This window comes from Leptospira noumeaensis (genome assembly GCF_004770765.1).
GTDB classification, from domain to species: Bacteria; Spirochaetota; Leptospiria; order Leptospirales; family Leptospiraceae; genus Leptospira_A; species Leptospira_A noumeaensis.
Genome location: NZ_RQFK01000026.1, coordinates 115,344 through 173,014, shown reverse-complemented (window position 1 = coordinate 173,014; position 57,671 = coordinate 115,344). Strand labels below are relative to the sequence as shown.

The 57,671-nt window shown below is 38.5% G+C and carries 48 protein-coding genes and 2 pseudogenes (2 of these 50 cut by a window edge); 23 read left to right on the top strand and 27 right to left on the bottom strand.

Features of this window, described 5'->3' with window-relative positions; all coding sequences use genetic code 11:
• The 8 genes from EHQ24_RS08930 to EHQ24_RS08895 form a co-directional block, all read right to left on the bottom strand.
• On the bottom strand, positions 1-463 hold the start of the coding sequence (locus EHQ24_RS08930) for a hypothetical protein (protein ID WP_208725746.1). The gene continues 476 nt to the left of window position 1, outside the view; 463 of the gene's 939 nt are visible here — the first part of the coding sequence; its start codon is at positions 461-463; its stop codon lies beyond the left edge, outside the window.
• 546 nt (positions 464-1,009) lie between these two features.
• Positions 1,010-1,219: a helix-hairpin-helix domain-containing protein gene (locus tag EHQ24_RS08925; protein ID WP_135601319.1), complete on the bottom strand. Its 210-nt coding sequence runs from the start codon at positions 1,217-1,219 to the stop codon at positions 1,010-1,012.
• Positions 1,220-1,257: 38 nt separating this feature from the next.
• Complete coding sequence (locus tag EHQ24_RS08920) at positions 1,258-2,886, bottom strand: TPM domain-containing protein (protein WP_208725793.1); 1,629 nt, start codon at positions 2,884-2,886, stop codon at positions 1,258-1,260.
• A 45-nt stretch (positions 2,887-2,931) separates the two neighbouring features.
• Positions 2,932-3,747: a carboxypeptidase-like regulatory domain-containing protein gene (locus tag EHQ24_RS08915; protein WP_244310357.1), complete on the bottom strand. Its 816-nt coding sequence runs from the start codon at positions 3,745-3,747 to the stop codon at positions 2,932-2,934.
• A gap of 104 nt (positions 3,748-3,851) precedes the next feature.
• Complete coding sequence (locus EHQ24_RS08910; RefSeq protein ID WP_135601318.1) at positions 3,852-4,370, bottom strand: Ig-like domain-containing domain; 519 nt, start codon at positions 4,368-4,370, stop codon at positions 3,852-3,854.
• 157 nt (positions 4,371-4,527) lie between these two features.
• Positions 4,528-5,352, bottom strand: a complete 825-nt coding sequence (locus EHQ24_RS08905) for a hypothetical protein (RefSeq protein ID WP_135601317.1) — start codon at positions 5,350-5,352, stop codon at positions 4,528-4,530.
• 115 nt (positions 5,353-5,467) lie between these two features.
• Positions 5,468-6,298: an Ig-like domain-containing domain gene (locus EHQ24_RS08900; protein ID WP_135601316.1), complete on the bottom strand. Its 831-nt coding sequence runs from the start codon at positions 6,296-6,298 to the stop codon at positions 5,468-5,470.
• A gap of 20 nt (positions 6,299-6,318) precedes the next feature.
• Entirely contained in the window at positions 6,319-7,137 is an 819-nt protein-coding gene (locus EHQ24_RS08895) for an LA_0442/LA_0875 N-terminal domain-containing protein (RefSeq protein WP_135601315.1), read from the bottom strand.
• Positions 7,138-7,402: 265 nt separating this feature from the next.
• On the opposite strand from EHQ24_RS08895, the gene eat reads away from it, so the two are divergent.
• A complete protein-coding gene (gene eat / locus EHQ24_RS08890) occupies positions 7,403-8,704 on the top strand; it encodes an ethanolamine permease (RefSeq protein ID WP_135602413.1) in 1,302 nt (433 codons plus the stop codon).
• 1 nt (position 8,705) lies between these two features.
• On the opposite strand, the gene EHQ24_RS08885 is transcribed toward eat, so the two are convergent.
• From EHQ24_RS08885 to EHQ24_RS08870, 4 genes and pseudogenes are all read right to left on the bottom strand, one after another.
• Positions 8,706-10,778: an adenylate/guanylate cyclase domain-containing protein gene (locus EHQ24_RS08885; RefSeq protein ID WP_135601314.1), complete on the bottom strand. Its 2,073-nt coding sequence runs from the start codon at positions 10,776-10,778 to the stop codon at positions 8,706-8,708.
• On the bottom strand, positions 10,779-12,341 hold the full coding sequence (locus EHQ24_RS08880) for an FMN-binding glutamate synthase family protein (RefSeq protein WP_135601313.1): 1,563 nt from the start codon (positions 12,339-12,341) through the stop codon (positions 10,779-10,781). It abuts the gene before it with no gap.
• Between the two features lie 29 nt (positions 12,342-12,370).
• The gene (locus tag EHQ24_RS08875; RefSeq protein ID WP_135601312.1) at positions 12,371-12,769 is read right to left on the bottom strand and encodes a response regulator; all 399 of its coding nucleotides are present in this window, start codon (positions 12,767-12,769) and stop codon (positions 12,371-12,373) included.
• A gap of 376 nt (positions 12,770-13,145) precedes the next feature.
• Positions 13,146-13,998: pseudogene (locus EHQ24_RS08870) on the bottom strand (PAS domain-containing protein); the annotation flags it as partial.
• 93 nt (positions 13,999-14,091) lie between these two features.
• On the opposite strand from EHQ24_RS08870, the gene EHQ24_RS08865 reads away from it, so the two are divergent.
• Positions 14,092-14,445: a single-stranded DNA-binding protein gene (locus tag EHQ24_RS08865; protein WP_135601311.1), complete on the top strand. Its 354-nt coding sequence runs from the start codon at positions 14,092-14,094 to the stop codon at positions 14,443-14,445.
• 53 nt (positions 14,446-14,498) lie between these two features.
• On the opposite strand, the gene EHQ24_RS08860 is transcribed toward EHQ24_RS08865, so the two are convergent.
• Together EHQ24_RS08860 and EHQ24_RS08855 are read right to left on the bottom strand one after the other, a co-directional pair.
• On the bottom strand, positions 14,499-15,572 hold the full coding sequence (locus tag EHQ24_RS08860) for a hypothetical protein (protein ID WP_135601310.1): 1,074 nt from the start codon (positions 15,570-15,572) through the stop codon (positions 14,499-14,501).
• A 52-nt stretch (positions 15,573-15,624) separates the two neighbouring features.
• Positions 15,625-16,131 (bottom strand): DUF3332 family protein, encoded by a 507-nt coding sequence (locus tag EHQ24_RS08855; protein ID WP_135601309.1) that lies wholly within the window; start codon positions 16,129-16,131, stop codon positions 15,625-15,627.
• 128 nt (positions 16,132-16,259) lie between these two features.
• Here EHQ24_RS08855 and EHQ24_RS08850 point away from each other — a divergent pair, with 128 nt between their 5' ends.
• The 7 genes from EHQ24_RS08850 to EHQ24_RS08820 are packed head-to-tail and all read left to right on the top strand — an operon-like array spanning position 16,260 to position 22,041.
• Positions 16,260-17,720: an MBOAT family O-acyltransferase gene (locus EHQ24_RS08850; protein ID WP_135601308.1), complete on the top strand. Its 1,461-nt coding sequence runs from the start codon at positions 16,260-16,262 to the stop codon at positions 17,718-17,720.
• A gap of 47 nt (positions 17,721-17,767) precedes the next feature.
• The gene (locus EHQ24_RS08845; protein WP_135601307.1) at positions 17,768-18,115 is read left to right on the top strand and encodes a PilZ domain-containing protein; all 348 of its coding nucleotides are present in this window, start codon (positions 17,768-17,770) and stop codon (positions 18,113-18,115) included.
• The gene (locus tag EHQ24_RS08840; RefSeq protein WP_135601306.1) at positions 18,112-18,804 is read left to right on the top strand and encodes an NAD-dependent epimerase/dehydratase family protein; all 693 of its coding nucleotides are present in this window, start codon (positions 18,112-18,114) and stop codon (positions 18,802-18,804) included. The genes EHQ24_RS08845 and EHQ24_RS08840 overlap by 4 nt, the downstream gene beginning before the upstream one ends.
• Positions 18,801-19,538, top strand: coding sequence for a lysophospholipid acyltransferase family protein (locus EHQ24_RS08835; RefSeq protein ID WP_135601305.1), 738 nt, complete (start codon positions 18,801-18,803; stop codon positions 19,536-19,538). Before EHQ24_RS08840 ends, EHQ24_RS08835 begins: the two co-directional genes overlap by 4 nt.
• Positions 19,539-19,562: 24 nt before the next feature.
• The gene (metK, locus tag EHQ24_RS08830; protein WP_135601304.1) at positions 19,563-20,729 is read left to right on the top strand and encodes a methionine adenosyltransferase; all 1,167 of its coding nucleotides are present in this window, start codon (positions 19,563-19,565) and stop codon (positions 20,727-20,729) included.
• A 3-nt stretch (positions 20,730-20,732) separates the two neighbouring features.
• On the top strand, positions 20,733-21,698 hold the full coding sequence (locus tag EHQ24_RS08825) for a transketolase family protein (protein WP_135601303.1): 966 nt from the start codon (positions 20,733-20,735) through the stop codon (positions 21,696-21,698).
• 16 nt (positions 21,699-21,714) lie between these two features.
• Complete coding sequence (locus EHQ24_RS08820; RefSeq protein WP_135602412.1) at positions 21,715-22,041, top strand: ATP-dependent Clp protease adaptor ClpS; 327 nt, start codon at positions 21,715-21,717, stop codon at positions 22,039-22,041.
• A 95-nt stretch (positions 22,042-22,136) separates the two neighbouring features.
• Here EHQ24_RS08820 and EHQ24_RS08815 read toward each other — a convergent pair whose 3' ends face one another.
• The gene (locus EHQ24_RS08815) at positions 22,137-23,015 is read right to left on the bottom strand and encodes a glycogen-binding domain-containing protein (protein WP_425270076.1); all 879 of its coding nucleotides are present in this window, start codon (positions 23,013-23,015) and stop codon (positions 22,137-22,139) included.
• Between the two features lie 155 nt (positions 23,016-23,170).
• On the opposite strand from EHQ24_RS08815, the gene EHQ24_RS08810 reads away from it, so the two are divergent.
• Positions 23,171-26,806, top strand: a complete 3,636-nt coding sequence (locus tag EHQ24_RS08810; protein WP_135601302.1) for a hypothetical protein — start codon at positions 23,171-23,173, stop codon at positions 26,804-26,806.
• A gap of 88 nt (positions 26,807-26,894) precedes the next feature.
• On the opposite strand, the gene EHQ24_RS08805 is transcribed toward EHQ24_RS08810, so the two are convergent.
• Positions 26,895-27,707, bottom strand: a complete 813-nt coding sequence (locus tag EHQ24_RS08805) for a WecB/TagA/CpsF family glycosyltransferase (RefSeq protein WP_135601301.1) — start codon at positions 27,705-27,707, stop codon at positions 26,895-26,897.
• A gap of 126 nt (positions 27,708-27,833) precedes the next feature.
• On the opposite strand from EHQ24_RS08805, the gene EHQ24_RS08800 reads away from it, so the two are divergent.
• From EHQ24_RS08800 to mtnC, 3 genes are read left to right on the top strand one after another with little or no spacing between them, the layout of a single operon-like run.
• Positions 27,834-28,859, top strand: coding sequence for a hypothetical protein (locus tag EHQ24_RS08800; RefSeq protein ID WP_135601300.1), 1,026 nt, complete (start codon positions 27,834-27,836; stop codon positions 28,857-28,859).
• Positions 28,856-30,214 (top strand): MFS transporter, encoded by a 1,359-nt coding sequence (locus EHQ24_RS08795; protein ID WP_135601299.1) that lies wholly within the window; start codon positions 28,856-28,858, stop codon positions 30,212-30,214. Before EHQ24_RS08800 ends, EHQ24_RS08795 begins: the two co-directional genes overlap by 4 nt.
• Positions 30,215-30,229: 15 nt before the next feature.
• Complete coding sequence (gene mtnC, locus EHQ24_RS08790) at positions 30,230-30,958, top strand: acireductone synthase (RefSeq protein WP_135601298.1); 729 nt, start codon at positions 30,230-30,232, stop codon at positions 30,956-30,958.
• Here mtnC and EHQ24_RS08785 read toward each other — a convergent pair.
• On the bottom strand, positions 30,955-31,185 hold the full coding sequence (locus EHQ24_RS08785; protein ID WP_135601297.1) for a prokaryotic cytochrome C oxidase subunit IV: 231 nt from the start codon (positions 31,183-31,185) through the stop codon (positions 30,955-30,957). The two genes, mtnC and EHQ24_RS08785, sit on opposite strands and share 4 nt — an antisense overlap.
• Positions 31,186-31,193: 8 nt before the next feature.
• On the bottom strand, positions 31,194-31,766 hold the full coding sequence (locus EHQ24_RS08780) for a cytochrome c oxidase subunit 3 (protein ID WP_135601296.1): 573 nt from the start codon (positions 31,764-31,766) through the stop codon (positions 31,194-31,196).
• Between the two features lie 302 nt (positions 31,767-32,068).
• Here EHQ24_RS08780 and EHQ24_RS08775 point away from each other — a divergent pair, with 302 nt between their 5' ends.
• From EHQ24_RS08775 to EHQ24_RS08760, 4 genes are read left to right on the top strand one after another with little or no spacing between them, the layout of a single operon-like run.
• Positions 32,069-32,773, top strand: a complete 705-nt coding sequence (locus EHQ24_RS08775; RefSeq protein ID WP_135601295.1) for a c-type cytochrome — start codon at positions 32,069-32,071, stop codon at positions 32,771-32,773.
• A 9-nt stretch (positions 32,774-32,782) separates the two neighbouring features.
• On the top strand, positions 32,783-34,132 hold the full coding sequence (locus tag EHQ24_RS08770) for a cbb3-type cytochrome c oxidase subunit I (protein WP_135601294.1): 1,350 nt from the start codon (positions 32,783-32,785) through the stop codon (positions 34,130-34,132).
• Positions 34,133-34,135: 3 nt separating this feature from the next.
• Positions 34,136-34,918, top strand: a complete 783-nt coding sequence (locus tag EHQ24_RS08765) for a CbbQ/NirQ/NorQ/GpvN family protein (protein WP_135601293.1) — start codon at positions 34,136-34,138, stop codon at positions 34,916-34,918.
• Positions 34,919-34,927: 9 nt separating this feature from the next.
• Entirely contained in the window at positions 34,928-36,700 is a 1,773-nt protein-coding gene (locus tag EHQ24_RS08760; protein ID WP_135601292.1) for a nitric oxide reductase activation protein NorD, read from the top strand.
• A 9-nt stretch (positions 36,701-36,709) separates the two neighbouring features.
• On the opposite strand, the gene EHQ24_RS08755 is transcribed toward EHQ24_RS08760, so the two are convergent.
• Genes EHQ24_RS08755 through EHQ24_RS08730 form a run of 6 tightly spaced genes read right to left on the bottom strand, consistent with a single transcriptional unit; the run spans position 36,710 to position 44,674 of the window.
• Positions 36,710-37,936, bottom strand: coding sequence for an NnrS family protein (locus EHQ24_RS08755; protein WP_135601291.1), 1,227 nt, complete (start codon positions 37,934-37,936; stop codon positions 36,710-36,712).
• 50 nt (positions 37,937-37,986) lie between these two features.
• Positions 37,987-38,613, bottom strand: coding sequence for a Crp/Fnr family transcriptional regulator (locus tag EHQ24_RS08750; protein WP_135601290.1), 627 nt, complete (start codon positions 38,611-38,613; stop codon positions 37,987-37,989).
• Positions 38,614-38,627: 14 nt separating this feature from the next.
• Positions 38,628-40,625, bottom strand: coding sequence for a 7TM diverse intracellular signaling domain-containing protein (locus EHQ24_RS08745; RefSeq protein ID WP_135601289.1), 1,998 nt, complete (start codon positions 40,623-40,625; stop codon positions 38,628-38,630).
• The gene (locus EHQ24_RS08740; protein ID WP_135601288.1) at positions 40,622-42,607 is read right to left on the bottom strand and encodes a sensor histidine kinase; all 1,986 of its coding nucleotides are present in this window, start codon (positions 42,605-42,607) and stop codon (positions 40,622-40,624) included. Before EHQ24_RS08740 ends, EHQ24_RS08745 begins: the two co-directional genes overlap by 4 nt.
• Positions 42,604-43,527: a flagellar assembly protein FliH gene (fliH, locus tag EHQ24_RS08735; protein WP_002973208.1), complete on the bottom strand. Its 924-nt coding sequence runs from the start codon at positions 43,525-43,527 to the stop codon at positions 42,604-42,606. Before fliH ends, EHQ24_RS08740 begins: the two co-directional genes overlap by 4 nt.
• A 4-nt stretch (positions 43,528-43,531) precedes the next feature.
• Positions 43,532-44,674 (bottom strand): FliG C-terminal domain-containing protein, encoded by a 1,143-nt coding sequence (locus EHQ24_RS08730; RefSeq protein ID WP_135601287.1) that lies wholly within the window; start codon positions 44,672-44,674, stop codon positions 43,532-43,534.
• A 113-nt stretch (positions 44,675-44,787) separates the two neighbouring features.
• Here EHQ24_RS08730 and EHQ24_RS08725 point away from each other — a divergent pair, with 113 nt between their 5' ends.
• From EHQ24_RS08725 to gatB, 5 genes and pseudogenes are all read left to right on the top strand, one after another.
• The gene (locus EHQ24_RS08725) at positions 44,788-46,902 is read left to right on the top strand and encodes an adenylate/guanylate cyclase domain-containing protein (RefSeq protein WP_135601286.1); all 2,115 of its coding nucleotides are present in this window, start codon (positions 44,788-44,790) and stop codon (positions 46,900-46,902) included.
• A pseudogene (locus EHQ24_RS08720) lies at positions 46,890-48,713 on the top strand (7TM diverse intracellular signaling domain-containing protein); the annotation flags it as partial. The gene EHQ24_RS08725 and the pseudogene EHQ24_RS08720, both read left to right, overlap by 13 nt.
• A gap of 407 nt (positions 48,714-49,120) precedes the next feature.
• Positions 49,121-50,596, top strand: a complete 1,476-nt coding sequence (locus EHQ24_RS08715) for an aldehyde dehydrogenase family protein (protein ID WP_135601284.1) — start codon at positions 49,121-49,123, stop codon at positions 50,594-50,596.
• 191 nt (positions 50,597-50,787) lie between these two features.
• Positions 50,788-51,891: a bacteriohemerythrin gene (locus EHQ24_RS08710; RefSeq protein ID WP_135601283.1), complete on the top strand. Its 1,104-nt coding sequence runs from the start codon at positions 50,788-50,790 to the stop codon at positions 51,889-51,891.
• Between the two features lie 59 nt (positions 51,892-51,950).
• Complete coding sequence (gene gatB / locus EHQ24_RS08705) at positions 51,951-53,414, top strand: Asp-tRNA(Asn)/Glu-tRNA(Gln) amidotransferase subunit GatB (protein ID WP_135601282.1); 1,464 nt, start codon at positions 51,951-51,953, stop codon at positions 53,412-53,414.
• Here gatB and EHQ24_RS08700 read toward each other — a convergent pair.
• The 3 genes from EHQ24_RS08700 to cobT are packed head-to-tail and all read right to left on the bottom strand — an operon-like array spanning position 53,411 to position 55,871.
• Positions 53,411-54,004: a histidine phosphatase family protein gene (locus EHQ24_RS08700; protein ID WP_135601281.1), complete on the bottom strand. Its 594-nt coding sequence runs from the start codon at positions 54,002-54,004 to the stop codon at positions 53,411-53,413. The two genes, gatB and EHQ24_RS08700, sit on opposite strands and share 4 nt — an antisense overlap.
• On the bottom strand, positions 53,989-54,810 hold the full coding sequence (locus EHQ24_RS08695) for an adenosylcobinamide-GDP ribazoletransferase (RefSeq protein WP_135601280.1): 822 nt from the start codon (positions 54,808-54,810) through the stop codon (positions 53,989-53,991). The genes EHQ24_RS08700 and EHQ24_RS08695 overlap by 16 nt, the downstream gene beginning before the upstream one ends.
• Positions 54,807-55,871: a nicotinate-nucleotide--dimethylbenzimidazole phosphoribosyltransferase gene (gene cobT, locus EHQ24_RS08690; RefSeq protein ID WP_135601279.1), complete on the bottom strand. Its 1,065-nt coding sequence runs from the start codon at positions 55,869-55,871 to the stop codon at positions 54,807-54,809. Before cobT ends, EHQ24_RS08695 begins: the two co-directional genes overlap by 4 nt.
• A gap of 162 nt (positions 55,872-56,033) precedes the next feature.
• On the opposite strand from cobT, the gene dnaE reads away from it, so the two are divergent.
• Positions 56,034-57,671, top strand: the beginning of a protein-coding gene (dnaE, locus tag EHQ24_RS08685; RefSeq protein ID WP_135601278.1) for a DNA polymerase III subunit alpha. The gene runs 1,860 nt beyond the window's last position; the window shows 1,638 of its 3,498 coding nt (coding positions 1-1,638); its start codon is at positions 56,034-56,036; its stop codon lies beyond the right edge, outside the window.

Here is a 57,671-nt window from a genome sequence, read left to right as displayed (position 1 = left end):
ATGCCAATTGATTTTTAGCAATCACACCTGGATCAATGTAACCAGAATACTTCACAGGTTGGCCTGGTGTGACCACATACTTCATATGGTCTTGGCCAAAAGCCAAAAAGAACCTGTCGGTGAAGAAATAACTAATCTTTAAATTGTATTGTGGGATTTCAAATTTGGAAGGGTTTAAATAAACCTCTGGCTTAAAAGATTCCGGTTTATCTTTTGCGTTCACGTCTTTGAGAGTGTAGTTATAACCCGGACCGCGAAAATTAATATCACTTTGCGTATAAGAACTTCTGTTGTAACCCCATTGGAGATTCCATCTGCCCTTTTTATCGTGAATGGAAAGCGAAGCCTCATTTTCATTGGCAAAAATGTTCGAACTGCATAGGAGAAAAATGACAAAAATAAATAGATTATGCTTAGTAAAAACAAACGACTGTTTGCTTGTGAGGTCAGACGGATTGTACATAGCGCCATTTTCTAAATTGGTATCAAAATCGAATAGGCGAATGTATGTTTGGTTCCAAAAAAGAAGGGATTTTTTCAGTAGGGATAAATACTATATTTAATTTTGTTCGAATTGGATCGCGGCCTCGATGACAGCGGAGATTCCATTTCCCTGGAAATTTTTATTTTCTTTGCATCCTTGGATTTAAGGATTTTTGGGCGCCTCGAATTGGTTAGGTGACCTTACTATGATTCTAAACCGACCGGGCTTCCTCCGGGGTGCGCTAACGCTCCCGTCTCACCCTAGTCGGGTGAGACCAAGCCCTTCGGATCCTGTGGCGCGGGGATTGGTTACCAGATAAAGAGGGAGGGTTTGGTAGAGTTGGCTCCGTTTGTGGTTATAACCAAAAGTTTTCCGTTGAAAGGATTTATTATCGTAGAGGGATAGAAACTTGAATTAACACCTAGTCCTGCGGAGAGATATGCACTGTACAACTAAAACCGTTGAAAACGTTCTAGAAAGTGGTTTCCACCGTTTCTAACGGTTTTGAAAATAAAGGTGAGTGAACTACGATTCATCTTTCAATTGGATCCCTAGTTTTTTTAGTTCGGCTTCAAGTTTGGGGAGGGAACTGGGACCAAACCCGTGTAATCGAAGTAGGTCTTTTTTCGTAAATCGAGATAGATCTTCGAGTTTTGAAATCCCAAGTTCATTGATCAAAGCTCTCTGGGCAGGTGCTCCGAGAAAACTTAAAAAATTAGAATCATTTGTTTTCATATTCGATTCTTCCAATTCATCACTTGGGTAAAGGGCATCTAGTAACTTCCGCCGCTTCCACCCCCACCCGAGGAACCACCTCCAAAACTTCCTCCCCCGCCGCCACCGCCACCAGAGGAGCCGCCTGAACTGCTCTTTTGTTTTTTGGGAATGGTTTCGTATTCGGTGGCACTATGTTTGCAGTGAGCACAATTTCGTCTGACTTCTACCTTACCCGAACTGCTGTAAGTTGCTTCCGACAAAATACGACTGGATTTACAAACAAAGGTTTCGAACTTACATTCGGGGCAGGTCTTAATCTTACGAAAGGAAGTGCCTTTGTAAATGTATTCGGGATCGATATTTGGGAATTTGAGAATGGAGTTGGCCTCACATCCAGGACATACCCAAACATCGTAATCTATGGAATTCACAAGCTCTTCAGAAATTTGTCCTTTCGACAAATGGATGTTATCCTCTTCTTCCGAAAGTTTCACCATAGCGGTTCCACATTTTTTACAGTTTCTGGGTGTGTTGCGAATGGCTTGTAATCGTTCCATCAACTTACGCATTCGTAAGTCTCCCCAAAAAATAAAGAAGACTATGATACTACCTATGATCAGAAAAATCGATACTGGAAATAATGCTTCATCTAACACCAAAGACAATAGGGTGATGGCAATGATGACAGGACTGATCACAATTCCATAAAACAGAATAAAATCTGTTTTGTGGACAATATGGTATTTGGCAGTTGGAGAAGGTGTGAGCCAAACCACAATCCTTTGGAATAAATTTAAAAATACAAATAAACCAAGGTAACCTAGGATTAAGAATTGTTTATTTCGAAACGATTCTTCCTTTTCTATTTTTTCTTGTTCGGCGAATTTTTCGTTTAACAATCTTGATTCTTCATCGTTTAAAAAATAATTTCCAGTGGTATTGTATCTATCAACGGTTTCTTCTAAGATTTTCTTTTCATCATCTGTGAGTTGCGAGTAGGATTTTCCTTGGTAGTCATATTCATCCGTTCGTTTAGACTGATTGGATGTGTCATTGTTTGAAGGATCTTCACTTGTATCTGTTGCAACATTTGTATCCGAGGGATTGGACAATAAATCTTCCACCGCAATTTCGGGATGATTCAGTTTGCCAATGAGTGCGGCAACCGTATCGGCATGACCCTTTTGAAAGTCGTCTGCTTTGAATGCGGGAATGGTGTAGGTATCAATAATTCGTTTAATGGTGACATCGGGAAGGTCTCCTTCTAGACCATATCCAGTTTCGATTTCTACACGCCTTTGGTCGATGATGTGTAAAACAAGGATTCCATTGTCCTTGCCTTTTTTCCCAATTTTCCAATACTTAAATAATGCTACGGCAAAGTCTTTTGGCACATAACTTCCAATCGTCGGCAATGTGACAACCGCAATTTCCAAACCACTTAAAGCTTCTTCTGCGCTAATCATATTGTCGATGACTGATGTGTCTGTCAAAACACCGGCACTGTCTTCTACCCAACTATTTCTGAGTTCCTTAGGATTGGGAACTTTGGAAACAAGTGAGTCTATGGATTCTTCATGGGAAGGAGAGCAGAAAAAGAGAACAAATACCGAAAGAGATATGGTTAAAAAACTTTTGAGTGTTTTCGGGAAATAAATTTTGTATTGGTTCGGTGGAGCATTCACAACCACCAAAAACTATAAAAGATCCGTTTCGTTGTCAAGTATGAGTTAATATCCGCATTCGGAAAGACAAGAGATCAACAAAGTTCTTGGGGTGAGGGGGATTCCTGATTGGGATCGAATTCCTGGGCCCAAGGTTATACTATAGGTAACTCCATTGGTGAAGTTGGCAGCACTTATGAAAATGGACTCTGACATAATTTCCACATTATTTAAAGAAATTGCTGGAATCACTGTAATATTTTCAGCAAGCCACGTTGCTGCTTGAACTTGTCCTAGTCCCTGAGGGAAGTCAGAAAAATAAAAATTAAAACTTTCTGGTGTATACTCGAGAATTTGATTGTTGTATGGGATAGAATATGTCAGTTCAAAAAAACTAGGTTGGTTTCCTGGCTCATAAGCAAAAAAACTTGAGACTTCCAAGGGATTAGAATTGCCTTTGATTTCCGAAACTCTGATGTCCTGAGGTGAAGAAACAAAAAGTGTAAAAGTAAAATAAGTGGAACCTAATAGAGTAACCTCAAATGTTGTGGAACCGGTGGACAAGTGAATAAAAAATCTCCCACCAGAATCTGTCGTCACCGTTGAATCTAATCCTTCCAGTTCATTCGATCGATGGATCACTTTTAATTCTGCATTCGAAACTACCGCACCTGTTTCATTTCTAATTTGGCCAGCAATAGATAATGCAAAGGGTGCAGGAGTCAGTCCGCCCAGAAGAGGGAGTCCTAGGAGAATGGATGAGTCTTCTTTGGGATCGGGAGCTAGAATTTTTTGAACGAAAGGGTTGTAGTAACAGTTTGCTTGGATTAAAAGTAGAACTATAAGTAGAGAGTATTTGAGTTTACGTATTATCAAATTCATTTTCGTAAATATGGCGTCAAATAAGTGACCGCAGTATAATTTTATGCGAATATATGAATTATCTGATATATTACTTTATGTTGTCAATAGAAAAAATGAATACTTTATGTGGGGGTGCATCCATTGCAGGTAAATGTAACCTTTGTTCCTGGAGCCAACGGTTTACCTGATTTTACTTTAATTCCAGATCCAAAAGTAATGATATATGTGAATCCTGGGCCTATGGCACTAGATAAGGAAAGATCAAATTTATTATCAGATATAGTTACCGTTGGATTGAAGTTTAAAAGAGGTTGAGCTTGTAGAATATTCGTAGCGATCCAGGTGCTCGCATTTGGAATATCGAGATCCAATGTTTCTGAAAAGGTAAAAGATATTGTTGATTGGGAAGTGATAAGGTCTTCGCCGTCAGCTGGACTAGAGCTCACAAGAGAAAAATAAGGGGATGGTAATGCAGGAGGGGTGGCAAGAGCAGCGATGAATCCAGCACTTGCTACGTCTGGCTCTTCCGCTACAGTAGGATTCACAACCATTTGCACCGCTGGATTGAAATAACAATTCCCAAGCAACATCCATAAACTCAAAAATACTGAAACAGATAGTAAATTAAATCGCGAGCTCATATCGTTTCTCCAGAAAAAAGAGGGATTGTTTTACAAAGAAAATTCTCTCGGGTTAGAATCCTAAGGGGTTAATTCTATCGAAAGTAGTGATGTTTGGCAAGAAATTTATTGACTATGTGAAATAATCCAGTGCCTGAAAAAAAGATTCTAATATGGCTTAAGGGGCGTAATTATATGTAAAACGAATCGTCCTTGGTGTTAAAGATTTCCCTGTTGCGGATAGGATTCCGGACTTTAGAGTAATCTCATATACAGCTGGTCCAGGTAAAGACATTGGAGCAACCGACAATGTATTTCCTGTGACTATCATAAAATTGTCGAATGAAGCAGCTGGTGAGATCGAAATATTTTGAGAAATCCAATCAGCCGCTAATGGCCCTGTTGTTAAGGCAGGAATTGTCGGTTCTGTAAAAGCAAAGAAAAACGCTGGAATCCAATTTGATACCTCTGCATTGTGCAGCGGAATTTCATTACTTTCTCCATCTAGAATATATGCATTGACCAACTCAAAAAAGGTAGAGGTCTCGCTGCCACTAATGGTTCTTAAATTGGATATTTCCAATCCTGCTGGAGCACCAACTGTCTCTGCGGTGATTCCGTTTGGATTCAAAACGTTTAATATAAGAGTAAAAAAGGGAGAGCCATTCTGTGAAACGTCAAAGCTAATCCTGCCGGATTGGTAAGGAAGATAAAACCTTCCTCCTGCATCAGTCATATAAGGTGATGTAGATTTTATGTTGTTTGCAGTAGCAGAAGGTGTTAAACCAAGGCCTAACATGACAACCCCATTGGGGTTACGGATTTGGCCTGTGATCATTAGGTTCGATGTTCCTTGTGCGAGGCCTAGCAGACCAAGGAATGAATTATTATTTTCTTCTTCCAGCGGGTTTAAAATCCCATTCACAACCGGATTGAAATAACAGTTAGAAAAAAAAGGAAGAAAGAAAATTATAAAATAGATTTTGTGGATTTGTATTCTCATAAATTTCCATCCTATTCTTTTTGTAAAAATTTTGCTACTGAAGCAAACACCGACTCAATGCTCAAGTTTTCTTATAGAATGGGTCAATTCCATTCGAGCAGGGGTTCTTCAATAGCTATAAGAATAGATCCCCAGTCATAAATTGGATTGTCGTCGGTCTATTCGATTTACCAGTTAGTGATTTGATACCAGAATTTAATGTAATGGTATAAAATTGATTTGGTGAAAGAGAGAAGCTAGGAAGGATATACACGTTTTCTTTTGAAAAGTCAATAGTCAATTCATCAAGTGATGGATTGATAATGAAACTTGCGGAGGAACTGGCTTCATAATCGACTTCTTCAGAGAAGGTAAATAGAAATCTTCCATCAGGAACGAAGTCATAGTAGTTACTACTATTAATCACTGCTCCATCAAAAGGCATGGACGATAGCAACTCCAAATAAACAGGAGGCTCTGACCCAAGGACATAAACATCTAAATTTTGGACTGAATAGCTAGAATTGTTAATAAAGCCAACAGTCGCTCCTATTGGTGTGACCATTAATTGGATGGTTACTAAGGTACCTCCATCCGAAAACTGTAAGGTTGCCGATCCCGTTGGGATATCTAGATAGAATCTTCCAGCCGTATTTGTTGTAGAAGAGATAGTATTCTTCGAAGAAAATAAAGGGGTTCCTAAGCTGACGTCGACGCCAACAAGAGAAACACCCAGCTTTTTGATTTGGCCAGTGATGCTAACGGTAGATGCTGAACCCCCAAGTCCACCAGCTAATCCAAGCAATGCGGATGAGTCAGACTCTTCTACCTTTGGATTTAAGATTCCATTCACAACCGGATTGAAATAACAATTTTGAAACATTAAAAAAGGAACAAGTAAGATACAAATTCCCTTTGTTAGCTGATGAAAAGGAAAGAAAGGTAGTTGTAAAAATCTAAGATTCATATTCAGTTCCGTTCTAATTTTTACTTCTTCTTCTTCAAAGATTCTAAATCTTTTTCGAGTTGTTCTAATTCGTATTTTTCTTCTGCTTCTTTCAGTTCTTGTTCGGTTCTGATTTGTTCTACGGCTTCATCTTTGATGCGTTTGATTTCGGAATCAGAAACCATGCGGAAACCATTTCCTTCACAAACATCAACAACAATTGTCTTACGAGTGACTGTAATGAGAAATCCACCCAGTAAGGTGATTGCCATGTCTGTCCAAGTTGATGTTTGTTTGATACGAACCGGACGGCTGTCTTTGGGAAGTAATTCATCCCAATTTGGTTCACTAAAACGTAAGGCACCAAACAACCAAAAGTATTCTGTATACTCTTGGAAGGCCTGACATCTTGCCGAGTCGGGAGCGAGAGTGATCATGTTACCATCAGCAACAGACCCAAGAACAAAAGAATCACGAAGGCTATGGGTTACTACTTCTCCCCCTTCTTGTTTGGCTTTCTTTTCTGCGTCTTGTCTGGATAATTCTTCTCTACGTTTGCGGATTTCTTCTTGTTTGGCGGCGATGGCTTTTTCTTTTTCCGACTTTCGTTTTTCTTCTTCTTCTTTACGAATGATTTCTTCTTCTGATTCCGCAATGTCTTTATAGATAATCTTTAGGACAGTTTTTTTGGAAATGACCATGTGTTTTCCATTTTGTGTGTCTACTTCGACACTATCCACGTTTTGATTTGTGACGATCCCCTTGATGGATTTGCCTTGTTTGAGAAGGATGGTTTGTACTGCACTTAAAGGATAAATGAAAAATAAAAGTATAATTAAGGTTAAATTGATGTTTCGCATTTTTTAGGTCCGTTTTCTAGTATTTTCCCTATATTATTAGGATTTAGAATCATTTGCAATTCCGAAATTTTTCATTTAACAGAAATACTTCGAGAAATCGGTCTCAATTTTGCAAGAAGTTGGATGAATCTCGCCAAACAATCTCATTCGAATTTGAAAAAAGTTGCTGATAATAGATGTAGTATGATTCGTATATTAAGTTTTTTGATTCAATGTAAGTGTGTGATTCAATATGTACACAATTGTTTCAGCAAAAAGAGGTGGTATGAAAGAAGATCCAAAGATGCATAAAGTTCTACATTCTGTCCATTTATGGGGCATCGCTGTTGGGCTTGTGATTTCTGGTGATTATTTTGGTTGGAACTTTGGATGGTCAAAAGCTAGTTTTTGGGAATTTAGTTTTGCTGTAGCATTGATTGCTACTTTCTATGTTCTTTTTGCACTTTGTTTTACTGAACTTGCTGCTAGCATCCCACAATCCGGTGGACCATCTGCTTATGCAAAAAGGGCTCTCGGAGATTTGTTTGGACTCGTCACTGGGTATTTGGTTCTTGTAGAATTTTTACTCGCCCCACCTGCCATTGCTTCTGCCCTCGGTGGATACATTCATTTTCTATTTCCCGTCATTCCAGAGTTTGGTGCTGGGATTGTTATGTTTTGTTTGTTGTTGTTAATCAACTTAACGGGGATCAAACAAACTGCACGTTTTGAATTATTCGTTACACTTGTGGCCGTGTTTGGGCTTTTACTATACTTAACATTTTTGGTTCCTCATATTTCTTTCCAACGTATTCCTAATTTTCCAGAAGTTCATTCCATTTCTTGGGGTTCCGTTTTTCTTTCCATTCCATTTGCCATTTGGTTTTTTCTGGCAGTGGAAGGAGTGGCTTTGGCTTCCGAAGAAGTTCGTAATCCAGCAAAGGACATTCCTATTGGATACACTGCTGGTATTTTAACTTTACTCTGTTTGGCGGGACTTATTTTTGTTTTTACTGCTTCTGTTGTAGATATCAAAGAAATTTCTGAATTGGATTATCCACTGTCTTATGTATTGCAAAAGTTATACGGCAAAGATCAAATTTGGCCTTTTGTATTTACCTTTATTGGTTTATTTGGACTTGTGGCCTCACTTTTTGGGATCATCCTTGGAAATTCTCGGTTGGTTTATGCTATGGCAAAGGAAGGGTATTTGCCAAATTACCTTTCAAAGTTAAGCAAAGGTTCTTCGGTACCAGGGAATGCTGTCCTTTCTGGAGGAACCTTGGGAATTTTTTGTATGTGTTTTTTGGATACTGCTGAACTTATCACCATTTCTGCATTAGGTGCTTGTGGTATGTATCTCTTAAGTTTAGTTTCCTATTTTGTTCTCCGTAAAAAAGAGCCAAATATGGAAAGGCCATATAAAGCACCATTGTATCCATTCCTACCTGGAATTGCCATGGTTCTGGGACTAGTCGCACTTGGTTCTGTTTGTATTTCTGAGCCGTATTTAGCTCTTGGAGTTTTAGGTATTGGAATTTTACTTGGAATGGGTTATTATTTTCAAGCCAAACGTAAACTAAGCTGAATTAACTTCCCAGTTCCATTTTTGGTTTGGTTCGCGCTTCGTGACAACGCTCCAAAAACAATCGTGAAACAGAGTCGTCGGGGTTTGTATCGAGTAGTTTGGAAAATCCTTCAATGGCCTCTTCAAAATCTTCTCGCCGGAAGGCATCCAAGGCGAGAGTATAATCATCTTTTGTAGAAACAAGTCTTGCTGCTTTTTCGGGTTCGTATCCATCCAAAACTTCCACAACAAAAACAGATTCTGTTTTTCCTTTGATGGCCACACGGTCGAGGAGTCGGTAATGGTATCCTAATCCTTCAGATGCTTCGATAAAAGTGTCAGCACTAATCACAATTCGAGAAGAAAAGAGTTTGGTGATTCCTTCGATCCGAGAGGCAAGGTTGACAGCGTCGGAAATAACGGTTCCTTCCATTCGTTTGTGTTCGCCTAAGATTCCTAAGGTGAGGTTTCCTGTGTGAATCCCAATTCCTACTTCGATGGGGATATAACCACAATTGGATCTATGCCCGTTGTAAATCCGAATGGCTTCTTGCATTTCTACGGCTGCTTTGACCGCATCATTGGTATCATAAGGAAATAAAGCCATTACCGCATCCCCAATGAATTTATCGATGAATCCATTGTTGTGTCTGATGATTGGACCCACTCTTTGGAGATAACTATTTAAAAAGTCAAAATTTTCCTTAGGAGTTAATGTTTCTGAAAACTCGGTAAAGGATCTGATATCCGCAAAGAGGATGGTCATTCTCTTTTGGACTTGGTCACCTAGATCCACTTGCCGAATGTCCGCTTTACCCAAATGGAATAGAAATTCTGTGGGAACAAAACGGCTAAAGGAATGGCTGAGTTGTTTTTGTTCGTGGGCAAATTCCAAAGATTTGGTGATGTTTTGGCGAACAATCCGTCCAAAAGTGATGACTTGCAAAAATACAAATACCACTACGCTCGTAGGACCGACGTACATGGTGTGGATGTAAGATTCTGCATGTAGGACATCGTTTGTGGCAGCAACTAAAACTAAGAGCATGCCAGCTAACAAGAGCTTTGATTCCATTCTGCTTTTTTTGTAAGCTCTATACAAATAAACAAAAATATAAACACCGTTACCAACAAAAGCGATCGGATAAATGGATGCCGTTTCCGTAAAATAAACAGGTGGTAATAACAATCCTAAACTTAAAATGAACGAAAGTGTATAAAAGAAGTTCCCCACTTTTTTAGAAAAGTCTTCGGGAAAAAGTGTATAAAAATAATGATAAAGTAGGGGAGCCGACCAGAACCAAGAAATGTATTCCAGTCGTAACAAAAACCAATAAGGAAAATCATAAAATTCTGATATGATTCGCTCTCCGGTGGAAATGGTTCTAAAGAATACTGCCAAAGAAAATAGAAAGATCCCCATGGTATGTTTCCCATCACGATTGTAAAAATACATCACTAGAAAAAATAAACCAACAAAGGCTAAAACCGAGGATAACATGGTTTCGTTTATTTTTCGTTTGGTAAGTCTACTTTCTGCATTTGTATATGTAGATAAAACAATATCGTTCCAAATTCCACCTTTTCTATGTACATAATTGGCAACATAAAGATCGATAGTTAAGTCAGAGGTTTCAGGTAAAACAACCAAAGTTGATTTAACTTGTGGAACAAATTCGTTCGCATTGGGTCCAGGAATTCCCGAACCTCCTAAATACTTTCCGTTTACATAAATGGCGTACGAAGTGTCCTGTTCATGGACTGTGAGGGCCATGGTTTCGGAAAGTTTTTCATTCAGTTTGATTTTGATTCTAAAACTTGCCTGGCCAAATCCACCTAAAGAACCGTAAGGCATTTTGTATCCATTCCAATGGTTAGGAAGATTTAAATAAAAGTCTGAATCTGTTTCTCTGATTTTAGAAGGTGGAGTATTCCAAAAAAATTTCCATTCCCCGTTTAAGGCAATATATGCGTGTTCTGTAAAAGAGTGATTCCTTAGATCCAGATAACCTTTCTCTGCTTCTGCTTTTACATTCCTCTCCTCTGAAAGACAACTGAGTTGGAATAAAATAAGAATCAGAAAGAGTTTTTTCATTTAGGCTTGTCGTTTTGGAAAAACTGTATAATCTTGAAGTTTTGTAAAATTCACTTCATCTCTTTTGTAACCGAGTAACCCCTCTAAGGTTTGGTACCGGTTCATACCCATACTAATTTCGATATCTTGGCCTGTGAATTGGCCCGGGTGTTCGTAACCACAAGAATGGGCCAAACTCAAAAGTTCTTTTCGAAATCCTTGGATGTACTTGGCCGCACGTTTTCCTTTGATGGTTGGATCCACTCCGCGTTGCAACCACCAGTTCTGAGTGGCAACCCCTGCAGGACAATGATCTGTATGGCATTTCTGTGCTTGGATACAACCGATAGACAACATGGCTTCTCTTGCGATATTGATGAGATCACATCCCATGGCGATTGCTACGACGGCTCGGTCAGGAAATCCAAGTTTTCCTGAACCAATCCAAACAATTTGTTCGGACAATCCTTCTTTTTGAAACAGAGTATAAACTCTTTGGAATCCTATTTTAAAAGGTAAGGATACATGGTCTGCATAGGTGAGAGGAGCGGCACCTGTTCCCCCTTCTCCACCATCGATGGTGATGAAGTCTGGGCCTAGAGAAGTTTGTTTCATTTCACGGGCCAGTTCTTCCCAAAATTCAATTTCCCCAACGGCACTTTTGATTCCGACAGGTAATCCGGTTCCAGAAGCGATTCTTTCTATGAATTGAACGAGTTCTTTGACATTGGTAAACTCACTGTGTGAGTTGGGAGAGATACAATCTTTACCTTCTTCTACATGGCGGATGGCAGCAATTTCTGCGTTTACTTTTTTTGCAGGAAGGATTCCACCTTTCCCTGGTTTGGCGCCCTGTGAAAGTTTGATTTCAATCATTTTGATACATGGATTTTTTGCCACTTTCTCTTTTAAAACATCCAAACTAAACTTTCCTGATTTGTCTCTGGCTCCAAAGTATCCAGTGCCAATTTGCCAAACCATATCAGCACCTTCCATATGGTAATGGCTGAGGCCACCTTCACCTGTGTTCTGATAGGCGCCGGAATCCCTCGCACCTCTATTCAGTGCCAACACCGCATTTTTACCAAGAGAACCAAAGGACATTGCAGAGATATTAACGATAGAGTAAGGTCTATAAGGAAATTTACGTTTGGACCCAATGATTTTTAAACAGGGAATACAACTTGGGTCTTGGTTGTGGATGTAAGCCTTGGCTTCTGGATAAGGAAAGGCTTTGTGTTTGATGATAGGATATCCAGGTTCGTATTGGATTTCTGTAGTTCCAAATCCAAAGTTATTGTTTTGGCCTTTGGCTGTGGCGTAAATCCAACTTCTTTCCGTACGATCGAAGGGACGTTCTTCTTTATCGTGGGCCACCCAATATTGTCTGAGTTCGGGCCCAATCATTTCTAAGAAATAACGAAGCCGGCCGACGATCGGGAAGTTTCTCTGAATCGTGTGCGTTTTTTGTGTGATGTCTCGGATAAAAACCAAAACAAGAAACAACAACAGTCCAACGAATGTGGAAGACAAAGGATAGGTTTCAATCCAATTGAGTATCTGATCCATAAGGTGTGCGTCCATTTCTATATACGAAGTAAAATACTGACAAGCTAAGATTGGACGTGCGAAATTGATTCCAAAAGTTTTTCTTTTGTAAAGGGTTTGAATATGTACCCGGAGATGATGGGAATTTTGGCAGCACGGTCTGTGTCGGCGCTGTCGACAGATGAACTGACAAGGAAAACCTCAATGGATTTTGGAAAACTAGGTAAGATTTTTTCAAAGGCATCTAAAAATTGCCAACCGTCCATAAGCGGCATATTGATATCTAAAAAGATTATGTCGGGAAGCCTGTCTTTGTTTTGAAATTCCGCATGAAAAAAATCCAAAGCATTTTCCGCATCAGAGAAAACTAGGATTTCTCCTTTGATTCCTGCATTCGAAATTATTTTTTTCGTCGTGAATTGGTAGATCTGGTCATCGTCGATGACACAAATTTTTGGATTCATCATCGGCTCCCGTTGGAAAAGTACATAACAAAAATGGTTCCTTCCTCTAATTGGGAACGTACCTCTATCCTTTCTCCCGCAGATTCGATTTTACTTTGAACCAAAAATAATCCTAGAGTCCTTTTCTCATCTGACGATGAAAAGTCTCATTATACTTAAAAAATTGCTCTCTTCTTGGTTCGGAAGGATCATCCTGCCAAAGGTAAAAATCAGGAATTCCTAAGTGGGTGCCATCAAGAACCGCCGGAAAGGAGCGATTTTAGATTTTTGACGGCTTTCAGTAAAGGATCTTCCCAATTTTTGGGATCTGAGTCACCATTGGCATTTTGTATTAAATCCAAAATTTGGTTCAAATGGTCCGCCGACCCTTTGAGATTCTCCAGGTTTTCCAGAAGTTGTGTTTCCTTTTTTTTCCTTTCGTCAATGTCTATGACTTGTGCTAAGTAGTGGATGGGGTGGCCTTTATCATCTCTAAGCACAGTTACTGTAATGGATGCCCAAACTTTATTTCCCGATTTATGAATGTATTGTTTTTCAATCGAATAGTTGTCGATGATTCCTTTTTGGACTTCATCTCTGAGTTTTAAATTTTCTTCCAATTCGTCCACAGAACTAATTTCAGAAAAATGTTTTCCAATGATTTCAAAAACTTTATAACCTAAAAAGTTGGCGAAGGCCTCGTTTGTTTCATCGATAAACCCATTTTTGCTAGTTTGTACAAGACCAATGGGTGAATCGTGAAACATTGTTTTGAATCTACGTTCCGCAAGTTCTAAGTTTGCTTCCGTATCTATTTTTTCAGAAATATCGCGAGAAGACGTGTGGATGTATTTTTTTCCTGTTGTGGGATGGATTGTCAAACGATTGTCAGACTGTAACCAAATGTAGTTTCCATCTTTGTGTAAAAAACGGAAAGTTGTGTGGATGTTCGTTTCTCCCCGGAGGATTGGTTGGTGAGACCTTTCGTCGATGAGTCTTTTTTCGTCAGGGTGAAAGTAGTCGTATGGATTTTTACCAATCAGTTCTTCGGACTTGTAACCAATGATTTTTTCTGAGTTGGGACTTACATAAATATAGGTTCCGTCTGGTTCATGGAGACATACTAATTCACGGCTAATTGCCGTTAAGAGGTGAAGTATTTCAGAATCGGGAAGTCCCACAAACGAAATCCTCTTTGGAACTTGTGACTTGTCTATCCGAATTGTCTTTTTTTTCGTTCCTTGTCCCATAAAATTATTCAGAAATTTCCTTTTTTTGAAACCAATTCATATAAATAACAACCGGTCTATTATGACCAAAAAAATTGGTGTAAGGATACTCAAATGAAAAATCTATCGTATGTCATTCTAGACGGAAATTTAACCTCCGACCCAGAAGAAAAAAATATTACGGGAGGGAAGTCTCTCGCCGTTTTTACCGTTGCTGTCAATCATACAGCTGGCAACCAAGAGAGTAAAGACAAGGAAGATGTGTCTTACTTTGAAGTGGAAGCTTGGGAAAAATTAGGAGAAAACTGTGTCGAATACCTAGCCAAAGGTAGTAAGGTTACGGTCATGGGAAACCTAAAACAAAACCGATGGAAAAGTCCAGAAGGCGAAAATAGATCCAAAATCAAAGTGACTGCATCCACCGTTCGGTTTGATAGTGTTCGCAAAAAAGATTCAAAAGCTGCTTAAAGAATTTTTGTAGTTTTTCGGGTGTTGGAAATTTCCACACCCGTTTGGTTCCGTTAGGGGGTTGGAATCGTTCTTTTTTTATGTTTTGAATGAGTTGGCGAATCAAAAATGGAATGGTTATCGTTCTGGTTTGATTTGGAATTTTCTCCTGAATCTTCGACGAGTTTTCTTTCTTCGGTTCGATCCTCTTGTGCGGACTGTTTCCCATTTTTTACCACTGATAAAATTCGGAAATATCTAGGAGAAGAAACCAAATTCCATTCCCTAAAAAAGTATTTGGTAAATCCATGTTTGGGACCCGATATACCATTGTTAGATTCAATTTTGTTTTTGATATTTGTTTTGAAATCTGATTGTTCTTCTCGAGTTAGGTTTGGAAACTGTGCCACTTCCCCGTCCACATAACGGTTTCGTAAAATATCCAATTCCCTACGGTTTCTTCTTGTAACATCTTCAAAAAAATATTGGTTGGGACCGTTACAATTTCCTCCATACGATTCACAATTGGGTTGTAGATGTGGGTTCACATACGTGAGCTCCAAATAAATACTAATGTATTCACCGGGATTGGGAACTTTCCCTTCTTGGATTTCTAAAACTTGGGGAACTGTATCTCTATCGGTATATTGTCTTTCAATGGCTTCGCGTGAGATTTTTGTTTCTGGAGTAGTGCTATTCACTTTGACAGGTTTTTTCGATTCCCCAACAATCACTTTATTTCGCATGACCTCTGTTTTAGTTTCCAAAATTTCATAGGCTTGGAAGTTTACTGGTTGTTTGGCGATAACCTCACCCTTTTGATTGATCACAATGATATGATGTTCCAAAATAGTGCCAGCAATGATTTCTTCTATAATACTAATTCCTGCATCTTCAAAAAATAAATCGAGTTGGATGAAAGGAATTTTGTTTTCCGAATACTCCACACTCACCCCTGGTTCCCTGGCCAAAGTTTTTTTTTCTTCTTTGGTTTCGGAATGGGTGGCTTCCGATTTTGTAATCATACGAATGTGGTTGAGATTGATTTGTTCTGTGTGAGTCGGAAAGGAGGGAGTGAATACCTGTTGCGGAGTTTGGCATCCGAAAGAAAGGACTAACAGGAAGGAAAGAAAATACAAGCGGTTCATAAAGTAAGTATCGGTCAGAGATTGCCCCTAAAATTAGGGGCAATGTTGTGGTTTAGATGTGTTTTGCAGAAAGTGGAGGGAGGATTGGTCCACTCACTTGTAAGATTTCTACATACTTTCCATTCACTAAACGGAATGCTTTTTCTGGTTTGTCTTTTAAGAAATAAACAGCTTCCATTCCTTTTTGTGTAGGAGCTTCCATTTTCAAAACCTTTCCCCATTCAGTATAAGTAAGGGTGATGGTTTGGCCATCTTGGCTGTATTCTTTGACTAGTTTTCCATCAAAGTCATACTCAGCCATTGCAATTGGATTTTTATCAGTCCAGAATTCAATTAGGTTGAAGACAACGATGTCTAAAAAACTTCCGATTCCATAAGCAATGTAAAGTGGAAAAATCATGAGTAAGGAACGAAAGAATCCGGCAACTTTTCCTGTTCCAATTTGGATGTTTCCATTGAAAGAGTAAACGGCTTTCGTAACTCCAAATTTTCCAAAGCAATTTGCGAATAAACCAATGGACAGAAGTCCCACAAGAGCGGTGTTTAATATTTTTTTCATTTTTACCTCTTAGTTCTGAACAAAAAACTAAAGACCAATCCTATGTGATTCTGGAATCATCTGCAAGCCGAAATGATTGACATGGTCATTTTTTCGAAGAATCTGGTCTGAATAGAAGGCATCTCCCATTGATCTTTTCCGATTTTGAATACTTTGTCTTCTTTCTCTTTGTTTTTTTTACGGTTTGGTACGTATTCCCTACCATTTTTTCGAATCAATCTAGGGAAACACGAATCTTACATATCTTCCTACTCATTAGTAGTTATTTCTTTTACATGTCTTGGGATTATCGTTTTGGTGCTCTCATTCTACTTTCCACTGCTATTGATTATTTTGTAGGGATTAAACTAGCTTCTGAATCAAGAGAGAAGGTTCGATACTATCTGTTACTTTTTAGTTTGATTACGAACTTAGTTTTTATTTTAGGTTTTTTTAAGTACTATAACTTTCTTGTTACTTCGATGAATGCAGTCACCAATCCTTTGTTTGGTGTAGATACCTTGCCTGTTCTCAAAATTATTTTACCTGCGGGAATTTCCTTTTTTACCTTTCAGTCTTTGTCTTACACAATCGATGTGTATCGAAATGAAATCCCGGCTGAAAAAGATTTTATTCGTTTTGCTTTGTTCGTGAGTTTTTTTCCTCAACTTGTGGCAGGTCCCATTGTCACTGCCAGAACCTTTATGCCCCAACTCTACACACCAAAAAAACTGGAAGACATTGAGTTTCGAGTGGCGATTCGGTTTTTTATGTTAGGGTATTTTAAAAAAGCAGTACTTTCTGATATGGTTGCTCCAACCATCGACACGATTTACGCCGACCCGTCTGGTCACCACGCCTACGCTTTGTTAATTGCTGCAGCTCTTGGTGGAATCCAGGTATATTTAGATTTTAGTGGGTATTCGGATATGGCCATTGGAAGTGCCATGTTACTTGGTTACAAACTTCCCACAAACTTCAACTTACCATTCCTTGCCACTTCTGTTTCTGGTTTTTGGCGTCGATGGCATATGACCTTAAATTCTTGGTTAAGAGATTATATTTATATTCCTATGGGTGGAAGTCGAGTAACTTCCGTCAGGCGAAAGTTTAATCTTTGGTTTACCATGTTTGTGAGTGGGGTTTGGCACGGAGCCCAGTGGACTTTTGTGTTTTGGGGAAGTCTCAACGGATTTTTTTATGTTTTGGAAGAAGTTTGGAAAGAATGGTTTCCTGACCAAAAAGACCAGGAAAAAACCAAACATTGGTATGCGGTCCCTCTTTGGCTCTTTCAGAATCTTCTAAATAGTTCCATTTTCTTTTTGGGTGCTGTTTTCTTTCGTTCTCTCACTTGGGAAAATGCTTGGATTCACATCCGGGGAATTTTTACATTCCAGGCGGGACAAATCCGGCCTTATATGTGGAAAGACTTCCTTTGGATTCTATTTTTCCTCTATTTAGGCCATATCATCGGTTATTTTATCTTTGAAAAGGGAAAAGGCAAACAAATCCCCGCCAGTTTGGAATTTGCCCTGTACCCCATACTCTTTCTTGTCTTAAATTTAGCTACACCGGAAAATTCCGTTCCGTTCATTTACTTTCAGTTCTAATTTGCTTTTTTCGTTTCCAATATTAGGAATCCTTATACCTTGTTGCTATGGAAAGTGAGCGAAGGCTGCCAAGAATATCCCCCGGTGACTTTTCTGAATTTGAGGTCCAACTAGATTTAGAAGGGATCACATTGTTTGGAAAGTTGGGGAATATTTCAGAAGAAGGCCTTTGTTTTTTGGGTGAGGACGATTTACTCAGCGATGAAATTGAATCCCAGGTTTTGGGAAGTATTGTTTGGGCAAAAGGCACCAAACGGATGTTCTTTGAAGGGACTATCATGTGGACTCAAAACTCAAAAATCAAAAATGTAATTTATTATATCGCAGGAATCCAATTCCAAGAAAAACTCAATCTTACTGATTCTATGCTTGCTCGTAGTTTGGAGATCAAATGAAAATATTACTCCTTGGCGGAACTGGCCTTATCGGGAAACAAGTGTTACTCTCTCTTGTTTTTTATCCCCAAATCAAAAAGGTAATTGTTTGGGCCAGAAGTTCCAAGTCCCCTTCTAATCCCAATGTTCCCATTGAAGTCATACAAGTAAGTTGGGAGGACTTTCAATCTGGAAAGGTTTCCCTTCCCGATGGATTGGACGCTGTGTTTTGTTGTTTAGGCACTACCATTAACAAAGCAGGAAGCCAGGAAAAATTCAAAGAGATTGATTACGAATATCCTCTCCTTGCGGCCAAACAAGCTAAGGAAAAAAATGTTCCTGGATTTTATATCATTACCGCTATGGGATCCGATGCCAATTCTTCTATATTTTATAACCGAGTGAAAGGTGAAATTGAAACGGAACTTCGTAACTTGCAATTTCCCTTCCTTGGAATTTTTAGACCATCACTTCTGATTGGCGAAAGAGACGAAGTGAGAGTGGGGGAAAAAGTAGGGGAGTTTCTTGGGAATCTAATTCCATTTGGATTACTTGGACTCAAAAAATTCAAACCCATTCCTGGTGAGTACGTTGCCAAATCCATGATCCATTCTTTGTTACACGACAAACCAGAAAAAGGATTACCTCCACAAGTGAAAGTATATGAAAACGATATCCTTTGGGAGATCGGTAAGGACCATTCTTTTTGATTCCAGATAACAAACAAAAACCCTATTCCAAAACCAAATACATCATCCTGAGTTGGGTGGTTCACTTCATCGTAAGAGTTTGGTATCTATTCATCAGAAACCAAAAGTTGATGATCCCGGAAGAAAGTGCCAAAGTCATTGAAACTGGTTCTGGATATATCATTGCTGTTTTTCATGAAACAACTCTTTCTCTTTACCGACATGCGACCCAGTATTTGAAACGAAAGAAAAAAGCAGATATGGTCGCTCTTGTTTCACAATCGAAAGATGGAGAAATCATCCACCAAACCTTTGCTCGCTCTAACTTACGTTCTGTGCGAGGTTCTTCCACAAGGGGAGGAACGGGTGCCTTTCGTAATATCCTCAAAGAAATGAAACAAGGGGCAGTTCCTATTTTTACCGTAGATGGTCCAAAAGGGCCTAGGCGAGAAGTAAAACCAGGTGTCATTGTGACGGCCTCTCTCACCGGATTCCCCATCCTATTTTTGCATTCTTGTTATGACCGCGCTTATACTTTCAAAAGTTGGGACAGACATTTTTTCCCTAAATTTGGGGCGCGTCTTTTCATCCAATACGGAGAACCTTTTTTTGTTCCGAAAGGTCTTTCGGAGAGCCAAATGGATGAATACGCCAAAAAATTGGAAATTGCCATGGGGAAAAATGCGGCAAACCTGGAATCCTATGTGCGGGAACGTTTCCCTGACAATTCTATTGACGTACCGCCTAAACTCTAAATTTTAACCAAGTAAGGTAAAAAAATGTCATCTCTCAAAAACTATATCTTCACTTCCGAGTCCGTATCTGAAGGACACCCAGACAAAGTCTGTGACCAAATTTCCGATGCCATTCTCGATGCATATTTAGCCCAAGATCCAAAATCCCGTGTTGCTTGTGAAACTCTGGTAACAACAAACCTAGTTGTGATTGCCGGTGAGATCACAAGTAAAGGAAAAGTGGACACACAAGAAGTGGCCCGCGATGTGATTCGAAAAATTGGTTATAACGATATCAATATGTATTTCGATGCAGATTTTGCTGTGGTTTCTTCCCACGTTCATGCACAATCTCCAGACATTGCCCAAGGGGTAAACGAAGGGGAAGGACTTCACACAGAACAAGGTGCTGGTGACCAAGGTCTTATGTTTGGTTTTGCAATCGCGGAAACTCCAGAACTAATGCCTGCACCTCTTTACTACTCTCACAAACTTTTGGAAAACCTATCTGACCTTCGACACACAGGAAAAATCGATTGGTTGCGTCCTGATGCAAAATCGCAAGTTACCATCCAATACGAAGATGGAAAACCAAAAAGAGTCGATACTGTTGTAATTTCTACGCAACACAAACCAGGTGTGACTCATAAACAAATCGAAGAAGCAGTCATCGAAGAATGTATCAAAAAAATCATTCCAAAAGAACTTCTTACAAACACTCGTTATTTTATTAACCCTACTGGTAAATTTGAAATTGGTGGGCCACACGGTGATACAGGTCTTACAGGACGTAAAATCATCGTAGATACTTACGGTGGAATGGGTCGTCACGGTGGTGGAGCTTTCTCTGGAAAAGATCCATCTAAAGTAGACCGTTCAGCAGCATATATCGGCCGTTATATTGCAAAAAACGTAGTGGCTGCTGGTCTTGCTCACAAATGTGAAGTACAACTTGCTTATGCCATCGGTGTTGCGGAACCAGTTTCTGTTCTAGTCGATACATTTGGAACAGGAACCATTTCTGATGAAGAAATCGCAAAACGAGTTCTTGCAAATTTCAAGCTCACTCCAAAAGGAATTGTGGATGGCCTTGATCTTCTTGGAAAAGGAAGAAAATATCAAGAAACTGCGGCTTACGGTCACTTTGGTAGAACAGGTAACACATTTACTTGGGAAAAAACTGATAAAGCTGAAGCTTTAAAAAAAGGATAAATCATGGGAGCACCTAGCCAATCCACAGCAGACAAAAAAGCAACGAGAGATGCCTACGGCGAAGCCTTAGTTGAGTTAGGTGCATCTAGACAAGATGTCGTAGTTTTAGATGCGGATCTTTCCGGTTCCACTAAAACTGCGGATTTTAAAAAAAAATATCCTGAACGTTTTTTTAACGTTGGTGTCGCTGAACAAAACTTAGTTGGTCATGCGGCAGGCCTTGCTCTTTCTGGGTTTGTGCCTTTTGCTTCCAGTTTTGCTATGTTTTTATCTGGCAGAGCTTGGGAAGTGGTTCGTAATAGTGTGGTTTACCCAAAAGTAAACGTAAAACTAGTTGCTTCTCATGGTGGAATCACTGTGGGTGAAGACGGTGCTTCTCACCAATGTATTGAAGATTTTGCTATCATGCGAGTCATTCCAGAAATGACTGTGATTTGTCCTTCTGATTTTAACGAAACCAAACAAGTCATCCATGCCATTGCAGATTACAAAGGTCCTGTGTATGTAAGGGTTGGTCGTCCAGCAATTCCTGTCATCGAAAGAGAAAACTACAAGTTCCAAATTGGAAAAGCAGAAGTCATCTCGGAAGGAAAGGACGTTTGTATCATTGCCAATGGTGTGATGGTAAACGAAGCGATGATTGCTGTTGGCCTTTTGAAAGAAAAAGGAATTAACGCAAGCCTTCTCAATATGGCAACCATCAAACCTTTGGACAAAGACGCCATCATCGCCAAAGCAAAAGAATGTGGTGCGATTGTAACTTGTGAAGAACACAATGTGATCGGTGGCCTCGGTTCTGCAGTTTCTGAACTCCTTTCGGAAGAGTATCCTGTTCCTATTTTAAAAGTGGGGATGAAAGATACCTTCGGTAAATCAGGAACTTGGAGTGGTTTACTCGACTACTTTGGTCTTCGTGCTAAAGACGTTGTTTCACACGTAGAACTCGCAATTTCCAAAAAGAAAAAGTAAGGTTTTGGTTTCGGTTATGACCGGTGCCGGAGCTTCCCAACCTTCCATCTTAGAAGAAACTGAAATTAGGCCACGCCTAAACGATGGGCCTTGGAAGGTTGTTCTTTGGGATGATGACTTTCATACCTATGAATACGTCATCGAGATGTTAATGGATGTATGTCAAATGCCTTGGGAAAAGGCTTTCCAACATGCGGTCGAAGTGGACACCAGAAAAAAAACCATAGTCTTCACTGGTGAATTAGAACATGCGGAGTTTGTCCACGAACGAATTTTGAACTATGGCCCGGATCCAAGAATGGGTTCTTCAAAAGGTTCCATGACAGCAACTCTAGAGAAGTAAGTCAAAACCCAAAACCTGTATTTCCTAAATCGAAAGGATCATCCTCGATCCATGAATTCAATCATACAAACTTCGATTGGATTCAATCAAACAATCTACATCTTACGTTCTAAGGCATAATTTCTTTCTGGAACGAGTAGAGAAGATACCGATTCATTGGTGTCTACTTTGATATTGGTGGTTGGATTGTAAGTATCCAACATATATTCCCCATCAACAATGAATTGGTAATGGTATTCACCAGGTAACAATTTTTTTTCAAGCGTGAACACACCCTTTCTATCTTTTTTAAGGAAATCGTGTTCTGGGTTCCAATCGTTAAAACTTCCCACCACACGAACCACTTCTGCGTTTGGAAGGTAAATTTGAAATTTAACTGTTCGTAAGTCGCGTTCTTCGTTTGCCGAATCTTCGAGAACCATAGTTTTTGTTTGGCGGTCAGTGTCGGTATTTTCTAAAATGAATCGAGAATAGTAAGACCCTGATCCATCTTCCAACTTATCAAAATTTTCGGGATCGTAAGTAAGAAGTCCATTCACTCGGAATTTGTATTCGTAAACGGGATCTTCTTCATAGTTATCTGTGATTTGAGTGGGTTCAATTACCGTATAATAAATTCCGTATTGGTTCCGTTTCATTTCGGAACATTCCCAGTGATTAAAACTTCCACAGATTTCTACGGCTTCCTCGCGGAGGCCATTGTAAGTAAATAAAATCCCTCTGTGGATGAGTTTGCCTGTTGATACGTAAGACTCTACATCTAGATAACGGATGTAACGTGGAGCGATATTTTTTTTGAGACTTTCCAATTGCCAGAGGTAATAAACCGTATCCTGGTTTTCCGTTTCATCGGACATCTCCAGTTCTTTTGAGGAAAAACTTCCAATCCAATCCATCCCGTCGTCGGCAAAGATTCCAATTCCAACAAAAAACAGTAAAAATAGGGCGATTCGGATGGATTTGAATTTCATCATAGTCGTTGGTCGTGCAGAGTCCTTCTAGATAATTTTCGGCAGAAATGAAAAAAGAGAGTGAAAGGTTTTTTTACGAGCGAACCATCTGACATAATAAAAAAAATATTCTGTCATTTTGAGAAGGGGCCGATAATTCATTAGGAATAGACCCTTAAATGGCTGAGCCGATAGACAAATTGAGTCCGGAAGAAATCACACAAATCGAGACGATGTTTTCGGCTCTCAATAAAAATCCGCTCTCATCGGAAGACTTAAATCCGATGGCGAAGGTTTTACGTGAGAAACTGGGATATACAAATCCCATCGCACCTGAAGAACCAGAATCCAATTCCGACGAAAATTCAGGCTCTGCCTTCGATGATTTTGATAATGAAGGGGCAGGTGATTCCGGCGCTGGAGACCCATTTACTGGTCTCGACGAGGACGATGATTTTGGTGCTCCCAAACTTCCTAACCGTGAGGCGGAGGAAGATGATGGAATTGATTTAGATGAACTACTTGGTGATGAAGGTCCTAAACCCACACCAGCCGCAGACGATTTTGACTTTGATACACCGCCCACTCCTGCAGACGATGCAGATCCTTTTGCTACCGATTCTCCTGCCACAGAAGAAGCCGATCCATTTGCGGATATGGGTTCTAGTCCTGCCGCTACTGAAAGTTTCGGTGATGATCCTTTTGGCAATTTAGATGCGATTGATGAAGCTCCCTTAGAAGACAAACCGGCACCAGTCATTGGCGATGATCCTTTTGCAAATTTAGGTGGGGATGACACTCCACCAACTACCGACGAAGACCTGTTTGCTGGTTTTGATTCTGGTTCGGAAGAAACCACACCTTCCGGAGATGATTTTGATTTTGGCGGAGGAACAGACACTACCACTGCCGGCGATGATCCATTTGCGGATATGGGTTCCACTCCCGCTGCTACTGAAAGTTTTGGGGATGACCCTTTTGCTAATTTAGGTGGAGATAACACTCCTTCCTCTGATACAGATTCCGCCGATGATCCGTTTGGTGATATGTCATCTCCAAGTTCTGGCGGTGATTCTTCTTTTGGTGACGATCCATTTGCGGATATGGGTTCGACCCCTGCTGCTACTGAAAGTTTTGGGGATGATCCGTTTGGTGGTATGGACAGTCCGTCCACTCCTTCTCGTGACAACGAACCTGCTGACATGGGTGGTGGGTTTGATGATCCATTCGGAGACTTGGGTGTGGGAATGGAACCACCGAGTCTGGATGATGACTTAGGAGCTCCTTCATTTGACGATTTGGTACCATCGATTGATGATATGCCTGTTTCCACGATGGATGACTTTGGTTCTGATGGGCCAGGGGGATTTGAGGAAGACCTCATGTCTCTTGGTAAGGAAGAAGAACCAGAAGAATCTCTCGAAGCTAACTTAACCGATGAAGAGTTAGCAGTCATTCAAGCAGAATTACTTCGTTACCCACCAAAACTAAGACGAACCATCATTGATACGATTGTGAACCAAAGGATTCCGGTTCGTAATCAAAAAGAAATCATTGAACTCATTAAGGCCCAACAAAAACCAGAAGACATTGCAAGTTACCTAAGTGGTCTTCTGGGAGAACGAGTCGAACTCAGTGATTCTACTGGTAAGTTTGCTGCTGATGGAGTTCCCATCATTGCAAGCCGAGATGCATATACCAAAGAAGGTGCTGCCCGCAAACGAGAGTTAGTTCGTAGAACCATTTTGTCTTCTGCGGCTGCTGTATTCCTAGTTTTTGGAATTGTAACTCTTTGGAAGTATGTAATTGTTCCTTATCGTGCAAAAGCACAGTATGCTCTCGGACTTGAAAAAATCGAAGAGTTTAGTTATGAAACGGATGCATTGGAGAAGAAAAAACTCCTCGCGGACGCAGAAAATTATTTTATCAAAGGGGAAGAGATTTTTCCTCATAACTTAGAATTTTTGAATAAATACTGTATTGCTTATACCAAAGCCGGTCAGTATGAAAGAGCTTTTGAAAAATGTTTTGGGAAAGTGGAACCAGATTTTGGTTATGAACCAGAAGACAAGGAACACAAACGCGCTTGGGAAAACAGAAAAGAAGTACCAAATATTAGTTTTGCGAAAAAAACAGAATGGAATGATGCAGGTGTAGAAACGGCTGGACGTAGACCACTATCGGAACTTGCTTTTTACTTAACTTCACAAGATAAAGTCCCAAGAAAGGTTTTAAAAGCGGGTGCCTACATTGCTTCTCGCCTCAAATACAATGTCCATGATATTGATACTTACATTGCCCTTGGAACTTTCCACTCCTTCCATAGAAAGGATTTTATCGAAGTACCACCAGGAAGTAATCGCAAGAAATATAAAAATGACCATCTCGCCATTGAATACTTCAAACGAGTGTTTACCGATGGGGGAGATCCTGATAACGTAGACGCCATTGCAGGAATCGCAAAGATTTTTTATAACAAACAAGAGTTTGGAACAGCTGTTAAATACTATAACGATATCATTGAAAAGTATCCAAAAAATGCAATTGGGCATGGTGGGATTTTATCAACCTACATCGAAATGTGGAAACGAGATAAAAATCCACAGTATGTACTCAATCACCACAGACAGGTTCGAAATGCTCTCAATATAGAAGATGAATTATCTCTATTTGTATTGGCGAAACTTGCATCCTTTTATATCGATTTGGATTCCGAAGAAGTCAGAATCAAATACAATATCAATCCAGAAGACCAAGTCACTGGGATGGAAATTGATGATAATGTGGAATACCTCCTAAACATTGCTTATGGAAAAGAGGGTGGTTCCAAATTTGCGGAAGGATATTACCAAAGAGCAAGGTTCTATTTCAAAAAAGAGGAAGCGGCACGCGCCCTCAAACAATTGGAGTTGGCATCCACTTATGATATTCGCCACTACTTAGCAGTATTGCTAATGGCTGAGTATTATATTCAAACGGAAAATTATGATGAAGCAGTGAAGTTACTGCGAGAAGCCGATGATCGTTACCAAAACTATCGTGACCGCCTCGGAGAAAGAGATGAGGATGAAACCTTACTCGAAGGAAGCCCCGGAAGGATTTCGTTTAACTTAGGTAAAATCCAATTTTTAGAAGCTGCTGGCATAAATGTAACAGACAATATACGGGAATTCCCTGGTAAAAAAATCTATCCAGAACGTAGTATTGGCACTTTATCTTATGAAGAAAAAGAAAGAAGAAACGGACTTTTTATGGCTCGTGAGTCTTTTCTTGCGGCCCTGGATCGTGATATCTCCAAAGATCCAAAGATTTTGAGAGAATGTTATTATTATTTGGGTTGGATTGATTACAATCATGGAGACTTTGCACAAAGTTTAGATTTTTGGGCAGAACTTCCAGAAGAAGATATTTATAATAATGCTACCTTACTTTTTGGAAAAGGAAATGCGTTCTATTATACAAGACAATACAATGCAGCTCTTGGTAACTATCTGAAGTTAAAGGATGATTTTGAACTCAAAGAACAAAGTTTGGGTCGAGTCGATACAGAAAACTCTGACCATAGGGAAGTTTATGAAACCCTCACTGCTCTTTATAACAATATTGGGGCAGTGTATGAGAAAAAACAAGATACCATCAATGCCCTCAAATACTATTGGAAAGCAATGGAAACGGCAAGAAAGATTGGATCTGTGAGTGAAATTGCAAATTCCAATAAAGATTTGGTGTTTGCTCGTGCCAAACTTGACCGCGAACCATTGTTAGAGGATTGGTTGGCGCCTACACTTGACCGTTTGGATCAAATTAAAAAATAGATTCTAAAAAATTAGGAAGAAGTTGGTGAATGGAGGATAGATACATTCTATCCTCCGAGATTGGTTTGTTCTTGATTTGTATTTTGAATTAATGTTTGCGGAATCGTTCGCGGATCCCAAGTAATAAGAAGTAAACAGTTTCCCACATCCTTTGGATTCGGTAGGGTCTTGCGATGATCCTCCAAAGCCAGATGAGTCCTCTTTCCTTAAACCACTCTGGTGCTTTTTTATCAGCACCAGATAACATATCTAAGGCGCCTCCCACCCCAATCACAACCGCTTTACCAAAGTATCCAGTGTTATTTTCGATCCAAATTTCTTGGTTTGGAAAGTCCATAGCAAGGAAAATGATATCCGGGCCAGTTTTACGAATGGCTTCTTTGACTCGCATTTCTCTCTGTCTATCGAGATGGCCTGCATGCCTTCCTACAATTCGAACTTTGGGAAAATGTCTTGTGAGGTTGAAATAAATGCGTTCCACAATTTCATCTTTGGCTCCAAAGATGAATGCTGTGAATTCTTTGAGTTCTGCCAAACGAATGAGATCCATCATGACAGCAATCGGAGTGACTCGTTCTTTGAGTCTTCCAGAAGTCATCCAACCAATCCCTGCACCTTCCACCAATATAGTTCCTGCTTTTTCTGCAATGCGGTGGAGTGATTTTTTGGGACGCATCCTCATGAGTTTGATGGGATCTAAAAATAAAACATGGTGCATGCCTTCTTTTTTCTCAAGCACGCGAAAGAGTTTGGCTATGGCTTCGTCAGTAGTGACATTATCGATGGGAATTCCCAAAACGTTCAGAGTTTCCAGCTTGGAAACATCGATATTTTGGTATTCTAGTAGTATATCCCTCTCATCTTTTGAGGAATTGTGAACGATTTCGCTCAGTTGCTTCATGTAGCCGGGCTTTCCTTTCCTATCTAAAACATTATGTCCAGTACCCTCTATTGTCGCCTCTAAATTTTTAAAAACTTTCGTTTTTTCACTTGGATTGGAATCGAAAGAACGAGAAAAAGTATCAGAATGTTTCGAAGCCATCTATTTTCAATATTGATCCTCATTTTTCTCTCAAGCAGCAGTTATGCGGAAAAACTTTCCATTTATGGAACCATTCAAAATGGTACAACGGGTGGATTGGGTAAGGCAGATTCCATTCGAATGTTAGCTTTACAAGGAGCAATGGTTCCTTTGGCAGACATTGGCCCACAATCTGGAAAATTTCGTTTTCCTGAAACGGAATTGCCGGAAGGAGCACCCATTCTTTTACAAATCCAATACCAAGGTGTGAATTATAATAAAATGATTCCACCAACTTCTAAGTTTCGTACATCTCCTCAGGATGTTACCGTGTATGACACAGGTGCGGATCGCAAACAAGTGGCGATTAAAAGTTTAATGCAAGTTATGCGAGAGAAAAAAGGACTTCGTGTTTTCAAATTGTTTTTGATTGATAACTCAAGCAAACCTCCAAAATCATTTGATTCTAAATTATCACCTTTAGAATATTCTGTAGCAGCAGAAGCCACAGAAATTTTGGCCCAAATCCAACAACCTGGAAGTAAGATGGCAATTCCTCTGGGGATCCCAGAAGGAAAAAATGGAGGAAGGATATTGGATCGTGCCATCCTTCCTGGTGTTTCGGAAATGCAAATTTCCTATTTCATTCCGAATCAGTTTGATAAATTCACCGAACGAATGTTAATTGAATCAGAGAATGGAAAATTTCCTATCTTTGTAAAACCACAAGATATGGAAATTAAAACGGGTGAAGGGACACCTGTCACCAAACTGGATAAAGACGTTCCTCCTGGTCTTAGCGCTTATGTTCTAAGTTCGTTGGATTTTGGGACTCCTGTTGAGTTTACATTTTCTGGTGGAAAACCACTCCCAACCATCTCGAACAATTCAAATCCAGAAATTTGGAATGGATCCATTCTTACCAGTTGGGATTTATCTCTTTTTGCTGTAGTAGGGTTTCTTGGATTTTTATTTACGCTCTCATTTATTTTTGTCTATCGAAAACAAATAGAAAGGAAAAACAATCCATGAACCAAAAACAAACAAAACGAGATACATCCTATTTGAGATTCATTGGCCTTGGCGAACTCGCAGACCATGGGTCTAGAGGAATTTTGGCATTTTGGGTAATTCTTGCCCTCACATTCTTTTTGTTTGGTGATCAAAACTTAATTGCACCGAATATGAAAAATATTGCCGCTTCTCTCGGAATTACAAGTCAGGCAGAGATTGATTGGAAATTTGGTGCCGAAGTACCAACTTTATTTTTTATTTTGGGTGCTTTGGTTTCTTTGTCGATGGGGTATCTTTCACAAGCATTTTCGCGCAAACGTTTGTTAATTGCTGCTGTTTTACTTGGTGAAATTCCTTGTTTTTTATCTGGTTTTGCTACTTCCTATAATGAGTTTTTGATTTTGCGTACACTTTGTGGATTTGGACTAGGGGGAATATTTCCTTTGATTTATAGTCTGATAGGTGATTATTTTTCAAGTCATTCAAGGGCAATCGCCACTGGTTATGTTTCGCTTATGATTGGCCTTGGTGTGGGTGTTGGTCAGTTACTGGGAGGAATTTTAGGTGGGGCTGATCCCATTAATGGATGGAGGGCTTCATTCATTTATATGTCAGCACCTTCTTTTCTTTTTGCTTTCATTTATTTAGTGTTTTGTGAAGAACCAAAACGTGGTGGTTCCGAAGAAGTCGACGCAGCAAACACTCTTTCGCACAAAATTACATTCAAAGACTTTAAAATACTTTTTGAAAATAAAACCAACATAGGTGTATTTTTACAAGGCATTCCTGGTTGTATCCCATGGGGTGTGTTTTTTGTTTTTTTAGCAGATTATTATGAAAACACTTATCTGTTTTCAAAAGAAGTCGCTGCTGGTATGATCACTTTTGCTGCCATAGGTATTTTTATTGGATCATTTTTTGGAGGAGTGCTTGGTCAGTTACTTTATAATATAAAAAAACAATACCAACCTTTACTCTGCATCTTCTCCATTATATTTGGAATTTTCCCAGCAGTATATTTGTTATATGCATTTAACATTGTTGGAAATATGGCATTATTTATTGGACTAAACGTAATCACTGGTATACTCATCTCCATCACGGGGCCGAATGTAGGCGCGGTGCTTATCAATGTGAACTCTCCAAAATCAAGAAGTGCTATCTTTTCTCTTTATAACCTGACAGACAATTTGGGAAAAGGTCTTGGGCCTGCAATGTCTGCTGTAATTTTAGGTTTAACAACCGATCGCGCTTTGGCACTATCCTTATCGATTTTGTTTTGGATCCCTTGTGCATTGGCTTGGTTTCTCATTCTTTTTAACTACGAAAAAGATGAAGAAACAATGCGAAATCGTTTGTTAACAGAAGGATAAAATTACTACAGTAATATGATCAAACATAACTTACTCGATATCGAAGGGACAACGGCACCGATTGCCTTTGTCCATCAAATCCTTTTTCCCTATGCTAAAAAACATATTGTTACTTTCCTAAAAGACTATCAGTTTACGGAGGTTAAATGGGAAGAAATTCGATTGGAATTTGAAAAGGATATCGTTTTAAGAGAAGAAAAGTTTGTATCTCGTTTTTCTAAAACTGAATCCAATCTAAAATCAGAACTTTTGTCTTTTTCTCCTGAGATTGTTCCATCTTATTTTGAATACTTAATTGAGAAGGATCGTAAATTTGGCCCTTTAAAAGAAGTCCAAGGAAAAATCTGGAAACAAGGTTATGAATCGGGTGAAATCAAGAGCACTGTCTATCCAGATGTTCCTGGGTTTTTAAAAAAAGCACAGGAAGATGGGATACAGAATCATGTGTATTCTTCTGGTTCTGTTGAAGCCCAAATTTTGATTTACCAGTATTCAGAGTTAGGTGATTTGAGAAATTATTTTGTTTCTTATTATGATACCGCCGTTGGTGGGAAAAGAGAAAAACAAAGTTATGAGAACATTATCAAAGAATTAAAATCTTCTCCCAATCAAATTCGTTTTTTTACTGATATAGTAGAGGAAGCTGAGGCAGCAAGTTCGGCGGGAATGGATGTAGTCATTTTAAACCGACCAGGCAATATCCCGCAAAAACCACACTCCTTTCCCGTTTGGGATCATTTTTAAGTTAGAATCCAGATACTAAAAGAATAGATTCCAATGAGTATCGGAAAGGTGACTTTCCAAAATAGATGAGCCTCTTTCAGATTCATAAATACAAAACAAATGAATAGAAATTTAGCCGCACTCATGAGGATCAAATTCCAATTTCCGGGAATTGAGGTTCCCATTCCAAAAAAGGAATAATATACTATGAATAATAAAATGATATAAGTGGTTACGATGCTTTTCATTTTACCTCCTATTGAATCAAATACAGCGCGGGATATAAAAGAAGCCAGATTAAATCGCACATATGCCAAAATATGGCTCCAGCCTCTAAGTTTTCGAATGATATTGTTTTACGACTCCTATATATGATAAAAAGAATGAGCACTCCTACAACTACATGTAAGTAATGAAATCCTGTGAGTAACCAATAATAACTAAAAAAAATATTACCATCCAAATCGAAACCTAAGTTCCATTTCTCTCGAAACTCATAAAATTTAAGAAAAAGGAAAGCAAATCCAAATGCAATAGAAGCAGATAGAAGAATTGTAAAATAGTTTAATTTCTGTTTGGTTTTATAAAACACAGCAAGGGCAATACAAAATCCACTGCTGAGTAGAAAGATTGTATTCCAAAACGCAAAAGTTTTTGTTAGTTTCGATTGCATCATCAAAAATCCAGTTGGATCCTTGGATTTATCATACAAAAGGGAACCGATTCCCAAACAGAAAGTCAGCACTTCGACAAGTACAATCATCCAAATGAGGATTCCTCCAGGTGGATACCATAAGGATTGATTAGGGAAATCTTTTTCATCGGACATCGAATACTCCTTCTTTCCTATATATTTTAAATAAATAGAATATTAAATTAAAATGATTTTATATTCAAAATAATTGTTTTCTGTAAACGGATCCCGTATCAAAAAAATAGAACAATTCGTACGGTCTCTCAATGCGAACAGGGTTCTGTTATGGATTATAATGATTCTAACATTCAATTAACGTTCGTTCTGTTTTGTTTAGCTTATTGTAATGTAAAAATATGAAATCGTACTTGATTTGAATCAATGTAAGAATTAAAATCTGCACCTACAATTCATGCAATGAAAATTAGGAGGTAAGGATGCTATCTAAATCGCAAGCAAGGGCGTTCTTTTTGGGGGGCACCTTTTTGTTCAGTGCAATCTTTGTGTTTCTCACAGTGGATACCGTGCGACAAAATGATACCCGAACCAATGTGCAGAATATGACAGAAGATGTTCTGAAAGGAAAAGAAATTTGGGAAAAAAACAATTGTATGGGATGCCATACATTGTTAGGTGAAGGTGCTTATTATGCCCCAGATCTTACTAAGGTTGTCGAAAGACGTGGTGCCACATGGATCGATGTATTTTTAGATGATCCACAGGCAATGTTTCCTGGAGAAAGGAAGATGGTGAAGTATAACTTCACAAAGGAAGAGAAAGTGCAAGTCATTGCGTTTCTTGACTGGGTAGGTAAAATTAATGCCAACGGATGGCCTCCTAAACCAAATATCCCCATTGATTCCATTGCAACTCCGCAAATCCCACAGGTTAAATCAAATGCCGTTGTTTTGTCTCAACCGGAAAAATTTTCCCAACTTTGTATCGCCTGTCATGCCGTAGGTGGTAAGGGTGGAAATGTTGGGCCTGCACTTGATCATGTAGGTTCTAAGTTCGATTCTGATTATCTCAATCGTTGGTTATCAGATCCACAAGCCATCAAACCGGGAACAAATATGCCAAAGTTGCCGTTAACTGATCCAGAAAGAAAAGACATCGTAACTTACCTTTCTGCGTTGAAATAAGGAGAAACAATGAGATTCCAATCACAAAAGGTCGCATATTGGTTCTTTGCAACTTGTATGTTACTCTTGTCTTTACAAATCGTATATGGTTTCATAATGGGGTTTGCTCGTATTGGATTAGATGGACTACATGATTTCATTCCATTTAATACCGCTCGTGCCACACATACAAATTTACTCGTCGTATGGTTGTTAACCGGGTTTATGGGAGCTGCCTATTACATCATTCCCGAAGAATCAGACAGAGAGTTGTATAGTGTTAAACTAGCTTACATTCAACTTTTATCTTGGGTTGTTGTTGGGGTGATTGCCATTATTGGTTTTCATTTTAATTGGTGGGAAGGCCGTAAGTTCTTAGAAATCCCAAGACCACTCGATTATTTGGTTGTTGTGAATGTATTAACATTTTTGTTTAACATCGCTATGACAATCTGGCAGGCTAAAAAAAGAAGTACAACACAACTTGTGTTATTCTTTGGATTGTTATGTGCGGCTTTACTTTATCTACCAGGTATGATCTACTTTGACAACCAAACACTTGACTCTTACTTTAGATGGTGGGTGGTTCATCTTTGGGTTGAGGGAGTATGGGAACTCATTATGGGTGGTATCCTTGCCTTTTTACTCATCAAACTTACAGGAGTGGATAGAGAGGTCATTGAAAAATGGTTATACGTAGTTGTGGGTTTAACCTTCCTTTCTGGAATTTTGGGTACGGGTCACCACTACTATTGGATCGGAACTCCTAAGTATTGGCTTATGATCGGTGGAATTTTTTCTGCTTTAGAACCACTGGCTTTTCTTGGGATGGCCATCTGGGCACTCAATATGTATCGCAAAAAAGGTAAAAACCATCCTAACAAAATTGCTCTTTATTGGACTTTGGGAAGTGCGATGATGTCCTTCATTGGAGCTGGATTTTTAGGTTTTGCGCATACTTGGCCTTCTGTCAACCAATGGACTCATGGAACACTCATCACTGCGATGCACGGGCACCTTGCCTTCTGGGGAGCCTACGCTATGTTAGTGTTAGCTGTGATTTCTTATGCTATGCCAAATCTAACTGGAAGAAAACTATTTACTGGAATGTCTGGTTATTTGGCATTTTGGGCTTCCAATATTGGAATGTTAGGAATGACAGGGGCACTTGCTGTTGCCGGAATCACACAAGTGTATCTGGAGCGTAAATTGGGGATGGACTTCCTCGTGGTTCAAAAAGAAATTATATTCCATTTCATTGGAATGTTACTTGCGGCTACTCTCTTTACTGTTGGTATCGCTTATTTCATTGTGGATTTCATTCGACACGGTCTTCCTTCCAATGAAGCTGTCGGAAAAAATCTTGGTGACCTCGATTAATTTATGTTAACAAAGAAAGCACCCTATTACGAACCAATAGGTAAGGAAATAGAAATCTTTCAAATGGCGGCAGAGAATTCTCTGCCGCTTTTGTTGAAAGGCCCCACTGGATCCGGTAAGTCTCGATTTTTGGAATATATGGCTCACCTAATGGGTCGTAGGCTCATTACAATTTTGTGTAACGATGAAACCTCTTCCGTGGATCTCGTCGGAAGATTTTTAGTGAAAGGTGCCGATACCATTTGGATGGATGGACCCTTAACAACAGGAGTCAAAGAAGGAGCCATTGTTTATTTGGATGAAATTGCAGAAGCAAGACCCGATACACTAGTAACCATTCATTCTTTAACCGACCACCGTCGCACTTTATTTTTAGAAAGAAAAAATGAAGAGGTGAGTGCACATCCAGATTTTTTACTCGTTGCATCCTACAATCCAGGATACCAAAGAGGATTTAAGGAATTAAAACCTTCCACCAAACAACGATTTCTTGGAATGGATTTCCCTTACCCGAAAATGGCTGTGGAAGAAAAAATCATTGTGGGAGAAACTGGTATCAGCGAAACACTAGCCAAAAAGTTAGTTCAATTCGCTAACCTTGTGAGAAATAAACAAGAGTTAGGTTTGGCGGAGACTGTTTCGACAAGGCTTCTTGTTTCTTGTGCAAAATTAATTGCCAAAGGTCTTCCTTCTCGGCTTGCAGGAAGGACAGCGATCATTTTGCCTCTCTCGGACGACAATGATACAGTTGCAGCCTTACAAGACAGCTTCGATTTGATTTTTTAGGTCATAACATTGGAATGGGATCAGTTTGTATTTTACCAGGGTCATAAACTTTGGAAAAAAATTCGTAAAAAACTCACACCACCTAATCCGTATTATGGATATCGGATGGAGTTAGAAGAAGGCCGAATCCTAAGATATTTACAAACATTAAAAAATGAACCAACCACTCTGATATTTGGTGGGGAAAATGTAAGTTTTGGACAAAACTATTTGAAATTTCCGGAAGTGGTTCATTTGTTTTTATCAGAATCCGCTTCCAAGAAATATGTTAGGATCTTACTTGCCTATCTTTCTTATCTTTATAATCTCGAAGCAGTTAAAACAAAGAAGAAAGAAGATATAAAAAAGATAAATGAAGAAAGGCCCATAACAAGGGATCTTTTCTTTTATTTGTTTCGAAGTTTTTTAAATGTATTTCCTGGCATTCGTAGTGATTGGAAAGAAATTCGAATCGAGAGATTAAAAATTCGGAAAAAAGATTTAACACAATATCAAAAAATCACTTCTATATTCACACATGCAACTTCATGTATCTCTGATTTAAAACATGAGTTTCCCACAGGAAAAGATTTTATATCAAAATCTGATAAACAAAAAGTAAAGTCCAAAGAATCAAAACAAAAATTGGATCCAAGTGATGCTGAAGTTTTGGAAGTTGATGAGAAAAAAATAGAAGAATATACGTTAGGCCATAATTTCGAAAAAATCGAAACTGTAGAAGAGTTTGATGGGCAATGGCGTGACATTGACGGTGAGGAGGATATGGAAGAAGAGGATGCTTTACAAGAGCTGAACTTAAAACATATCATTCGAACGGAAGATCCAGTTCATACCACTCGAACCAGTGAGTCTGGATCTGGAACAACATTGGAAATTTTAGATGAAAAGGATATTGGAAATCATTTTTCCTATCCAGAGTGGGATTATAAGTTAAAAAACTATAAACCAGACTACTGTAATGTTGTCGAAGAATTTCCTGAACAGAAAGACGGCCATTATACAAAACAAATATTAGAGAAACAACATTCCACTTTGACGTTGCTAAAAAAGAAGATGATGGCTCTTCTAAACCAAACTCGAATTAAAAAGAGATTGGTTGCGGGTGCTGATATTGACTTGGATGCTCTTGTTGATCGTTATGCGGACATCAAAGCCAAGATTAGTCCATCAGAAACAATTTATATGAATCCCATTCGAGATGTTTCGGACATGGTATTGTATTTCCTTGTTGATATCAGTTTGTCTACAGATTCATGGATCCAAGAGAAAAGAATTTTAGATGTGGAGAGAGAAAGTTTACTCCTATTTTCAGAATGTTTAGAAGAACTAAAAATTCCTTTCGGAATCGCTGGTTTTTATTCTAGAACTCGTAATTTTAATCAATTCCTACATTTGAAACAGTTAACGGAACCTTGGATTTCTGCCCGCGATCGTTTGGGGTCATTATCACCAATTGGGTACACTCGGGTTGGCCCTGCCCTTCGCCATACGAGTTCGATACTAAAACAAACATCCTATAAACAAAAATGGATTATTCTCATCACAGACGCTCGTCCCAATGATTATGATCAGTACGAAGGGAAGTATGGGGTTGAAGATGTAAATAAATCTGTCGGTGAATGTTTGTTAAATGGAGTGCAGGTTTTTACTTTGGCAATTGGAACTGAGGAAAAACCAACAATTCCATCGATGATGAGAAATGCTAGTTATCAAATGTTGTTTCATCCCGAAAGGCTCCTCGATTCTCTCCAAGAGTTTTTTCGAAGAGCCATAAAAGTTTAAACTTTAGATTTATGATGGTTTCCCATCTGGTCTTGGGCTGAATAAAATCTTTGTGTATTGTAGGATGAATAAAGTAAACGCGAGAATCCAACCGATTCCAGAGAGATGATAAGCTAAATTATACTTTCCAAATAAAGGGAAAAGAACTCTGACAATTACTGCAAAATTTAAAATGATATAGGCGCCCACTGTGAGTGGTGATGCTACAATAATCCTTCCTGTATGACCTAAACTCACACGTGTGATCATACCATAAATAAAAACTCCAATTCCACCCACAGTCAAACTGTGTATCGCAGAAGATATTGGAAAGTATCCGAGAGAAGTCAAACTATAAAATAAAAATCCCAAACAAACCCAAAAGTATCCTGTATACAAAATCCATAAGATTGGTTTTTGATATGATTTCCAAGGTTTCCATGAAATGAATCTGACAGTATTTGTGACAAATAAAGAAAAACAAATTAGAAATGAAATGATCAGTAGAATGTCGATTAGATTTATATTATCTATATGAATGTTGATTGAACCATTGGTTGTTAAATAGAATTCAATCAGTTTTGAAATATAAAAAACAAAAGGTAAATATAGGATTGCTGATTCTAATTTTGGCATTCGTTTGAAGGAATATCCCGGAATGACCACTCCAGAAAAAAATGGAACCACTCTTCCTCCAATAATTAAAATGAGAAAAAGTATTACAAAAATACTTAAATGAACATATAATAATGTTTGTTCTGGATTTAAAACTGAACGTGCAGAAAATCCAGCGAACAAATGAAATATGGTAAATAATCCATAATGAAAAATAATTGGTTGATTGTGTTTTTGAGTTGGAACCATCAATTTTGGATAGAGTAGGAGAATGACCATCAGGTCTGAGCTGATGTCTAAACCAAAAGACAAATAGGATAATAATCCAAGTGGGTACATTGAAAATCTTCCCAAGGCCCAAAAGAGTAATAAAAAAAATAAATTTTTCCCCTTTAAGATGCTTGAGTTAGTCCAGTTTTGGACTGCCGTAAAAAGAAAGCCGAGGACAATTGCTTTCGAAAATCCAAAAACCATTTCATAGGAATGCCAATGGATAGAATTAATCTGAATAGGATTGGTGACTGCACTAGAAAGAACGAGTAACCAAAATCCGATCACTAAAATACCATATATAGAACCGAACCAAAAGAAAGGGCGGAATGCAGTGTTCCAAAAACTTAAACCAAAGAATGAAGTCTTCATAGTATGATCCTAATAAAAATTAGAATCATTTCATTGATTCAAATCAAGAACTAAGCCAAAATTTTGAGCAAACCTTCTTTGTCTAGAATGCTGATTTCACCTTTTTGTGTATCAACAAGTCCTTGGTCTTTTAGTTGTTTTAGGATTCTTGAGAATGTTTCCGGTCTTAAATAAAGCAGAGATGCCATTTGTGTTTGTTTCAATTGTAATGAATCAGGTGTTCCGTAAAATAAAAAATGCGCTACTCTTTGCATCGCATCCATTGTGAGCCCACGATTGATTGCTAAATTTAAAGTTTCGATTTTATTCATTAGCGAGTGCAAAAGAATATGATTCAGTTCAATGTTTTTATGAATTCGACTTTGTACCTCAGTGAGAGGCATTCGTAAGATTGTGCTTTTTTTGGTAAATCTACCTGAAGCGGGATATGGTATCCCTTGGATCACCGCCCATTCTGCGATAATACTCACTGGTCGAAAAAAAGTTAAAGTGACTTCATTCATGTTCCCATCATATTTGAATACTTGTAAATCACCTGTAACAAGTAAGTCCATATAAGCAACTTCATCACCGCCATGGAATAAAAATTCATCCTTAGAATAGGTAAGTTCCTGACAACCATCAAAGGCCTTCATTAAGGATTCAGGATTTAGTTGTTTGAGATACTTAATGATCATACAATCAGTTCGTATTATTTTTTCTTTTTGAAATTAGGGATTTTAATTTCAGTTTCTTTGAGGATTTTCCAATAGCGTTTTATCGTCACTTTCCAATCTTCCTTTTGTATTTTGGTAGGAGACAACCTAGAAATGCTCTGTGATTCTTGGATTGGTTGTAATTCCGATACAGGAACAATGGCAGCAATGCCTAAATCGATTTTTAAATATTTCTTTTTGATAATTTTGAAATCAATTTTCGCACCTAACAAACGAACAATTTCAAGAATGATCGCCCATTTAACTTTTACGGGAGTAAGAGTGTTGTAGTTTTCAACTAAATCGCTAAACAATCTTTGTGAAACTTTAGGGTTACTGTGAAATAATAAAAACCTAAAGTGAACATTTCCTCTCAAATCTTGAGTGATGATTAAATCATTATGATTGAATTCTTTAAATGGCGGAAAATCAACCAACCTTACAACGACGGAATTGATTAAATCTAAACTATTGTGAATTTCTGTTTCCGGATTTACTTTTATAGAGTAAGTGATGTCATCTTCCGGAATTACTTCGTTGATAAAGGAGATGAAGTTAACCTGTTCTTTGAATGGAACTTCTTTTAATACTTCTAATCTTGAAAGTTCAATGATATCATCCATCACATTGTCAATAGAGGATTGGACATCGATTACTTCTTTTACTAAGTTTTTATCCTTCGTTTTTTGTGTGGATTCACGAAATGCAATTAGTTTCTCTTTCATAGACTTTAAAGGTCCAGAAATCATTGCATCCATATAATAAAAAATCTTTTCTCGAAGGGAATCTGCTTCCTTCAATCTTTCATAACGATTTTGAAGTTTTCGTTTCATAATCAAAAACTGAAAACGTAAAGCAAGAGTCATCAAAATCAAATATACTAAGAAACTTGTTTCTAAAGAAGATGGTGAATTGAGATATCCTCTTTCGATTAATATTTCTTTTAGTATCGAATACAATAAATATACGAGTGCAAGTAGGTGGATGGTGGAGCCGCGAGTTTGCTCTCGGAATTTATTGAACGTTACATAGATGGCATAACCTATTACAGCAAGTAAATGGATATCCCAATATCCAATAAAGTTATACCAAAATACAGGGTTCTGAATGATCGCAAAGACCGCGATAAAGAAGAACTGCATGAATAGATAGATTCTTTGGTATTTGAAAGGTTTTAATTCAAAAAAGTCCTGGATAAACTTTATAAATCCATATGGTAAAATGAGTAAAAAAGAATACTCTATGAATTTTAAAATAGCGAACTGATTGATTAGAAAAAATCGAACTTCGTTTTTTGATAACTCATAAGCAGAGAAAATAAGTGCAAGGATACTAAAACTGAAATATTCTTTTTTGTCTCTTAAGTTAAAGAAGTTAATAAAGAAAAACAAAGCAATAAAAAGGTAAAAACCAACAAAGATAAGTTCTACGAGTGAATCGTAAAGATTTCCATTTAATGCTTCTTCATAAGTAACTATTCTTATGGGCCCAGTGATGATACCGGCAGAAGTGGATAGTGAAGAATTAATTTTCACTATGAGAACATTTTCCCCTTCCAACAATAAGTCATGCGGAATTGGATAAATTCTTGGTCTACCAAAAGCAAACTCATCAGGATCTTTTCCAAAGGCGGAATTGTTTTTTCCAATCAGTACACCATTGATAAATACTTCATCAGATTGATAGACTTTTCCTAATTGTAAGGCCAAAGATTTTTGGTGTTGCTCTGTTGTGATTTCAAAACTTTTTCGAATCCAAATGGCTCCTTGATAGGAGCGGTTTAAGTTTCGAAAGTTACTAGGAACAGTTGTTATGTCTAAGTTGTTAGCGTTAAACTCGTTGCTAAGAATGTCTGCACTATCGTTAAAGTAAATTCCCCAATCATCTCCGTCCAAACGGAGTACAATTGTATTTTCATCCGTGGAACGAGAACAATTATTAAACAGTAAAATGAAACTTAGGATTATAATTTTATAAAAACTTAAAAGTTTCATTTTATAGGTTTCTCCGGGATACGAATTGTGAATTTAGCACCCATTCCTTCGCTTGACTTTAAACTGACAGTTCCACCTAAAAATTTTGTGGTAGCTTCCACTAAGGTAAGCCCAATTCCGGCACCTGGGATTTCATTTTTTTTGTCACGGTATCCTCTGACAAATTTTTGAAAAATGGTTTCCATTTCTAATTGGCTAAGGCCCATCCCTTCATCCATAACAATGAGTTGGTGGAAACCGTCACGATTAAAAAATTCTATACTAATATCTGTTTTTGGATCTGTGTATTGGTACGCGTTTTCAACGAGGTTTCTTAAAATTGAAAACAACAATTCCTTAGGGAAATAGATTTCCAAATCTACAGGTTTTACTTCCACAGAGGTATTTTTTCTGTATTGTTCCAAATGGTTTTCTACACTAGAAACACAACTTCGGATTAGTTCTGAAACAGAAAAAGACTCATAAAAAGGAATGTATGTTTTGTCTTCTAGTTTACGTAGAAGCATTGCTTCTTCTACCATATAACTCATATAAGATATATGATCTTCTGCTTGTTTGACAGGATCGAGTTCTTGTTTTGATCCTGATTTAGATTTGGTTTTCTTTTTTGCCGCAGACTTTGTTGTTGGTTTGGTTTGTTCTTTGGTTGCTGTTTTCCCACTGTTCGTCGAAATATTTTCTATGGCTTTTTTGATTTTTTCCATCCCTGATTTAAACTCAGAGGATAAATTAATTAAAAAACCTGTTTTGACACGTTCCATTTGGATTAATTCTTTTTCCTGTTCGATAAAGTTTTCCAAACCCAAAACAATATCGTTAGAAAGTTGGATCGAAATCATTACGAGAAAAATAAGAAACCCTAAATACAATGTCCCTGGCATAGAAATGATTTCTAAAGCAGAGAGACTATCAATTAGAATTGTAGGTAACAAAGATGCAATTCCAATCAGAATGAATTTTACCTTTGCAATATTTGCCTTTCCATTTTTTACAAACAAATAAATCACAAGTCCCATTGCTACTGGCAAAACATAATTGAAAAGGGCTATGACTAAGATCCATGTCTTAGGTGTTCTAAAGAATAAAGTAATTACGAATAAAACAAACAAAAATACTTCATATACCAGTAAAACTACATTGCGTTTTATTTTTAAATACTGGTGCATAAAATTTATAAAAAATATCGGTAAACAAATGAGAACTAAAAGTTCGGCAACATAAGACCAAGTAAAACTTTCAAAAAGAATATCTCTATGTTGGGTTCGAATTAAAACATAAATTCCCATAAAGATAGAAAAGAGTGCAAAGAAAAAGTTTTCGCCAGCTCGTCCGCGAACAATCGAACCTACTAAAAAGTAAATTCCCATAAATATAAACACATATCCACAGACCATGGCAAATGCTTCTTTGGAAAAGACAGATTCGCGTAACAGTCGTTCTTTGGCAATGGTCGGCGCTTCTTTGAGACCATTGAGATTCGTCGCAGCATAAATGCGAATTGCCATTATATTTAGGCCGGGTTTGAGAAGGTGAGTTGGTAGAGAATAAATCCGAATTTTTTGGAAGTCTACTTCTAGTCGAGGAAGTACAGTTCCCGTTTTGTCGATTAAAGTTCCATTTAGATAAAATTCATCGATATCTCGGATGCGACCAAGTTGGATCGCAATCGGTTCTACAGGTGTTGTATAGTTCTCAGGTAAATAAAAAGAACATCTATACCAGTGGTAGCCTGTTAGGTTTTCGGTTTTAGAAATTCCATAATCAGGAACTGAACGTTTGACCCAGAAAGACTCTTCAACAGTTTCATCTCTCCAATCTAAATTGTCTCCTTTACGAAATAACCAATCTGTTTTTAATACGATTGGTTTTTCGAAAGAAGTGATCATGGTTCCACATGGTTCCGCCGCCAAACTGAACACAGCTGGTGCGAAAACGAATGCGAACCCGAATACAAGACGGTAAATGCGGGTTTTGAAGATCATATCGGTTCGACGTTTCGAATAGCCTCTTCGATTTCTTTGAGCTGAGTGGAAATCCTTGCGTCGATTGCTCCCACATCTGTTTCGATGATCACACCACCGCGGTCAACACGAGAGTCTTCGTAGATGTTTACTTTTCTGAGAGATTCCATCAGTTTGATCAGTTCGTCTTTATGAGCCGTTGTGAGTTCTAAGTCAGCAAAGTTCACGCGAATATCAATACGATCGCGATCTTTGATTCGTTTCATTGCTTCACGAATGTTATTGAGTACAATTTCTTTACGTTCAATGATTTCGTCTTTGATTACTTTTCTTGCAATCACAAGAATCATTTCTACCATTTGTTTTTCGGACGCAGCAATCATCTCTTCTCGAATATCGATCGCCTTACCAATGATTGTTCCTAATCGGTCAATGAGTCGTCTCACTTCCCCTTGGCCTTTTTTAAATCCTACTTCTCGACCTGCATCATAACCTTTTTGATAAGCCTCGTGTTCGATCTCAGCCTGTTTCATTTCGGCTTCTTTGATCATCCGTTCGACTTCCATCTTAGCACGATCTAAGATTTGTTCCGCTTTGGCGCGGCCAGAGTCTTCTTCTAATTTAATTTTTTCTTTGGAGTCTTGAACCATTTGGAAGGCTTTGGTTCTACCTTCTTCTTCAATGGCTTTGGCTTGTTTTTTAGCGTCTTCTAATAATTGGCGAACTTGTTCTTCTGTTTCTTGGCGATACCTTTGGAGTTCCGCTTCGATTTCTTCAATCGATGGACCTTGGTATTGTTCGATTATATTCCCTTCTTGGTCTATCTCGAAGTCTTCTTGTTCGTCGGTTTTATGAAATTTTTTGTACTTATCAGGAAGTTGAATCTCAACTTCTTCTTGTAAGTCGGCAATTTGAATGGGTTTAAAGACGAGTTTTGCCATATACTTACTTCAATCTCCAGAGTTTCACTTTGCCCTCATCCATTGCTTCACGCAAACGATCTAAGATTCCCTTTTGGGCTTCTTCAATCTCCGCAAGTGAAACAGGACCTAACGAATCCCATTCGATCTTTATTTCTTTCACAAGCCAAGATTCCAAATTGGAATAAACTTGATCGCGAAATTCTGTTTCCACTCCCTTCAACGCACAAGCAATGACAAGAGGATGGATCTCAGAAAAGAACCGAGTGAGGCTCGTCCTTCCTAAATGAAGGAGGTCTTCCAAACGAAAGTAGTGTTCTACTATAGTTTCGGCATATTCTGGGCTTTTTTTCTGAATTCGTTCAATTAAATTTTGAGATGGCAAAAAAGGAAGCCGAGTCAGAATTTCACCTGCCGTTTTGGCTTTCCGGCTGCGGATCTTCGAAACTGGCATTTTTTTCTGGATGAGCTCCATTTTGAACCGAAGGAATCTCTCTAATTGGTCTCTTTCCTGGTCAGAATGGTAATCAATTTCCGAAAGCGCCAAAATAATCTCTTCCCTGTTACTTTCTGGGTATTCTGCTAAAACTTCTGAGGCAGTTTCTGGGTCGGAAAAACTGAGAACTCGGGCGGTAACTTCTGAAGATTCGTCCATGGTCAAGTTCCTGAGCATTTCCAGAGAGAACTTTGGAAGTTCTGACCAAATTGGGCCCACCATACGTTTGGCATCTTCTTCTTTTAATATTTCTTCGAGTAGCGAATACAGCTCGTTTGTTTCTGGATGTTTGCTATGCGCATATTTCCCGTTTGTTCCACCGAGATTTTGTACATGATCCTCGTTGTTCACATAACCGCCCCCGAGCGGTGGCTTGCCATGGGAAGGCGCGGTTTTCCCCCCGTTTCTGGGTGGATATGCGTTATTCGTGTATTCATCCTTCGAGTCGTAAGTGCCACGATCCGGTTGGTTTCCTTTTTTTTGTAGGAATTTTGTGAAGGAGAGAAGGATGTCTTTTTCCTGGCCTTTGGTCGGTGAAGGATTGGATTCCACTTTTAAAAGTAGGGATTCGATTTCGGAATCACTCAAATGAGCGAACACTTCATCCGGCAAATAGCGGCCTAAGATTTTGTAGGCAAGGGCGGCTTTATTGGAACCGGACGGGGTTTTCATTTAAGAGACATAATAGCTAAACAATGCGGTCGTACAAACCAAAAAATATTATTTTTTTAATTTCGAAAACTTCCTTTCCAAATTCCTGTCCTCCGAGTCTCTGAAGGTTAGGGATGACCCGTCAGAAACTAATCTATCTTTTCATTGCCATTTTGGCAACGGCTTGTCGTATGGCGGCCCCCTCCCCCCAAATCCATTCGGGTGAATTGGATCTCGTGAGTTTTCCTTTCGAGTCGGGAGGAGCTATGGAACTCCAAGGGGATTGGAAATTTTTTCCTAACCAATTTAATGTCTCAGCAGATGCAGCCCCTTCCTCTTATCTCCCCGTTCCTGCCCTTTGGAATCAGGTTCCCGTAAGTTCTGGGTTTCCTGATGGGAAAGGATATGGGACTTATGTTTTGGATATCAAACTTCCTGAAGAAAGTCATATCTATTCGGTTTATATACCTGAAGTTCGAACTGCGTTTCGGTTGGTGGCAGGTAATAGGAGTTTGGCGTCTGGTGTGCCTGGTGTCAGTAAGGAAACCACAACACCGAGCGCTTGGGGGCAAAGTTTCACGATTGCTGCTAAGAATCATTTACAGATCCGTATTGAGGTCAGTAATTTCCATCATAAAGAAGGTGGTCTTCCTAATGCACCTATCTTTGGTTTAGCGGAAGGTGTTCAAAACTATATTTTGGCACAAAGTACTATAGATTTAGCGTTAACTGGCGCTATATTTATGTTTGGGTTGTATCATTTTATTTTGTTTTTTTATCGAAACAAACAAAGGGAAGCATTCTATTTTGGTTTTTTTTGTTTGGTATTTGCGGCAAGAATTCCTTTTATCGGAAGTAAAACTATTTATGCGATGTTTCCCAATATACCTTGGGATTTAGTGATTTATGTTGAATACGCCTCGGTTTTTGTATTAGGCATTCTGTTTTTATGGTTTGTGGATGGACTTTTCCCTCGTTTTATAGACACAAAAATTATTTTATACTTTAGCGCATACGTACAGTTTATGTTAGTTTATGGTTTGATCATTAAACCAGAAACATACACTCAGTTTGAAGTTGTTTTTCAAGTTTTGGGTGTAGTATATGCTGTATTTTTGGGAATTCGATTGTATCAGATGGTGCGAAGAGGATTACCAGATGCGGGCATTTTCTTTTTAGGGTATCTGATTTTATTTGTTGGTTTTGTTTACGATGTAATCCTTGCCTATCGTGGAGAAGGGGAGTCTACTTTATCACAAATTGCTGTATTTTTATTTTTTGGTGTCCAATCAACAATTGTTACACTTCGTACAGCAAGGACTTTCCGCAAAAAACTTTCTTTAAAAGATGAATTTGAATCAATCAATGAAGAATTTATATTAACCAATCGTTTTTTTGCAAAGTTCATTCCAAGAGACTTTTTAACTCATTTGGGTAAGGAAAGTATCGAAGAAGTTCGGTTAGGTGATAGTAGTGAAAGGGAAATGACTGTCCTCTTTGCGGATATTTGGGAGTATTGGGATATCATTTATTCAATTCCTCTAGAAAACCGAATGTTATTTACCAATTCTTATTTAGGCCGGATTGGCCCTTGTGTTCGTAAAAATAATGGTTTCATCGATAAATACATTGGAAGCGCCATTATGGCTCTTTTTGATGGAGGAATCCAAAATTCCATCAAAGCTGCCGAGGACATCCAGTGGGAATTGGAAAAATACAATGAACGTAGAAGATCGTTTGGATACTTATCGCTCCATGCAGGTATCGGAATTCATTCGGGAGATACCATGCTTGGGATTTTGGGCGAAGAGGAAAGGCTTGAATCGACAGTCATTGCTGACACAGTCAATCTTTCTAGCCGTATCCAAGGATTAACCAAAAAATATGGTGCCAGGATTCTTGTTAGTCTCACATCACTTATGTTACATGAAGATTTGGATACAATTCCTTATCGAATTTTGGATTTTGTGCGAGTGAAAGGAAAACAAGAAACGGTGATGATCGCCGAAGTTCTGATTCCTGATATTGATCCGATATCTAATAAAAAAATTGAAAATAAAGATCAATTTGAAGCAGCAATTTTTGATTATGAACGAGCAGATTTTGTTTCCGCTTTAGAAAAATTCAGATCTGTATTTGCCGATAACCCAGATGATTTGGCTGCACAGATCTATATAGAAAGATGCGAATATTATCAAACGGCAGGTGTAGGTGAAGATTGGGATGGGGTTTCTGCATGGGAAAAATAATCAAAACCATTCCATTTGTTTTATGCATTTTTATTTCTTCTGTTTTATTTTTTTCCTGTACATCGAATTCCTCACCAGAAGCGGTCAAAGGGTATCTCGAACTTCCTCTCGAATATGTAAAAGAAAATAAAAAACTTTCTACTAGTGGTGAATGGGAATTTTATTGGGGAGAAGTTTACGGTGAAAGTTTATTTGAAAAAATAAATGAACCTAATAAATCTTATGTGAAAGTTCCTTCTTCTTGGAACTCCTATCGACCTGAAGGGGAAGGTGGTGATGGTTTTGCCGTATTTCGTTTAAGGTTCAAGGTGCCTGATATTAATATTCGGTATTACCTCCGAGTCCAACCAGCAACTAGTTCTTACGAACTCTATGTCAATCGACAAAAAATAGCAAGTTCAGGTAAGGTAGGTACTGACGAACTTAAGTCCGTTCCCAAATATCAAATCCAATACGTTTCCTTCCAACCAGAAACCGAAGAACAAGAAATACTGTTTGTGATCAGTAATTTTCATCATGCTCGTGGTGGGTATAGGAAACCAATTGAAATTGGGACTAAAGAGGTCATCCAAAACCAATCTCTTATTTATTCTGCTGGTGAAGTATTTGTTTTTGGGGCGATGCTCACAATGGCATTATACCAACTCACAGTATTTTTCTTTCGAAGAGAGGAAAAAAGTTCCCTTTTCTTTGCTTTGTTTTGTTTGTTCACTGGTTTACGATTAGTAGTTCTTGATAACTTTTATATCATGTATGCATTCCCTGATTTTTCATGGCATTGGATGCAGGTATTGGATTATACATCGGCACCACTTCTTGTCTGTTTTTTCTTAGGATACTTAAAGAGTTTATTTCCTGGAAGGTCGGAAGTTCCCAAGTGGATGTTATACTCTTGTTGGAGTATAACGGCTTGTTTTGTTTCCTTTGTTGTTTTGACCGATGCAAAACTATTTACAAAAACAAATATTTTTTCACAAGTTTTGATCCTCTTTTTTAGTGTTTGTTCTTTTTATGTGATTTTGAAGATCTATCGTCAGAGAAAGAAGGATAGTAGTTTGGTTTTTTATGGATCACTTCTACTAATGCTCGGATCCACTCATGATTTGATGGCAGGAAATTATTGGTTCCAATCCCAACCACTAATGCCTTTTTCTTTATTTATTTTCTTTTTGTTCCAAAGTATCCTGCTCGCAAGAAGAAATGCAAGGTTTTATTCATCGATGGATACTTTAACTACAGAACTAATTGAAGTAAACAATCGCTTGGAGTCATCTAACAAAATATATGCGAAGTTTGTGCCTTTGCGACTCATTCAATTATTTTCTAAAGAATCAAAATCAAAAGTCAAACGAGGGGATTTTATCGTAAAACAGATGTCAGTATTGTCTTCTGATATTAGAGATTTTACTGCAATCTCAGAAACATTAAGTCCTGAAGAAACATTTTTATTCCTAAATGATTATTTACGTCAAGTTGGACCAACCATCCGGTCACACAATGGATTTATTGAAAAATACGTTGGGGATGCCATTTTTGCTTTGTTCGAAAAACAACCTGAAGATGCAATTTCTGCAGGGATAGAAATGCACAAAACGATTGCAAGGTGGAATTTGGAATCAAGACCTCATCGGGTAGGTGACATCCAAATCGGTGTAGGGATCCATTTTGGTGAATTGATGTTAGGTATCATTGGTGAAGAACAAAGGATTGAATCTGCGGTTTTGTCTGACTCTATGGGAGTTGCTAACTCTTTGGAATCAATGACAAAAAAATATGGTGCCAAAATCATTATAAGTTTAGATGCGTTACTTGAATTACAACATCCAGATTCCTATCCGCATAGAATTTTGGATTTCATTAAAATACCCGCCAAACAAAAGTTAATTGGGATTGCTCAAGTGTTAGTGGAAGGTGTGGAAGAGTCATTTGATCTAAAATTAAAAACCAAAGAACAATTTGAGGAAAGTGTGAATTTGTTTTGGGATGGGGAGTTTGTAAAAGCGGGTGTGGGTTTTCGTTCTGTCCTCGAAATCGACCCTTCCGACAAGGCCGCAAAGTTGTATTTAGAACGAACGGAAGTTTACGCACAAAATGGGCCTCCTCCAGGGTTTGGTAAGGGGTTTTTGGCATAAAAAAGACATAGATTCGCCCCGTTTCCTTGAAAAAGTTCTTGAACTTCCTCTCTAAATGAACGAGAGTCAGTAATACGGAGATTCCCATGACCCAAGCCACTCTAACACAAGCCCCAACTTCGGGAAAGGCTGTGATCCAAACAAAAAGTTTTACTCCATCCGATATCGATCGTATTTTCAAGGCGCAAAAGAAAAAGGCTTTGGAACTTCGTTTGTCGAATTTCAAAACAAGAATCGCAAAACTCAAACAACTAAAAGCAGTTGTCCTCAAATACCAAAAAGAAATCCAAACGGCTCTGCATTCCGATTTTAAAAAATCAGCCGGAGAAGTGGACATTACTGAAATCCTCCCTACCATTGCAGAAATCAATGATGCCATCCGCCATGTGAAACATTGGATGCGCCCCAAAAATGTGATGACACCTCCCACTTTACTTGGAGCTACAAGTCGCATCGTATATGAACCAAAGGGTGTTTGCCTCATCATTGCTCCATGGAATTATCCTTTCCACCTAGCAATTGCTCCACTAGCAGCTGCGATTGCTGCTGGAAATACCATTATGTTAAAACCGTCAGAGTTCACACCGCACACTGCCGATGTCATTAAGGCAATGTTAAGTGAGATTTTTGCGGAAGACGAAGTGGCAGTTTTTGAAGGGGATGTATCTGTTGCTACGGCATTACTCGAAGTTCCTTTTGATCATATCTTTTTTACTGGTTCCACTCCAGTTGGTAAAATTGTTATGACTGCTGCTGCAAAAAACCTTACTAGTGTTACGTTAGAATTAGGTGGTAAGTCGCCATCTATCGTTGCAGAAGATGCTGATCTAAAGGTAGCTGCCGAAAGAATTATGTGGGGAAAATTTCTAAATGCAGGACAAACTTGTGTGGCACCTGATTACCTTTTGATTCCAGAGTCAAAAGTAGAAGAGTTTGTTAAAAATGCCAAGGAAACAACAGAAAGTTTCTTTAAATCCAAACCAGAAAATTTTTCCTCTAGTCCCGACTTTTGCCGTATCGTAAACGCTAAAAATTTCAGTAGAGTATCTTCTTATGTTGATGATGCAGTGAAAAAAGGTGCAAAAATTGCCTATGGTGGAGAAGTAAGAAGTTCTGATAATTTCATTTCACCAACCATCCTTACAAACGTTTCTTTAGACTCGCGTATTATGGAAGATGAAATTTTTGGACCACTCCTTCCAATTGTGACTTACAAAACTTTGGATGAAGCCATCCAGATCATCAATGAGAGGCCAAAACCATTGGCGTTGTATATTTTCACCAAAAAAAGAAGTACATCCAAATATGTGATCAAAAGAACAAGTTCTGGTGGAACCGTTATCAATGACGTTATCCTTCACTTGGTAAATTCAAATCTTCCATTTGGTGGAGTGAATCATTCTGGACATGGTAGTTATCACGGACTTTTTGGGTTTAAAACTTTTTCTCATGAAAGATCTGTTTTACAAACTCCTAAGGCATCCATTGCAAAACTGATGTATCCACCTTACTCAAGTTTTGTGAGGTTCATCGTGAAGTTTACTACAAAATTTTTCGTTTAGTATCCAATCTGAATCAAAACAAACACTCCCTTGTGTAAAATCGGGGAGTGTCTGTGAAATTTACTACAAAATTCCCCTCTTTTAATATTCTATTTTATCTAAATTTGTATTTTCAATATTACTGATAAATATCAATTCCTAAAATCGTTCTAATTCGGTGACATCTGACTCGCGGTTATTTTTGTGGAGCAATGCAGAAGGATTACTCCGCGCATCTCGATTCCTTAAGAATCACTTGGTTAAGTGAGCCATTCCATCTCGGAATCCCTATCATTGACTTACAACATGTTTGGTTGGTTCATATTATCTTGGAATTGGAAGAAACGATTGTCGAATCTGAAAAAGATGGTTCTGACGTTGATGTTCATTCTTCTTTTCGAAAAGCATTGGATTATGTTTCAGAACATTTTACTTTAGAAGAAGATATTTTGGAACATTTTAACTATCCAAAATATAAAGAACATGTACAAGGCCATCGTCAATTTGTCGAACGTTTAACGGAAAAATATTACGAAGCAAAAAATAACCAAATGGCAGCTTTGGGAATTTTACAAATCCTGAAAAAATGGTTATTTCAACATATCTTACATGATGATACCGATTATGCAGAATTTTTCAAAGCAAGTGGTCTCGATTTAAAATCTTACTGTAATGAAATACTAAAATCTGGTAAATATCCAATTTCCAAAGAACAACTTTTGATATATCAAAACATTGTACAAGTGGATACAACTCATATAAACCTACACGAACAGTCCATTGATATCATCCAAGAAATTAGAAACATCTGGAAAACTTATAACTTGTCTACTGGTATTCCTATCATTGACTTACAACATGTTTGGCTTTTGAAGATGATTGTTGAGTTAGACAATTCATTGAAGTTAGGTGATGGTTCCAGTGAAACTTTTCATAAAGTTATAGCAGCAGCCATTGATTATACAAAAGATCATTTTAGTGTGGAAGACAAAATTATGAGATACTTCCGGTATACGGATGTGGTACAACACATGAACCAACACAAACGTTTTATCGAATTTATCAAAACGAGAAACGATGAATTCAAATTAGGAAATCCGCGTGCTGGTTTGCATTTGGTGCAGGATCTCAGAAATTGGCTTTTGTCACATATTGCCCTTGAAGATAAAAAAATTGGAATCGCCTTTGAGGCCCGTGTGAGAGACCTTTCGGAGTTTACGAAAAAACTGCACCAAACTGGCGAAATTAGCATTTCTCGGGAGCAAAAAAACCTCTATAAATTGGTAATGCAATCGGCCCCTGACCCTCTGGATTGATTTCCCTCGGAAATTGAATTGCCAGGTTCATTTTCCGGGAAAATCCTGTTTTCAAACCCATGGAATACGAAGTCATCATCGGTCTGGAAGTTCACGTCCAGCTCAATACTCTATCAAAAATATTTTCCACAGCTACGAATGAATTCGGTGGTAGTCCCAATACTCATATTTCTACACTTTGTGTGGCTTTACCTGGCACATTGCCAGTGTTAAACGAAGTTGTTTTGGAAAAAGCAGTGCGTGCCGGTGTGGCCCTTGGATGTGAAATCACAAGGTTTACAAAATTTGATCGTAAAAATTATTTTTACCCCGATTTGCCAAAAGGTTACCAGATTTCTCAGTTTGATAAACCTTATGCAACCCAAGGTGGAGTCCATATTAAATTAAAAGGGGAAACAGAAGAAAAATTCATTCCTCTCACAAGAATTCATATGGAAGAGGATGCGGGAAAACTAATTCACTCTCATGATCCTTCCATAAATCGTTCCTATGTAGATTACAACCGTGCAGGAACACCTCTGATCGAAATTGTATCAGAACCAGACTTACGTTCTTCTGATGAAGCTTATGTTTATTTGAACGAACTCAAAACAATCTTACGATACATTCAAGTATCTGATTGTAATATGGAAGAAGGTTCTCTTCGTTGTGATGCAAACGTTTCCATTCGACCTAAAGGGGAAAAAGGGTTTCGTACTCGAGTAGAAATCAAAAACTTAAACTCCTTTAAAGCCGTAAAACAAGCGATAGACTATGAGATTGAATGGCAAAAAGATGTTTATTCCCGAGGGGAATCATTTCGCCAAATGACAAAACTCTGGGATGCCACTTTACTCAAAACCATTCCTATGCGTTCCAAAGAAATGAGTCACGATTATCGTTATTTTCCAGAACCAGATCTTCCAACCATTCAAATTGCTGATTCCTTTATTGAAGACATTCGTAAATCATTACCAGAACTTCCTAGACAAAAAAAGGAAAGATACAAAACGGAACTTGGTCTTCCTGACTATGATGCCGAAGTTCTTACCAGCGAACGCGAGATAGCCGAATACTTTGAACAAGCTTTACTTGTATCCGAAGATGCTAAAAAAACTTCCAACTGGGTAAAAGATGAAATCCTTGGAATCGTAAACAAAGAAAATATTTCCATCCAAGAATTTGCCATCGATCCTTTGCGTATTGGTAAACTTGTAAAACTCATCAACTCAGGTGAAATCACAGGTAAAATTGCCAAAACCATCTTTGAAGATATGTTAACATCCAAAGACCAACCAGAAGCCATTGTGGAAGCAAAAGGTCTGAAAGTAGTTCGTGATGACAAGGCCCTCGAAGAAATTGTGATCCGAGTGATTGAGTCTCAACCAGAATCGGTTGAAGGTTGGAAAAATGGTAAAGACCGTGTGCTCGGTGCGATTGTTGGTGGAGTGATGAAAGAAACCAAAGGGAAAGCCGATCCAAAACTTGTGAACGAATTGATTCTTGCGAAACTTGGTCCCCTCGGAGAAAAAAAGAAAGTTTAATCTATCTCTAATTTGTGGACGGAACCAAAGTCCACAGGTGATTTGAAGGCTTCTGCGTAAGGGATTCCGTTCTGTTTGCAAAGAACCGCTCGGATGGGACCTGAGTGACAAACAACAATCAGTGAGTTTAAGGATTTGTTGTTTGTTTTTTCCCAGTCCATTCTTAAAGACCCATTAGATTTCCAGTCATTGATAAAAGAATCCATTCGAAAGATGAGATCAGTAAATGCTTCTCCACCGGGAGTTCTGGCATTGACGAAATCTTTCATCCAAGGAATGGTTTCTTTTCTTGGAATTTCTTCCCAAAGTTTTCCATCCCAATCTCCAAAATTCATTTCCCACAAACGTTCGTCAGTTGGTATTCGCGAATGATCCGCTTGTGAAAAATTGTATTTGGATAATAATGCAGCAGAAAGTTTGAGAGCTCTCGGTGCTGGACTCGACAGAAAAAAATCAAAGGTAGATGGTAAATAAGAAAATGTAGAGTCTGCCGTATCTTCTACTGGAAATTTGAGAGGAAAGTCGGTGCGTCCATAACAAGTTCCTTTCGGTGCGATGGTTTCTGGATGGCGGATTAAATAGAGGTCCACAAAAATACTCCTGAAATCCAAAGACAAGTTTCTACCACTTGTTGCACGGCTCCCAAACAATCTCCGGTAAATCCACCAATCCAACGTTTCATTAAAGAATACATATAAATTAAACTGGGAAAAATAAAAACCAGACTTAATAAATATTTTGGATAAAAGTAGGAGAGACAAATAAATGGAACCAAACCCGCAAGGCTTGCAAAAAATGTTTGAGGCCAAGTAATTTCTTTGGCCATTGGTTTTGCATATCCTTCTTCTTTTGCATAAGGGAGGAGTTTCATCATCAGAACAGAAAAAAATCGACTGAGGCTATGAGCAGAAATAAAATACAACCAAATTATTGTTAATTGGTTTATTTGATCAAATGAAAATTGATCCCATTTGATTTTTGTGTCTAACAAGGATTCCGTAGCGCCTAAAATTTTTAATACAAGTAGAAGTGAAATTCCTGCCGCGCCAAAACTCCCGACCCGGCTATCCTTCATGATCCGAAGGATGTCTTCTCGTTTCCAACCGCCGCCAATCCCGTCACAAAAATCAGAAAACCCATCTTCGTGAAAGGCACCTGTTATGATTAACAAAAACCCCAGTGAAATGGCAAATGCGATTCCTGGGCCAAAGAAGGTTTGAAAAAAAGTAAAAACTATCCACTGCAAAGAACCAAGTAGAATTCCTACAAAAGGAGAGTATTTAATTGATTTATGTAACCATTCTTCTTTGAACCCGATCCAATGGGGCGAGGGAATTCTCGAAAGAAAAGATAAACAAACAAAGAATAGGCGAATTTCTGTTACAATTAAATTCATGTTATATATTTTGAATCCGTATTGCTCACGCCAGCGTCAGCAAAGGAAGCCATTTCGTTTAAAAATTTTACACTTAATTCAATGAGTGGGTATGCTGCGAGGGCACCACTTCCTTCTCCTAAACGAAGGTTGAGTCGAAGGAGTGGTCTTACTTTCCAATGGTCTAATACTACAGTATGTCCTTCTTCTTCTGATAGATGTGAAAAAATGGAATAGTCTTTTACCGTTGGGTTCAATGCAAAAGCAATTGCAAAGGCGGCAGTGGAAATAAAACCATCCACTACAAATGTTTTTCTCTGTGCCGCTGCCCCCAACATAGCTCCGGACATCATACCAATTTCAAAACCACCAAATTCAGAAAGTATTTCTAACGGATCTTTTAGTTTTCCCGTTCTATCGAAGGCTTCTGAAAGGATTTTAAATTTGTTTTCCTTCCCGCTGTTATTGAGTCCAGTTCCTTTTCCAACAAGTTTTCTAAGTGGAATGTCTGTCAAATGTGATAGGATAAGAGAAGCAGAAGAAGTGTTGCCAATGCCCATTTCACCGAATAAAAATATATTTGATGATTCATATTTTGTTTCGTTTAGAAGTTCTATGCCACTAAGGATTGTTTCTTTTGCCTCATCCAATGACATAGCTTTTGATTTTAAAAAGTTAGAAGTTCCTTTTCGAATTTTTCTTTCAATCGGTTTTGTGACACTCCCTTCCCAATCATGATCCACCCCCGCATCTACCACTTCCACACCGATATGACTATGTTTGGCGAAGACATTGGCACAGGCTCCACCTGATAAAAAATTCAAAACCATCTGCCAGGTAACATCTTTCGGATATAAAGAAACTGGTTCTTCCGTAATCCCATGATCTCCTGCAAATAGAATCAATTTGGGATTCTTTAACTCCGGGGAAATGGTATTTTGGATTTCTGCCAGTTGTAAGGCAAGGGTTTCCAAATCACCTAAGGAACCCAATGGTTTGGTTTTATTGTCTATTTTATTGCGGATGGACTTTCGCAAAACATCAGTTACTGGAGAAATGGAGGGTAGGGAAAATGGTGACATAAACAAAACCAATCTAAAAGAACCAGTATCGACTTCCATCGTTTTTGGGCTTGGACGGGACAGGGAGGTTTGGGAATTGGCATTTTGGGCCGAAAAAATTCGGAATCTCTCCCTTGGGGCGCTTTACGTAGGAAGCCGTCGGAGTTACTATGTCACCAAGCTATGGAAGATTTCGCCCACCTTCACTTACATACTACCTATTCCATGCTCGATGGAGCCATTCGGATCAGCGATCTCATGAAACGAGTGAAGGAACTTGGCATGAGTTCTGTCGCTATCACGGATCATGGAAACATGTATGGGGCCATTGAATTCTACAAAGAGGCTGTCAAACACGATGTCAAACCCATCATCGGTTGTGAATTTTATGTAACTCCTTCTAGAAGTGCCGAAACGGAACTTGATGAGATTGCTGATGGTGGTGCTTACCACATTATTTTACTTTGTAAAAACGAAACTGGTTATAAAAATATAATTAAGTTAGCAAGTCGATCCTTTACCGAAGGTTTTTATCGCAAACCAAGGATTGACTACGATTTATTAGAACGTCATAGCGAAGGTCTTGTTTGTTTAACCGCTTGTCTTGCGGGTGAAGTCAATCGTAAAATTTTAGAAGGCAAAGAAGATAAGGCGTATGCGTTAGCTGGTCGGTTGCATGAAATTTTTCGTAAAGAAGACTTCTATTTAGAAATTCAAGATCATGGAATTCCAGAACAACGAACTGTTGCGGAAGCGGTGATGGGATTTTCCAAACGAACTGGAATCCCTCTTGTACTCACGAACGATTCTCACTTTTTAACGAAAGATGATAAAGAAGCACAAGACATCTTACTTCGTATTGGAATGCGAAAAAACATCGATGATGAAATGCGCTTTGGATTCAATGAAAACTTTTATGTAAAATCTCCGGCGGAGATGATTAATATTTTTCCTGATCATAAGGATGCATTTTATAATACATTAGCCATTCGTGATAAATGTTCTTTAAATTTCCAATTTGGAAATCCATTACTTCCTCCTTTCGAAGTGCCTCCTGGTTTTGATACAGATAGTTATTTAGAAAAACTGGTTTGGGAAGGTATCAAGGAAAAATATCAGGACATAACTCCTGTTGTGCGAGAAAGAACGGAATATGAAATGCAAACAATTAGAAATATGCATTTTGCCGGATACTTTCTGATTGTTCAGGATTATATTAACTTTGCTCGGCGTGCGGGAATTCCGGTAGGCCCTGGCCGAGGGTCCGCTGCAGGATCCATCATTGCCTATGCCCTTGGGATTACCAATGTGGATCCCATTCGTTATAACTTACTTTTTGAAAGGTTTTTGAACCCTGATAGAAAGGATATGCCAGATATTGATACGGATTTCTGTGTTGAAAGAAGGGAAGAAGTAATTAATTATATCAAACATCGGTATGGTGAAAATAGAGTAGGCCAAATCATTACTTTCGGATCTCTTGCTGCAAAAGCTGCCATTAAAGACGTAGCTCGTGTATTCAATGTTCCGTTTTCTGAAGTAAACGAGATGAGTAAACTTTTTCCCAAAAAATTGGGAATCACAATTCAGGAAGCCGTTGATACATCTAAAGACCTTCGTGACATTGCAGAAAAATCTGATTTAAACAAAAAAGTTTTTTATATTGCTCAGAAATTAGAAGGTAACTACCGTCAGGTGGGTAGACACGCAGCTGGTGTTGTCATTGCTCCTACTGCATTAGAAGAAATCGTTCCATTGTCGACAGTCAGTGAACCTGGTCGAGATGGGCGTTCCATAGTCACTCAGTACGACAAAAACATG

What these genes read in the sequence shown, in the direction of transcription:
- EHQ24_RS08725 (WP_135601286.1), top strand. Translation starts at nt 44,788, where the DNA reads ATGACCCGTCAGAAACTAATCTATCTTTTCATTGCCATTTTGGCAACG.
- EHQ24_RS08925 (WP_135601319.1), bottom strand. Translation starts at nt 1,219, where the DNA reads ATGAAAACAAATGATTCTAATTTTTTAAGTTTTCTCGGAGCACCTGCC.
- EHQ24_RS08775 (WP_135601295.1), top strand. Translation starts at nt 32,069, where the DNA reads ATGCTATCTAAATCGCAAGCAAGGGCGTTCTTTTTGGGGGGCACCTTT.
- cobT (WP_135601279.1), bottom strand. Translation starts at nt 55,871, where the DNA reads ATGTCACCATTTTCCCTACCCTCCATTTCTCCAGTAACTGATGTTTTG.
- gatB (WP_135601282.1), top strand. Translation starts at nt 51,951, where the DNA reads ATGGAATACGAAGTCATCATCGGTCTGGAAGTTCACGTCCAGCTCAAT.
- EHQ24_RS08805 (WP_135601301.1), bottom strand. Translation starts at nt 27,707, where the DNA reads ATGAAGCAACTGAGCGAAATCGTTCACAATTCCTCAAAAGATGAGAGG.
- metK (WP_135601304.1), top strand. Translation starts at nt 19,563, where the DNA reads ATGTCATCTCTCAAAAACTATATCTTCACTTCCGAGTCCGTATCTGAA.
- EHQ24_RS08845 (WP_135601307.1), top strand. Translation starts at nt 17,768, where the DNA reads ATGGAAAGTGAGCGAAGGCTGCCAAGAATATCCCCCGGTGACTTTTCT.
- EHQ24_RS08885 (WP_135601314.1), bottom strand. Translation starts at nt 10,778, where the DNA reads ATGAAAAAACTCTTTCTGATTCTTATTTTATTCCAACTCAGTTGTCTT.
- EHQ24_RS08765 (WP_135601293.1), top strand. Translation starts at nt 34,136, where the DNA reads ATGTTAACAAAGAAAGCACCCTATTACGAACCAATAGGTAAGGAAATA.
- EHQ24_RS08875 (WP_135601312.1), bottom strand. Translation starts at nt 12,769, where the DNA reads ATGAATCCAAAAATTTGTGTCATCGACGATGACCAGATCTACCAATTC.
- EHQ24_RS08800 (WP_135601300.1), top strand. Translation starts at nt 27,834, where the DNA reads ATGTTTCGAAGCCATCTATTTTCAATATTGATCCTCATTTTTCTCTCA.
- EHQ24_RS08825 (WP_135601303.1), top strand. Translation starts at nt 20,733, where the DNA reads ATGGGAGCACCTAGCCAATCCACAGCAGACAAAAAAGCAACGAGAGAT.
- EHQ24_RS08770 (WP_135601294.1), top strand. Translation starts at nt 32,783, where the DNA reads ATGAGATTCCAATCACAAAAGGTCGCATATTGGTTCTTTGCAACTTGT.
- EHQ24_RS08865 (WP_135601311.1), top strand. Translation starts at nt 14,092, where the DNA reads ATGAAAAATCTATCGTATGTCATTCTAGACGGAAATTTAACCTCCGAC.
- eat (WP_135602413.1), top strand. Translation starts at nt 7,403, where the DNA reads ATGAAAGAAGATCCAAAGATGCATAAAGTTCTACATTCTGTCCATTTA.
- EHQ24_RS08815 (WP_425270076.1), bottom strand. Translation starts at nt 23,015, where the DNA reads ATGATGAAATTCAAATCCATCCGAATCGCCCTATTTTTACTGTTTTTT.
- EHQ24_RS08915 (WP_244310357.1), bottom strand. Translation starts at nt 3,747, where the DNA reads ATGAATTTGATAATACGTAAACTCAAATACTCTCTACTTATAGTTCTA.
- EHQ24_RS08730 (WP_135601287.1), bottom strand. Translation starts at nt 44,674, where the DNA reads ATGAAAACCCCGTCCGGTTCCAATAAAGCCGCCCTTGCCTACAAAATC.
- EHQ24_RS08880 (WP_135601313.1), bottom strand. Translation starts at nt 12,341, where the DNA reads ATGGACGCACACCTTATGGATCAGATACTCAATTGGATTGAAACCTAT.
- fliH (WP_002973208.1), bottom strand. Translation starts at nt 43,527, where the DNA reads ATGGCAAAACTCGTCTTTAAACCCATTCAAATTGCCGACTTACAAGAA.
- EHQ24_RS08810 (WP_135601302.1), top strand. Translation starts at nt 23,171, where the DNA reads ATGGCTGAGCCGATAGACAAATTGAGTCCGGAAGAAATCACACAAATC.
- EHQ24_RS08695 (WP_135601280.1), bottom strand. Translation starts at nt 54,810, where the DNA reads ATGAATTTAATTGTAACAGAAATTCGCCTATTCTTTGTTTGTTTATCT.
- EHQ24_RS08900 (WP_135601316.1), bottom strand. Translation starts at nt 6,298, where the DNA reads ATGAATCTTAGATTTTTACAACTACCTTTCTTTCCTTTTCATCAGCTA.
- EHQ24_RS08910 (WP_135601318.1), bottom strand. Translation starts at nt 4,370, where the DNA reads ATGAGCTCGCGATTTAATTTACTATCTGTTTCAGTATTTTTGAGTTTA.
- EHQ24_RS08840 (WP_135601306.1), top strand. Translation starts at nt 18,112, where the DNA reads ATGAAAATATTACTCCTTGGCGGAACTGGCCTTATCGGGAAACAAGTG.
- EHQ24_RS08710 (WP_135601283.1), top strand. Translation starts at nt 50,788, where the DNA reads ATGCAGAAGGATTACTCCGCGCATCTCGATTCCTTAAGAATCACTTGG.
- EHQ24_RS08860 (WP_135601310.1), bottom strand. Translation starts at nt 15,572, where the DNA reads ATGAACCGCTTGTATTTTCTTTCCTTCCTGTTAGTCCTTTCTTTCGGA.
- EHQ24_RS08750 (WP_135601290.1), bottom strand. Translation starts at nt 38,613, where the DNA reads ATGATCATTAAGTATCTCAAACAACTAAATCCTGAATCCTTAATGAAG.
- EHQ24_RS08855 (WP_135601309.1), bottom strand. Translation starts at nt 16,131, where the DNA reads ATGAAAAAAATATTAAACACCGCTCTTGTGGGACTTCTGTCCATTGGT.
- EHQ24_RS08785 (WP_135601297.1), bottom strand. Translation starts at nt 31,185, where the DNA reads ATGAAAAGCATCGTAACCACTTATATCATTTTATTATTCATAGTATAT.
- EHQ24_RS08745 (WP_135601289.1), bottom strand. Translation starts at nt 40,625, where the DNA reads ATGAAACTTTTAAGTTTTTATAAAATTATAATCCTAAGTTTCATTTTA.
- EHQ24_RS08905 (WP_135601317.1), bottom strand. Translation starts at nt 5,352, where the DNA reads ATGAGAATACAAATCCACAAAATCTATTTTATAATTTTCTTTCTTCCT.
- EHQ24_RS08715 (WP_135601284.1), top strand. Translation starts at nt 49,121, where the DNA reads ATGACCCAAGCCACTCTAACACAAGCCCCAACTTCGGGAAAGGCTGTG.
- EHQ24_RS08795 (WP_135601299.1), top strand. Translation starts at nt 28,856, where the DNA reads ATGAACCAAAAACAAACAAAACGAGATACATCCTATTTGAGATTCATT.
- EHQ24_RS08740 (WP_135601288.1), bottom strand. Translation starts at nt 42,607, where the DNA reads ATGATCTTCAAAACCCGCATTTACCGTCTTGTATTCGGGTTCGCATTC.
- EHQ24_RS08755 (WP_135601291.1), bottom strand. Translation starts at nt 37,936, where the DNA reads ATGAAGACTTCATTCTTTGGTTTAAGTTTTTGGAACACTGCATTCCGC.
- EHQ24_RS08895 (WP_135601315.1), bottom strand. Translation starts at nt 7,137, where the DNA reads ATGCGAAACATCAATTTAACCTTAATTATACTTTTATTTTTCATTTAT.
- EHQ24_RS08780 (WP_135601296.1), bottom strand. Translation starts at nt 31,766, where the DNA reads ATGTCCGATGAAAAAGATTTCCCTAATCAATCCTTATGGTATCCACCT.
- EHQ24_RS08820 (WP_135602412.1), top strand. Translation starts at nt 21,715, where the DNA reads ATGACCGGTGCCGGAGCTTCCCAACCTTCCATCTTAGAAGAAACTGAA.
- mtnC (WP_135601298.1), top strand. Translation starts at nt 30,230, where the DNA reads ATGATCAAACATAACTTACTCGATATCGAAGGGACAACGGCACCGATT.